48 protein-coding genes and 1 pseudogene are annotated in these 53,001 nt (G+C 45.8%); 12 read left to right on the forward strand and 37 right to left on the reverse strand.

The features are described 5' to 3' along the window. Positions 1-475 precede the first annotated feature (475 nt). From KIT90_RS26920 to dusA, 7 genes are all read right to left on the reverse strand, one after another. The gene (locus KIT90_RS26920) at positions 476-1,255 is read right to left on the reverse strand and encodes a phosphoadenylyl-sulfate reductase (RefSeq protein ID WP_009705533.1); all 780 of its coding nucleotides are present in this window, start codon (positions 1,253-1,255) and stop codon (positions 476-478) included. After that, positions 1,248-2,984, reverse strand: a complete 1,737-nt coding sequence (cysI, locus tag KIT90_RS26925) for an assimilatory sulfite reductase (NADPH) hemoprotein subunit (RefSeq protein ID WP_032802560.1) — start codon at positions 2,982-2,984, stop codon at positions 1,248-1,250. The genes KIT90_RS26920 and cysI overlap by 8 nt, the downstream gene beginning before the upstream one ends. Beyond that, positions 2,984-4,858, reverse strand: coding sequence for an assimilatory sulfite reductase (NADPH) flavoprotein subunit (locus tag KIT90_RS26930; protein WP_285379633.1), 1,875 nt, complete (start codon positions 4,856-4,858; stop codon positions 2,984-2,986). Before KIT90_RS26930 ends, cysI begins: the two co-directional genes overlap by 1 nt. 116 nt (positions 4,859-4,974) lie before the next feature. Next, positions 4,975-5,205 carry a hypothetical protein gene (locus tag KIT90_RS26935; protein ID WP_005438465.1) on the reverse strand — a complete coding sequence of 77 codons (231 nt, stop codon included), beginning with the start codon at positions 5,203-5,205 and terminating at the stop codon, positions 4,975-4,977. A gap of 150 nt (positions 5,206-5,355) precedes the next feature. Next, positions 5,356-6,021 carry a TIGR04219 family outer membrane beta-barrel protein gene (locus KIT90_RS26940; protein WP_005438464.1) on the reverse strand — a complete coding sequence of 222 codons (666 nt, stop codon included), beginning with the start codon at positions 6,019-6,021 and terminating at the stop codon, positions 5,356-5,358. 100 nt (positions 6,022-6,121) lie between these two features. Next, the gene (pspG, locus tag KIT90_RS26945; RefSeq protein ID WP_005438463.1) at positions 6,122-6,337 is read right to left on the reverse strand and encodes an envelope stress response protein PspG; all 216 of its coding nucleotides are present in this window, start codon (positions 6,335-6,337) and stop codon (positions 6,122-6,124) included. Positions 6,338-6,500: 163 nt separating this feature from the next. Next, positions 6,501-7,481, reverse strand: a complete 981-nt coding sequence (gene dusA / locus KIT90_RS26950; RefSeq protein ID WP_032802564.1) for a tRNA dihydrouridine(20/20a) synthase DusA — start codon at positions 7,479-7,481, stop codon at positions 6,501-6,503. 286 nt (positions 7,482-7,767) lie between these two features. On the opposite strand from dusA, the gene zur reads away from it, so the two are divergent. Together zur and KIT90_RS26960 are read left to right on the forward strand one after the other, a co-directional pair. Beyond that, positions 7,768-8,232: a zinc uptake transcriptional repressor Zur gene (gene zur / locus KIT90_RS26955; protein ID WP_005438461.1), complete on the forward strand. Its 465-nt coding sequence runs from the start codon at positions 7,768-7,770 to the stop codon at positions 8,230-8,232. Positions 8,233-8,241: 9 nt separating this feature from the next. Next, the gene (locus KIT90_RS26960) at positions 8,242-8,703 is read left to right on the forward strand and encodes a chemotaxis protein CheX (RefSeq protein ID WP_005381269.1); all 462 of its coding nucleotides are present in this window, start codon (positions 8,242-8,244) and stop codon (positions 8,701-8,703) included. A gap of 100 nt (positions 8,704-8,803) precedes the next feature. Here KIT90_RS26960 and pgi read toward each other — a convergent pair whose 3' ends face one another. Continuing rightward, positions 8,804-10,456: a glucose-6-phosphate isomerase gene (gene pgi, locus KIT90_RS26965; RefSeq protein ID WP_032802557.1), complete on the reverse strand. Its 1,653-nt coding sequence runs from the start codon at positions 10,454-10,456 to the stop codon at positions 8,804-8,806. Positions 10,457-10,762: 306 nt separating this feature from the next. Here pgi and KIT90_RS26970 point away from each other — a divergent pair, with 306 nt between their 5' ends. Continuing rightward, complete coding sequence (locus KIT90_RS26970) at positions 10,763-11,182, forward strand: secondary thiamine-phosphate synthase enzyme YjbQ (RefSeq protein WP_005438458.1); 420 nt, start codon at positions 10,763-10,765, stop codon at positions 11,180-11,182. A gap of 53 nt (positions 11,183-11,235) precedes the next feature. Here the strand turns inward: KIT90_RS26970 and KIT90_RS26975 are convergent, their stop codons facing one another. From KIT90_RS26975 to KIT90_RS26985, 3 genes are read right to left on the reverse strand one after another with little or no spacing between them, the layout of a single operon-like run. Next, on the reverse strand, positions 11,236-12,432 hold the full coding sequence (locus KIT90_RS26975; protein WP_285379637.1) for a BamA/TamA family outer membrane protein: 1,197 nt from the start codon (positions 12,430-12,432) through the stop codon (positions 11,236-11,238). 3 nt (positions 12,433-12,435) lie between these two features. Continuing rightward, a complete protein-coding gene (gene alr, locus KIT90_RS26980) occupies positions 12,436-13,512 on the reverse strand; it encodes an alanine racemase (RefSeq protein WP_285379657.1) in 1,077 nt (358 codons plus the stop codon). 13 nt (positions 13,513-13,525) lie between these two features. After that, entirely contained in the window at positions 13,526-14,926 is a 1,401-nt protein-coding gene (locus KIT90_RS26985) for a replicative DNA helicase (RefSeq protein WP_020196769.1), read from the reverse strand. Positions 14,927-15,246: 320 nt separating this feature from the next. On the opposite strand from KIT90_RS26985, the gene KIT90_RS26990 reads away from it, so the two are divergent. Beyond that, positions 15,247-16,011, forward strand: coding sequence for a DUF481 domain-containing protein (locus tag KIT90_RS26990; RefSeq protein WP_005438452.1), 765 nt, complete (start codon positions 15,247-15,249; stop codon positions 16,009-16,011). A 78-nt stretch (positions 16,012-16,089) separates the two neighbouring features. On the opposite strand, the gene rplI is transcribed toward KIT90_RS26990, so the two are convergent. The 14 genes from rplI to pilM form a co-directional block, all read right to left on the reverse strand. Beyond that, positions 16,090-16,542 carry a 50S ribosomal protein L9 gene (gene rplI, locus KIT90_RS26995; protein ID WP_005438451.1) on the reverse strand — a complete coding sequence of 151 codons (453 nt, stop codon included), beginning with the start codon at positions 16,540-16,542 and terminating at the stop codon, positions 16,090-16,092. Positions 16,543-16,575: 33 nt separating this feature from the next. Beyond that, positions 16,576-16,803, reverse strand: coding sequence for a 30S ribosomal protein S18 (rpsR, locus tag KIT90_RS27000; protein ID WP_000090472.1), 228 nt, complete (start codon positions 16,801-16,803; stop codon positions 16,576-16,578). A gap of 16 nt (positions 16,804-16,819) precedes the next feature. After that, complete coding sequence (gene priB / locus KIT90_RS27005) at positions 16,820-17,122, reverse strand: primosomal replication protein N (RefSeq protein ID WP_005438449.1); 303 nt, start codon at positions 17,120-17,122, stop codon at positions 16,820-16,822. 8 nt (positions 17,123-17,130) lie between these two features. Beyond that, the gene (gene rpsF, locus KIT90_RS27010; RefSeq protein ID WP_005438446.1) at positions 17,131-17,520 is read right to left on the reverse strand and encodes a 30S ribosomal protein S6; all 390 of its coding nucleotides are present in this window, start codon (positions 17,518-17,520) and stop codon (positions 17,131-17,133) included. Between the two features lie 229 nt (positions 17,521-17,749). After that, complete coding sequence (rpe, locus tag KIT90_RS27015) at positions 17,750-18,421, reverse strand: ribulose-phosphate 3-epimerase (protein WP_005438444.1); 672 nt, start codon at positions 18,419-18,421, stop codon at positions 17,750-17,752. A 100-nt stretch (positions 18,422-18,521) separates the two neighbouring features. Then, positions 18,522-19,361, reverse strand: a complete 840-nt coding sequence (locus tag KIT90_RS27020) for a Dam family site-specific DNA-(adenine-N6)-methyltransferase (RefSeq protein ID WP_020196767.1) — start codon at positions 19,359-19,361, stop codon at positions 18,522-18,524. A gap of 69 nt (positions 19,362-19,430) precedes the next feature. Continuing rightward, positions 19,431-20,924 (reverse strand): SPOR domain-containing protein, encoded by a 1,494-nt coding sequence (locus tag KIT90_RS27025; RefSeq protein ID WP_285379641.1) that lies wholly within the window; start codon positions 20,922-20,924, stop codon positions 19,431-19,433. A gap of 53 nt (positions 20,925-20,977) precedes the next feature. After that, positions 20,978-22,078, reverse strand: a complete 1,101-nt coding sequence (gene aroB, locus KIT90_RS27030) for a 3-dehydroquinate synthase (protein WP_285379642.1) — start codon at positions 22,076-22,078, stop codon at positions 20,978-20,980. 31 nt (positions 22,079-22,109) lie between these two features. Further along, positions 22,110-22,628, reverse strand: a complete 519-nt coding sequence (aroK, locus tag KIT90_RS27035) for a shikimate kinase AroK (protein ID WP_005438434.1) — start codon at positions 22,626-22,628, stop codon at positions 22,110-22,112. Between the two features lie 189 nt (positions 22,629-22,817). Beyond that, on the reverse strand, positions 22,818-24,566 hold the full coding sequence (locus KIT90_RS27040; RefSeq protein WP_285379659.1) for a type IV pilus secretin PilQ: 1,749 nt from the start codon (positions 24,564-24,566) through the stop codon (positions 22,818-22,820). Positions 24,567-24,600: 34 nt separating this feature from the next. Further along, positions 24,601-25,116 carry a pilus assembly protein PilP gene (locus tag KIT90_RS27045; protein ID WP_061010977.1) on the reverse strand — a complete coding sequence of 172 codons (516 nt, stop codon included), beginning with the start codon at positions 25,114-25,116 and terminating at the stop codon, positions 24,601-24,603. After that, positions 25,106-25,699: a type 4a pilus biogenesis protein PilO gene (locus tag KIT90_RS27050; protein WP_009705519.1), complete on the reverse strand. Its 594-nt coding sequence runs from the start codon at positions 25,697-25,699 to the stop codon at positions 25,106-25,108. The genes KIT90_RS27045 and KIT90_RS27050 overlap by 11 nt, the downstream gene beginning before the upstream one ends. Continuing rightward, positions 25,692-26,270 (reverse strand): PilN domain-containing protein, encoded by a 579-nt coding sequence (locus KIT90_RS27055; RefSeq protein WP_005438427.1) that lies wholly within the window; start codon positions 26,268-26,270, stop codon positions 25,692-25,694. Before KIT90_RS27055 ends, KIT90_RS27050 begins: the two co-directional genes overlap by 8 nt. Beyond that, the gene (pilM, locus tag KIT90_RS27060) at positions 26,254-27,270 is read right to left on the reverse strand and encodes a type IV pilus biogenesis protein PilM (protein WP_045412016.1); all 1,017 of its coding nucleotides are present in this window, start codon (positions 27,268-27,270) and stop codon (positions 26,254-26,256) included. The genes KIT90_RS27055 and pilM overlap by 17 nt, the downstream gene beginning before the upstream one ends. A gap of 178 nt (positions 27,271-27,448) precedes the next feature. On the opposite strand from pilM, the gene KIT90_RS27065 reads away from it, so the two are divergent. Next, positions 27,449-30,019, forward strand: coding sequence for a penicillin-binding protein 1A (locus tag KIT90_RS27065; RefSeq protein ID WP_199483047.1), 2,571 nt, complete (start codon positions 27,449-27,451; stop codon positions 30,017-30,019). Between the two features lie 66 nt (positions 30,020-30,085). Here KIT90_RS27065 and oxyR read toward each other — a convergent pair whose 3' ends face one another. Continuing rightward, positions 30,086-30,994, reverse strand: a complete 909-nt coding sequence (oxyR, locus tag KIT90_RS27070; protein WP_033005806.1) for a DNA-binding transcriptional regulator OxyR — start codon at positions 30,992-30,994, stop codon at positions 30,086-30,088. A 175-nt stretch (positions 30,995-31,169) separates the two neighbouring features. Between oxyR and KIT90_RS27075 the strand changes: the two genes are divergently transcribed. The 3 genes from KIT90_RS27075 (at position 31,170) to KIT90_RS27085 (ending at position 34,265) form a co-directional block, all read left to right on the forward strand. Then, positions 31,170-31,898 carry a redoxin family protein gene (locus tag KIT90_RS27075; protein WP_005438421.1) on the forward strand — a complete coding sequence of 243 codons (729 nt, stop codon included), beginning with the start codon at positions 31,170-31,172 and terminating at the stop codon, positions 31,896-31,898. A 227-nt stretch (positions 31,899-32,125) separates the two neighbouring features. Further along, entirely contained in the window at positions 32,126-33,598 is a 1,473-nt protein-coding gene (locus tag KIT90_RS27080; protein WP_285379646.1) for a dihydrolipoyl dehydrogenase, read from the forward strand. 385 nt (positions 33,599-33,983) lie between these two features. Further along, on the forward strand, positions 33,984-34,265 hold the full coding sequence (locus tag KIT90_RS27085) for a DUF3624 domain-containing protein (protein WP_027726698.1): 282 nt from the start codon (positions 33,984-33,986) through the stop codon (positions 34,263-34,265). 154 nt (positions 34,266-34,419) lie between these two features. On the opposite strand, the gene argH is transcribed toward KIT90_RS27085, so the two are convergent. The 4 genes from argH to argC form a co-directional block, all read right to left on the reverse strand. Then, positions 34,420-36,294: an argininosuccinate lyase gene (gene argH, locus KIT90_RS27090; RefSeq protein ID WP_005438408.1), complete on the reverse strand. Its 1,875-nt coding sequence runs from the start codon at positions 36,292-36,294 to the stop codon at positions 34,420-34,422. Between the two features lie 250 nt (positions 36,295-36,544). Then, complete coding sequence (locus tag KIT90_RS27095) at positions 36,545-37,759, reverse strand: argininosuccinate synthase (RefSeq protein ID WP_009705512.1); 1,215 nt, start codon at positions 37,757-37,759, stop codon at positions 36,545-36,547. A gap of 90 nt (positions 37,760-37,849) precedes the next feature. Beyond that, positions 37,850-38,641 (reverse strand): acetylglutamate kinase, encoded by a 792-nt coding sequence (argB, locus tag KIT90_RS27100; protein ID WP_285379649.1) that lies wholly within the window; start codon positions 38,639-38,641, stop codon positions 37,850-37,852. A 21-nt stretch (positions 38,642-38,662) separates the two neighbouring features. After that, positions 38,663-39,667 carry an N-acetyl-gamma-glutamyl-phosphate reductase gene (argC, locus tag KIT90_RS27105; protein WP_285379651.1) on the reverse strand — a complete coding sequence of 335 codons (1,005 nt, stop codon included), beginning with the start codon at positions 39,665-39,667 and terminating at the stop codon, positions 38,663-38,665. A 144-nt stretch (positions 39,668-39,811) separates the two neighbouring features. Between argC and argE the strand changes: the two genes are divergently transcribed. The 3 genes from argE to KIT90_RS27120 all read left to right on the forward strand — a co-directional run bounded on the left by argE (position 39,812) and on the right by KIT90_RS27120 (position 44,840). Further along, positions 39,812-40,948, forward strand: coding sequence for an acetylornithine deacetylase (gene argE / locus KIT90_RS27110; protein WP_122068738.1), 1,137 nt, complete (start codon positions 39,812-39,814; stop codon positions 40,946-40,948). Positions 40,949-41,227: 279 nt separating this feature from the next. After that, positions 41,228-43,861, forward strand: coding sequence for a phosphoenolpyruvate carboxylase (gene ppc, locus KIT90_RS27115; RefSeq protein WP_009705509.1), 2,634 nt, complete (start codon positions 41,228-41,230; stop codon positions 43,859-43,861). A 439-nt stretch (positions 43,862-44,300) separates the two neighbouring features. Next, positions 44,301-44,840, forward strand: coding sequence for a PadR family transcriptional regulator (locus KIT90_RS27120; RefSeq protein ID WP_009705507.1), 540 nt, complete (start codon positions 44,301-44,303; stop codon positions 44,838-44,840). A 70-nt stretch (positions 44,841-44,910) separates the two neighbouring features. On the opposite strand, the gene metF is transcribed toward KIT90_RS27120, so the two are convergent. The 3 genes from metF to KIT90_RS27135 all read right to left on the reverse strand — a co-directional run bounded on the left by metF (position 44,911) and on the right by KIT90_RS27135 (position 49,672). Next, entirely contained in the window at positions 44,911-45,813 is a 903-nt protein-coding gene (gene metF, locus KIT90_RS27125; protein ID WP_005438398.1) for a methylenetetrahydrofolate reductase, read from the reverse strand. Between the two features lie 272 nt (positions 45,814-46,085). Further along, positions 46,086-48,494, reverse strand: a complete 2,409-nt coding sequence (locus tag KIT90_RS27130) for a bifunctional aspartate kinase/homoserine dehydrogenase II (RefSeq protein ID WP_285379653.1) — start codon at positions 48,492-48,494, stop codon at positions 46,086-46,088. A 17-nt stretch (positions 48,495-48,511) separates the two neighbouring features. Further along, positions 48,512-49,672, reverse strand: a complete 1,161-nt coding sequence (locus tag KIT90_RS27135; RefSeq protein WP_078608102.1) for an O-succinylhomoserine (thiol)-lyase — start codon at positions 49,670-49,672, stop codon at positions 48,512-48,514. Positions 49,673-49,901: 229 nt separating this feature from the next. Between KIT90_RS27135 and metJ the strand changes: the two genes are divergently transcribed. Then, positions 49,902-50,222 carry a met regulon transcriptional regulator MetJ gene (gene metJ, locus KIT90_RS27140; protein ID WP_005432736.1) on the forward strand — a complete coding sequence of 107 codons (321 nt, stop codon included), beginning with the start codon at positions 49,902-49,904 and terminating at the stop codon, positions 50,220-50,222. 110 nt (positions 50,223-50,332) lie between these two features. Here metJ and KIT90_RS27145 read toward each other — a convergent pair whose 3' ends face one another. From KIT90_RS27145 to KIT90_RS27160, 4 genes and pseudogenes are all read right to left on the reverse strand, one after another. Next, the gene (locus KIT90_RS27145) at positions 50,333-51,610 is read right to left on the reverse strand and encodes a malic enzyme-like NAD(P)-binding protein (RefSeq protein WP_009705505.1); all 1,278 of its coding nucleotides are present in this window, start codon (positions 51,608-51,610) and stop codon (positions 50,333-50,335) included. A gap of 207 nt (positions 51,611-51,817) precedes the next feature. Continuing rightward, a complete protein-coding gene (gene bfr / locus KIT90_RS27150) occupies positions 51,818-52,294 on the reverse strand; it encodes a bacterioferritin (RefSeq protein ID WP_005438394.1) in 477 nt (158 codons plus the stop codon). A gap of 74 nt (positions 52,295-52,368) precedes the next feature. Further along, entirely contained in the window at positions 52,369-52,557 is a 189-nt protein-coding gene (locus tag KIT90_RS27155; protein WP_005451472.1) for a (2Fe-2S)-binding protein, read from the reverse strand. Between the two features lie 336 nt (positions 52,558-52,893). Further along, positions 52,894-53,001 (reverse strand): annotated as a pseudogene (locus KIT90_RS27160) (elongation factor Tu); the annotation flags it as partial.

A 53,001-nucleotide genomic window follows, 5' to 3' on the forward strand; every position in this document is an offset into this window, starting at 1 on the left:
TTTCCGTTAAGAAAGAAATACCTAATTGGATTATCATCAACGAGTGCCCACACAGATTGATAGGTTCTTATTTTTAAAGAGCTACTCTTCTTTGTGACTCACATCACTTCGGAAGAGGCGGCCATTCTAGCGAGATAATTTTCTGTGTCAAACACTTTTTCAAATTATTTCGTTTTTCTTTCTGACCTTGTCGACTTCGCTTTGAAGCCTTGTGAGCTCTGCCCTGTCGACAAGGAGGCATTATAGAGATCGCGCTCACATTGGCAAGCGTTATTTTGCAAAAATTGCAAAAATAATGGTTAAGCGACGACTTTTCGATCAAAGCCTTATTTATCCAACTTTACCCATAGATAGCAAACAACTTATCCACAGAGTTATCCTTTTTACCCTTATTTTTAGCCTCCATAAACAAAGAAAGCTGCTTTGCAGCAGCTTTCTTTATCAGACCTGAACACGACTTTTACGAGCTTAACAACTAAATGCCAGAACCATCTTGTTCATTATCGTCATCTTCATGTAATCCACATTCACGTTTTAAGCCGAAGAAGCGCGTTTCTTCTTCTGACATTCCCGGTTCCCACTTTCTCGTTGTGTGCGTATCGCCTACTGAGAGGTAACCTTGCTCCCACAACGGGTGATAACTCAAGCCATGTTCTTCTAAGTAGTAGTGGACATCTTTATTCGTCCAGTCGATCACTGGTAAGAATTTAAATACGCCATTTTGGATTGATAAGATTGGTAGACCAGCACGAGACTGACTTTGCTCTCGGCGCAATCCTGAGAACCAAGTTCCAACGTTTTGCTCTCGCAGAGCTCGTCGCATTGGTTCAACCTTATTTATCTTGTTGTACTTTTCAATTCCCTCGACGCCTTGTTCCCAAAGTTTTCCGTAACGCGCTTCTTGCCAATGGGCACTTTCTTTTGCTCGGTACACTTTAAGGTTGAGGTTCAGTTGCGCTTTCAGCTGGTCGATAAATTGATAAGTCTCTGCAAATAGATAACCGGTGTCCGTTAGGATGATAGGGATATCCGGTTTTTGTTGTGTCACAAGATGGAGCATCACTGCAGCTTGGATACCGAAACTGGATGAGACAGCGAACTCCCCTTCCAAATTATCCAATGCCCACTTTACTCTCTCTTGTGCCGAAAGCTGTTCGAGCTCGACATTGATTTGAGCAAGACGGAGGATTTGCTCCGTCTTAGTTAATGTCAGTAACTCTGCTAGCTCCGGTTTGGACGCTACAGAATCAAGCATGGAAGTCCCTCTTTGATACGAACACTTCTTGGATAATGCCAGCTCGAATCGTGAAGTCACCAAATGCTTCGCCTTCTTCACGTTCAGCAGCCCAACGAGCCACCAGCTGATCAATCTCTTCTAAGATTTGCTTATCCGTAATGTTCTCTTTATACATCTTCGGTACTCGAGTACCACCGCGGTTACCACCTAGGTGTAAGTTGTATCGACCTGGTGCTTTACCAACTAAGCCGATTTCTGCCAGCATTGCTCGACCACAACCATTTGGACACCCTGTTACACGAAGAATGATATTGTCTTCTTCAGGTAGACCATGCTTTTCTAGAATACCTTCTACATCGGTTACAAACTGAGGTAGGAAACGCTCTGCTTCTGCCATTGCTAATGGACACGTTGGGAACGCCACACACGCCATCGAGTTCTTACGCTGTTCACTTACACCGTCATCCATCAAACCATGTTCACGAGCAATCTTCTCGATCTTCGCTTTTTGGCTTTTTGGTACACCAGCAACAATCAGGTTTTGGTTTGCTGTCATACGGAAATCACCTTTATGGATTTTGGCAATTTCAGCAACACCCGTCTTAAGTGGTTTACCTGGGAAATCTAATAGACGGCCGTTTTCGATGAAGAGCGCTAGATGATGCTTACCATCGATACCTTCAACCCAACCGATACGGTCACCACGTTCCGTGAATTCGTAAGGGCGGCTTTGCTCAAACTTAACACCGGCACGTTTTTCTACTTCCGCTTTAAACACATCACTACCGACACGATCTAATGTGTATTTGGTTTTTGCATTCTTACGGTTAGAACGGTTACCCCAATCACGTTGAGTTGTTACTACAGCAGCGGCAACATCAAGTGTTTTCTCTAGTGGGATAAAACCAAAGTCGTCCGCTCTACGTGGATAAGTTGATGTATCGCCATGTGTCATCGCTAGACCGCCACCAACAAGCACGTTAAAACCGACCAGCTTGCCGTTATCCGCAATCGCTACGAAGTTAAGATCGTTAGCGTGTACGTCTACGTCATTTTGCGGTGGGATAACCACTGTAGTTTTAAACTTACGTGGTAGATAGTTCTTACCCAGAATCGGTTCATCTTCTTCCGTGCTTTCTACTTTTTCACCGTCCAACCAAATCTCTGCATAAGCACGTGTCTTCGGTAGTAGATGCTCACTGATCTTCTTCGCCCATTCGTAAGCTTCTTGGTGTAGCTCCGACTCTACTGGGTTAGTGGTACACAACACGTTACGGTTAACATCACCCGCGGTTGCAATCGAATCAATACCAATGCTGTTTAGCGTTTGGTGCATCAACTTGATATTTGGTTTTAGCACGCCATGGAACTGGAACGTTTGACGAGTAGTAAGACGAATACTTCCATATAAAGAGTGCTCAGTTGCAAACTTGTCGATCGCTAGCCATTGCTTTGGTGTAATAATGCCACCCGGCATACGTGCACGAAGCATGACGTTATGTAGCGGCTCCAACTTTTGTTTAGCACGCTCGTTACGGATATCGCGGTCATCTTGCTGGTACATTCCGTGAAAACGAATCAATTGGAAGTTGTCTGCAGTAAAGCCACCAGTAATGCGGTCTTGCAGATCTTGTTCAATCGTTCCACGCAGTAAATTACTTTCTCTTTTAAGGCGCTCGTTATCCGAGAGTGGACCAAGCACCTCACCTAATACTTCTTGGCTGTTTGATTGTTGATTCGCGCTCATTAGTACACATCCCTTTGGTAACGTTTCGCTTTACGTAGTTCGTTGATAAATGCTTCGGCTTCTTCACGAGATAGCTTGCCTTGTTGCTCGGCTACAAATACCAGCGCATCGTGAACATCTTTTGCCATACGAGTGGCATCACCACATACATAGATGTAGGCACCATCTTGAATCCATTGCCACACTTGTTCAGCGTTTTCTAGGATGCGATGTTGAACGTAAACCTTCTCTGCTTGGTCGCGACTAAACGCAACATCAAGGCGAGTCAGCAAACCTGACTTGAGGTACTTCTGCCATTCAACTTGGTAAAGGAAATCTTGAGTAAAGGTACGGTCACCAAAGAACAACCAGTTCTTACCTTCCGCGTCACGGTTATCACGCTCTTGAATAAAGCTACGGAAAGGCGCAATACCGGTACCAGGACCAACCATGATGATTGGTGTGTTGTCATCTTGTGGCAGTTTGAAGTTATTGTTGTGCTCAACAAACACTTTCACTTCACCACCCTCTTCTAGACGTTGAGCGAGGAAACTCGATGCTCCTCCATAGCGCTTTTCATCACCTTTGTCGTATTCAACCAAGCCTACGGTTAGGTGAACCTCTTCATCGACTTCCGTTTGACTCGAAGCGATAGAATATAGACGAGGCGTCAATCGACGAAGTAAACCAACCAATTCTTCTGCACTTAGCTTGGTCTTCTTCTCTGCAAGTACATCTACAACTTGGGTATTTGCAGCGTACTCACGAAGCTTGTCTTTATCTTCCACTAGCTTTTGTAGTTTCTTGCTACCAGATAGCTCTGCGAATTTAGTGACAAGTTGAGGGTTTGATGCGGTGATTTCGTACTTGCTAACCAATGCACTATGAATAGAAAGGCTTTCGCCATCCACTTCAACACTTTCTACACCGGATAGACCAACCTTAGCTAAGATCGCGTTGGCTAATTCTGAACTATTATCGAACCACACTCCTAAAGCATCGCCAGCTTGATAAGTTAAACCTGATTCTTCAAGGTCAATCTCTACGTGGCGAACATCTTTGCCCGAATCGCGACCCGTGATTTTCTGGCTTGTCAGTAACGTTGCGGTATATGGGTTTTGCTTGTTATAAGCAGAATGTCCTGGAGCTGCTTGACCAACAGGTAGTTGGACTACTTCTGCTTCATTGCCTGAAGAAAGGGCTTCTTTTACTTGTTCAAGCGCTTGCTTACGCCATTCAGCCGCCGGCGCTTCATAATCCACATCACAATCAATGCGATCGATGAAGGCAGTTGCACCTAACTTAGACAAGTAAGTATCGAAGTCTTTGCCCGTTTGGCAGAAGAACTCGTAACTAGAATCTCCAAGTGCAATCACTGCGTATTGTAGATTTGGTAACTTGGGTGCTTTCTTAGATTGAAGGAACTCATGCAGTTCAATGGCATTGTCTGGCGCTTCGCCTTCACCATTGGTCGACGCCACGATGATCACGTGAGTCTCTTTTGCTAAGTTCTTGCCTTTATAATCGCTAGCATCAAACAGCTCTACAGCAATGCCTTCTGCTTTGGCTTCTTGCTCTAGTGCTTCAGCAACGCCTTTCGCATTACCGGTTTGAGAAGCAAAAATGATGCTTAGCTTGCCTGCTGGTTTTGCAGCAACAGAAGCAGCCGCCTGTGCGATAGGCGTTGCAGCTGCTGCACTTGGTTGGTTTTGAGCGAGTCCCCAGAAGTAACCGCTGACCCATGCAAGTTGCTGTGAAGACAACTCTGAGACAGTTTGCTGGAGTGAGTTAAATTGTTGGTCATTAAGCGGGCTTGCGATTGGTGGATTACCACCTTGCCCATTATTATCTTCCGACACTTTCTTGTGAGAATATTCATTCTGTTGAAAAGACATTGTCACGACATCCCTATTCATTGCGTGACGATAGATTAACCACTCTCTCTAATAACAAGAAAGAATAGAAGAGAATGTTTTATAACTTTTTGGAAGTAAGCAAGCCGAGCTAAGACTCACCGATCTTCAATGCGCACCTGCTGAAAGCCGACGGCCATTGCCGATTTGGATGCCGTATCAAGATCATCATAATGGCACTCTTCCCCGTGACTGTCCGTTAGACAGACAAACCCACCGCGCGCGTGCCGAAACTCAACAACCCATCCACCTTCTTGAATTGAAGGTTCGATGATGGCTTCTACTAGCTGGTTGTCACGAAATAGATGTCGTAATTCATTTATTGTCATCGCAATCCCTGCTCCAACTTTTATACATTGCTCCTAGATAAGCATGGTCGAAGTCTGATACTTGGGCGAGAAATTCGATTTAATATAATGAAGTGATATAAAAAAACGCCGCTTATAAAGCGACGTTTTAAGAGATTCAGAGAAATGTGTTTAGAAGGAGTACTGAGCGCCAACGAAGAAACCGTCCGCAAAAATGAACTCTTTACCTAGGCTCGATAGAAACTCTTCTGACTCCAAGTCGATCACTCGGTAACCACCACGGAATGTTAATTCAGACTCTTGGAAAGGAATGCGGTACTGAACACCAGCCATTAGGTCAGTACTCTTAATCCCCTTGTTATCACCAAAGTTCATCTCACCAATCACATCAAAGTTTGTATTTGGCACGGTGATTTCTGCATAGCCATACCAAGCCCAAATCAGCTCATCAAAATCTTCTGTACGAGCATTGGTACCTGCGTCTACGTATTTTGTGTCACTCAAATTACTAAAGGTCAGACCCGCATCAAAGTGCATTAAGTCGTGTTCAAGAATTTGGTAGTAAAGAGTGAGGTCTAGTTTATCGAATCCCATGTAATCGGCATCAACGCTTGAGTAACGAAGACGCGCGTTTGGTACGTATTTTACGTCATGTTCAATCGCTGCGTAGAAAGTACCCGTTGTATCGCTATCTCTTCTTACTTCATTCACTTTGGTATCCGCAACCCAAACTTCTGCACCAACCGTGGTTGTGAAAGAAGACTCTTGTTCTGCAAAACAAGGGTAAGATGCTGCCAACGATAGTGTCGCTAAAGCGATGGTCGCTTTATATGTCATGTAATTTTTACTCCGAGATAGCTGATTTCAACATTAAGGGGCATGTGAGAAATACTAACATACTCTCACAGCCCACCATCAACTAAATCTCTACAATCCGTTACTTATAACGAGGCTGAGCGACGAAGTTTTTAAAAAACCATATGCCTAATGCAATCACTATTAACCAAGGTAATAGTTTTAGCACAGCTCCAACCATGCCCAATAAGAACATCACCACCAATGCAATGCCAGTCGCAGCAAATACAGTCACCATCGTAATACCAGTTACAAGCAGAGTTGCCGCAAATACTAAAATAAAGATCAGCTCCAACATAATCACTTCTCCTTTGTTTTAGTTTTACTAGAGCAGGTTCTGTACCAACTTATAAAAACAAGAATAACACCATGATCTATAAGTAAAAATAAAGCCAGAGACATTTCTGCACTCTGGCTTTTCTATTTTTAAGTTGGTAATTTTCACCAACCACTGGTGAAATTTACACGTTCAATTCTTTTGGAATCTTCGCCAGCGCATCTTGCAGCACTTCTAGACCAGAACCCGGTTTGTGCGCGTTTTCACTGATGTGACGACGCCATTGACGAGCACCCGGCATGTTTTGGAACAGACCCAGCATATGACGCGAGATATGGCCAAGGTAAGCACCTTTTGCCAATTGCGCTTCAATGTACGGGTACATCTCTTCAACGATTTCGCTGCGCTTTTTCACTGGAGCATTTGAACCAAACAACTCTTGGTCAACAGATGCTAGCAAGTAAGGGCTTTGGTAAGCTTCACGACCGATCATCACGCCATCTAGGTGTTGTAGATGCTCTTTCGCTTCTTCCAGTGATTTCACACCACCGTTAATCGCAATCGTTAAGTGTGAGAAATCCTTCTTCAGTTGGTAAGCACGTGGGTAGTCCAATGGTGGGATCTCACGGTTCTCTTTCGGGCTTAGACCACTTAACCATGCTTTACGTGCGTGGATAGTGAACTGCTCACAGCCGCCTTTCTCAGAGACGATAGATACGAAATCGGTTAGGAACTCGTAAGAATCTTGGTCATCAATACCGATACGAGTTTTTACCGTAACAGGAATATCAACCACGTCTTTCATCGCCGCAACACAGTCCGCAACCAGTTGAGGCTCTGCCATTAGGCATGCACCAAAGCGACCGTTTTGAACACGATCCGATGGACAACCTACGTTTAGGTTGATTTCATCATAACCACGCTCTTGAGCGAGTTTGGCACACGTAGCCAAATCCGCTGCGTTTGAACCACCAAGCTGAAGGGCTAACGGATGCTCTTCTTCGTTATAAGCAAGGAAATCCCCTTTTCCATGAATGATCGCGCCTGTGGTCACCATTTCGGTGTACAGCAGGGTTTCTTTGGTCATTAAGCGATGGAAGTAGCGACAATGACGATCTGTCCAATCCAACATTGGTGCTACAGAGAGCCTGCAAGAATGAGTCATGATATAAACACCCGTTTTTACGTTGCCAAGGTAGAGCGCGAAGGTGCGCTCAAAAAAATTAAGTCGGGTATTGTATACCCACTGTGCAGTGGATGCGAGCCTTGTGAATTCAATCGCTGATAAGCGCATTTCGGCATTGGTGTCTCGTTCTGTGATATCTGTTGCGCGCTCTAAGGGGCACTGGCTTGCTTTAATTCATGATTTTCGGTCTGATAGTGGGTAAAATGGAGTCTTTCTAAACGAACTTCGTATAGAAATGGTTTATCATAAAGCACGTCCGATAGTTATGGTGAAAGATTTGGACCCAACAATCCTTGAACAAATTGAACAAATCTGCGCTGAGCGCGGAGTAAGATTGACGCCGCAACGCCGACGCGTTTTTGAGCTTATTTGTTCTAATCGCCGCGCCTCAAGTGCGTATGAGCTATTGGAGCAATTGAAAGAGAGTGAGCCTCAGGCTAAACCACCGACGGTATACCGAGCATTAGATTTTCTTCTAGAACAAGGCTTTATTCATCGAGTGGAATCAAACAACAGCTTTATCACTTGCTGTTCGTTCAACACTCAACAGCACTTTTTCCAACTGCTAATTTGCGATAAATGTGGCGATGTCGTTGAACTTGAAGACGAGACGCTGATATCCTTATTAGCCAATAACGCCGAGAAACATGGATTCAAACTGACGAATCAAGTGATCGAAACCCATGGCGAGTGCCAGGCATGTTCCTCGGAGACGAAAGAAGAAAGATAGAAGAACGTTATGCGCGCTGAATTTGTAAACCCGTTTTTAGCTTCGTTAATGAATGTGCTAAAAACCATGGCTTCGCTTGAATTGAAGCCACAAAAACCGCGAATCAAGAAAGATGAGATCGCACGAGGCGACGTTTCTGGCCTTATCGGTATGGTTGGTCCACAAACTCGTGGTTCAATGTCGATTACCTTTGATGAAGCGTTAGCACTAGAAATCATGCAGAACATGCTTGGTGAACGTCCAAATGGGCTGAACGAAGAAGTGACGGACATGGTTGGTGAGATCACGAACATGGTGACAGGCGGTGCGAAGCGCATTCTAGCGGAAAGTGGATTTGATTTTGATATGGCAACACCGGTTGTGGTATCAGGTCGAGGCCACACCATTCGCCACAAGTGTGAAGGCTCAATCATCATCATGCCTTTCTCTTCACAGTGGGGAAATGCTTTCATCGAGATTTGCTTCGAATAATAGAGAAGAAATAGGTTGGTCAATGCCAACCTATTTTGTTTCTGCCTCAGGCAATAAAAAAGGTCAGCGTTTGCTGACCTTTTCTTTTTCTATTCAAACATTAAGCTTTAAACGCTTTAAATGCATTGATTAGACCATTTGTCGAGCTGTCGTGAGAGCTGATTTCTGACTCATCTGCTAGCTCAGGTAGGATTTGGTTTGCTAGTTGTTTACCTAGCTCAACACCCCATTGGTCGAAGCTGAAGATGTTCCAGATAACGCCTTGAACGAAGATTTTGTGCTCGTACATTGCGATCAGGTTACCTAGCGTGCGAGGTGTGATTTGCTTAACTAGGATAGAGTTCGTTGGGCGGTTACCTTCAAATACTTTGAACGGTACTAGAGACGCCATTTCTTCTTCGCTCTTACCTGCTTTCGCAAATTCTGCCTTCACAGTTTCTGCTGACTTACCAAATGCCAATGCTTCTGTTTGTGCAAAGAAGTTAGACATCAGTTTTTGGTGGTGGTCGCTTGCTGGGTTGTGGCTGATTGCAGGCGCAATGAAGTCACATGGGATCAGCTTAGTGCCTTGGTGAATCAGCTGGTAGAACGCGTGCTGACCGTTAGTGCCTGGTTCACCCCAAATGATAGGACCAGTTTGGTAAGTCACTGCGTTACCTTCACGGTCTACGTACTTACCGTTCGATTCCATGTTACCTTGCTGGAAGTACGCCGCGAAACGGTGCATGTACTGGTCGTAAGGTAGGATTGCTTCAGACTCAGCGCCGTGGAAGTTGTTGTACCAAATACCGATCAGAGCAAGAATCACAGGGATGTTGCTTTCTAGATCTGTCGATACGAAGTGGTTATCCATCTCGTGAGCACCGTCTAGAAGCTCGATGAAGTTGTCGTAACCTACAGACAATGCAATTGAAAGACCGATTGCTGACCATAGTGAGTAACGACCACCAACCCAGTCCCAGAACTCAAACATGTTGTCTGTGTCGATACCAAACTCAGATACTGCAGGAGCGTTAGTAGAAAGCGCTGCGAAGTGCTTAGCAACGTGTGCTTGGTCGCCAGCAGTTTCTAGGAACCAATCACGAGCAGAGTGCGCGTTAGTCATGGTTTCTTGAGTCGTGAACGTCTTAGACGCGATCAAGAATAGCGTTGTTTCTGGATCTACTTTCTTCAGCGTCTCAACGATGTGAGTACCATCAACGTTAGAAACGAAGTGCAGGTTTAGGTGGTTTTTGTATGGTGCTAGAGCTTCAGTCACCATGTAAGGACCAAGGTCAGAACCGCCGATACCGATGTTTACGATGTCTGTGATTGCTTTACCTGTGTAACCTTTCCACTCACCGCCAATTACGCGATCAGTGAATGATTTGATTTTCTCAAGAACTGCGTTTACCGCAGGCATTACGTCTTCGCCGCCAACCATTACTGGCTTGTTAGAACGGTTACGCAGTGCAGTGTGAAGAACAGCGCGATCTTCTGTTTTGTTGATCGCTTCACCACTGAACATCGCTTCAATTGCTGACTTAAGCTCAGTCTCGTTAGCAAGAGCGAAAAGGTGCTTCAGAGTGTCCTCGTTGATTAGGTTCTTTGAGTAATCGACTAGGATGTCTGAGCCGAAGCGTGCTGAGTATTTGTCGAAACGCGCTGCGTCTTGAGCAAATAGCTCTTTCAGATCCATATCTTGTGCAGATTCGAAATGCGCAGTTAGCGCTTTCCAAGCTTGTGTTTGCGTTGGATTGATATTTTTCAACATGGTCTTTATCCCGATGTTACAGTAGGTTCCATTCCTTACAGTCTAGCGAAAACTGCGGAATCCCCGATTTAGCAAATAGAATATAAATAAGATGTTAGGGCGAATTGCCACAAAACAAGTCTTTGTAATTTTTTTTCAGCCATCAATTATGACGGAGTGCCTTTACACTCACATTGAGTTAGGTCACGTTCCCTGTTTCGAATTTAAACAATTCATTTATTATGCTGAGAATCATATCATTTCGTAATGACAGGCTCTAATTGGATTAGGATAGACGCCAAATCAAATTTTTCCAAAGGAACGCATATGTGGGCACAAAAAACACTGCAATTAAAAGCGCGTCAGCGTGGTTTCCATCTGGTCACTGATGAAATTGAACAACAATTACCACAAATTCAATCGCTTTCAGTAGGTTTGTTACATTTGTTTATTCAACATACGTCCGCTAGCCTGACCTTAAATGAAAACGCAGACCCAACAGTACGTATGGACATGGAAGCCCACTTTAATAAGTTTGTGCCTGAACGAGCGCCCTACTACCAGCACACTTATGAAGGCGATGATGATATGCCAGCCCATATTAAAGCGTCTTTACTTGGCAGTAGTGTGACGATTCCTATCCAAAACGGTCAGTTAGCTTTAGGTACATGGCAGGGTATTTACTTAGGTGAGCACCGAGATTACGGTGGAAGTCGACGCATCATCGCCACCATCAACGGCGAATAAATCAGATAAAACAAAGGCTAACTCACAAGGTTAGCCTTTGTTTTTATATCGATTTAGAACGGTTGGTTGATCATGACTCGGAAGGTGCCTTCATCTGCGCCTTTGGCCATTTCAGCACGAACCACAATCCCCTCGACTTGGAAGCGCACTGCGCCACCAACGTTCCACTTCATGTCTTCATGCAACGTTTTTAGATCGTAGTCATCCGCCACTCGCCCTACTTCAACAAACGCTACCCATTGCCACCACGGCAGATCGTAGTAGTTGATGAGAGGGATATCATCGAGCGGCTGCCAGTCTGGTAGTACCCGATATTCTGCAGAATAGTGAATCGCACTGCGGCCGTGGTAACGACCCGCGGTATAACCACGCAGACGATACAAACCACCTAAGCGAACTTGCTCTTGCTCTGGAGGACGAGCACACATTAAACCATCGCATTTGTTCCATGTCGGTGTATCTGCTGTGTAGAAATCAAACGCGAGCACTTGCTGATCGAACCAATCACCAAGTGGACCCAACGAGTAGTACTGACTGTTTTGGAATTCCCACTTCAGCCACAAGTCTTCCGACTGTAAGCTTTCAGCTCCTGTGGTTAGGTCCAACGAGGTATGGGAGCCTCGCGTTGTATTACGCACACTGTCGCGGTTGTCCCAGTCAAATGTCAGGCTAAACCCGGTCGCCTCTTCTTTCTTGTCGTTGTAGATATCCAACTCACGAGAAGAATAGAACGGGGTGAAGATAATTGAGCTGACACCAGAATCGACTGGAGAAGCAAAACTCACATCCCTCACGGGTTGGAATGCACCAAGCAGTCCATGTTCGCGAACATTACCCCAAGGAAGCAGGTACTTGAACTCCAGTTTGTAGTTCTCTTCGTCGCCGTTGGTTACAGTCTTATCTTCCGTTGAAGAGTTATTCGAGCCTTGGTCACCTAAGTAATAAGGGTTGTCATTAAAGCGCGCCTGATACATCTGCGTGCTAAACAAAAGGTTTGGCGACAAAGCGTAGTTAAAAGCAGAAAGGAAACCGACGTAACTGTCTTTCTCAGAATACAAGCCCATACCAAACAGGGCTGCTTGGGGTTGGCCAACACCTTTAGCAACGCCCGCTAAACCGATGGTGCTGCCCATGGTCTCCGTACTGAAATAGAAAGGAACAAACGCTGAATCTTTCTCTTTGGCAATCAACTGCGGAGATAAAAAAAGGCTGGCAGAAAATGCCAGCACAGAGAATAGTCTTGTCTTCATGAGTTACTTCGAATATTCCATTTCGACACGAGAAGTTAATTTGGTCACCAGTTCATAAGCAATGGTACCTATGTGGCTAGCTACCTCTTCTACTGGTAAGTCTTTACCCCATAGAATGGCTTCATCGCTTACTTTATCCATTGCATCAGGACCTAAATCAACCGTCAGCATATCCATAGAAACGCGACCCGCGATTGGTACTTTGCGCCCATTAACAAACACTGGCGTACCGTTTGGCGCTGTACGTGGATAACCATCGCCGTAACCAACAGCAATCACGCCCACTTTAGTGTCGCGTTCACTTGTCCACATACCGCCATAGCCAACACTTTCGCCCTTTTTCACTTCACGAACGGCGATCAAGTGTGACTTCAGTGTCATCACTGGTTTGTAACCCATGTCTTGCGCAGTTTTATCATCAAATGGTGATACGCCATACATGATGATGCCTGGTCGAACCCAGTCTAACTGGCTTTGCGGCCAAGCAAGCAGACCTGCTGATGCCGCCAGAGAGCGCTCACCCTGACAGCCAGCCGTTAGCGACATAAACAAATCGATTTGCTCTGTGGTGATGCTGTTATCCAGTTCATCAGCGCAACCAAAGTGGCTCATGTAACGCAGAGGTTTCGCCACATTCGGGCACTCTTTAAGACGTGTGATGAACTCATCGTACTGCTCTGGGCGCACGCCAAGTCGGTGCATACCGCTGTCGATCTTAAGCCAAACCACAACTGGCGTTTCGAGAGCGGCTTGTTCTAATGCCGCGAGTTGCTCTTCACAATGAACAACGGTTTGAATGTTATTGGTCACCAATACTGGCAAATCGCCAGGTGAGTAAAAACCTTCTAGTAAAAGAATTGGCTTTACCACGCCACAAGCGCGTAGCTGAAGCGCTTCTTCAATGCGAGCAACGCCAAAGGCATCAGCATGCGTAGCGTGTTTAGCTACATGACGAAGACCATGACCGTAGCCATTTGCCTTCACCACCGCCATCACTTTGCTTTCTGGCGCCTGTTCTTTCACGCGTTGTAAATTGTGCTGCAGTGCTGACAAGTCAATACATGCCATCGCAGCTTTCATGTAGCTCATTGCATTACTCATCATCGATATCAAATGCAGGGCCCGCGTAGTTATCGAAACGCGAGTGTTGGCCTTGGAAGGTTAAGCGAACCGAACCGATAGGACCGTTACGTTGCTTACCAAGAATAATTTCTGCCGTGCCTTTGTATGGGCTATCAGGGTTGTAAACCTCGTCACGGTAAATAAACATGATCAAGTCGGCATCCTGCTCGATAGAGCCCGATTCACGCAAGTCCGAGTTAACTGGGCGCTTATCGGCACGTTGCTCTAGGGAACGGTTTAGCTGCGATAGTGCTACCACAGGAACGTTCAATTCTTTCGCCAGAGCTTTCAGAGAGCGCGAAATTTCCGCAATCTCCAAGGTACGGTTATCAGAGAGAGCAGGAACACGCATTAACTGAAGGTAATCGACCATGATCATCGAAAGACCACCGTGTTCACGCGCCACACGACGAGCACGGGAACGTACTTCGGTTGGCGTTAGGCCTGAACTATCATCGATATACATGTTTTTCTTCTGCATTAGGATACCCATGGTAGAAGAAATACGAGCCCAATCTTCATCATCAAGCTGACCAGTACGGATCTTGGTTTGGTCAACGCGAGATAGGGACGCAAGCATACGCATCATCAACTGTTCGGCAGGCATCTCTAGCGAGAAGATAAGTACCGGTTTGTCTTGGTCCATCGCCGCGTTTTCACACAAGTTCATCGCAAAAGTGGTTTTACCCATCGATGGACGTGCCGCCACGATAACCAAATCAGAACCTTGGAGACCCGCCGTTTTTTTGTTGAGGTCGTTGAAGCCAGTGTTCACACCTGTCACACCATCTTGAGGTGTTTTGTATAGCATCTCGATACGCTCTAGCGTTTTCTCGAGAATGTTATCGACGTTTTGTGGGCCTTCGTTTTCGCTAGTACGAGATTCTGCAATAGCGAAAACTTTACTCTCCGCCATATCAATTAAGTCTTCTGAGCTTCGACCTTGTGGATCATAACCAGCGTCCGCAATTTCATTTGCAACACCGATCAGACCGCGCACGATTGCACGCTCCGCTACGATGTCCGCGTAAGCGTTGATGTTCGCTGCACTTGGTGTGTTTTTCGCAAGATCCGCAAGGTACGCAAAGCCACCCACGTCTTCCAATTGTTCGTGACGTTCAAGGTGCTCAGACAAGGTGATCAAGTCGAGAGGCTTACCCTGTTCAAGAATGGTTTTAACGCCTTCGAAAATGAGACGATGAGGACGGCTATAGAAATCACTGCTCACAACACGCTCAGCGACCGTGTCCCAACGTTCATTGTCCAGTAAGAGACCACCAATTACTGATTGCTCGGCTTCTAGCGAGTGAGGTGGCACTTTGATTGCGTCGACCTGACTGTCTGAAGGTTTGCGATTTCTGTTTTCCGCCATGACTTTGCTCGATAACTACTAATGACCCGAGATTATAACCTTAAACTTAGCCAAGATGCTTCCCTGAAGCGACAATTACTTGTTAAGAATTCAACAAGTGAATGGCTAAGAATTCGCTTTTTATGGTGCGAAATTACTCGATTGCGGTAGAATCTCCCCAATTCATGCTGAAACAGACAGTTAATTAAGTTTGATGCGCAAATGAGAACGCCCACCACGCTTCTCCGGCTTAGGTCTAATAAAAATTAACCTATCATTGACCCAATAAAACATCTGTATCAGTATCATGCCCCTCCTTTTTTATTACGTTCGAGGTATTTGTGTCCCGATACTGGTTACTTGGCTTTAGCTTACTTTGCACGGGAGCATCGTACGCTGAAGAATCAGTACAGCCAGAGCAAGAAATTGAAGTGCCCGACCCTCTACAAACTGAGGTCGAGTTCGGCTATCAAGCTCACACAGGTAACACGGACTCTCGTTCCCTGAATGCTCGTCTGAGTGCTGAATACACTTCTGGTCGTCACCGTTCTTACGGCGAATGGAAGTACTACAACCTATATAAAGATGGGGAAGAAGATAAACGCTCTTCTACCTATACTGCGCAAAGCGACTACAAGTTAGGTCCAAAAACTTACTTGTACGGGAGCTTTAAAGGGGTTGATTCACGCTACAGTGCTTACTTTAAAGATTACACATTTTCTGGCGGTTTGGGTTACCAGTTCGCTTATACAGAAAAGTTTACTTTGGAAGCGGAGATCGGCCCTGGTTTTCGTTACCAAGAACCAAACTTAGATGAGATTGATGACGACGACATTGTCTTTCCAGACATCGTTCAGGAAGGGATCTTGCGTAGTAACATCAATACTACTTGGCAAGCTTTAGATAACTTAAGTCTCTCTGCCGATATCACTTTAGTAGCAGGTAAAAGCAACACTCGTGTTGATAGTGACCTGAGTGTGACCAACGACATTACCGAAGACATTGCTCTTAAATTAGCGCACTCTCGCCAATATCACGATAAAGTGCCAGAGGGCTTGAGCAAGGCGGATAGTGTGTTTTCCGTCAACCTTTTGTTTGCCTTCTAAGTCCAGCTTTTCATATTATTCAGACATAAAAAAAGCACCTCCTAAGAGGTGCTTTTTACTATTTCGCTTGGTACTGAATTACTCAGCAGCAACAACTTGTACGTTCACAGTAGCGAAAACTTCTGAGTGAAGTTGAACGCTGATCTCGAACTCACCAGTGTTACGTAGAGCACCTTCAGGAAGGCGAACTTCGCTCTTAGCAACTTCAACGCCTGCAGCTGTGATAGCGTCAGCGATGTCACGAGTACCGATAGAACCGAATAGTTTACCTTCGTCACCAGCTTTAGAAGCGATAACAACTGCTTCTAGAGCGTTAACTTTCTCAGCACGTGCTTCAGCAGCTGTTAGTTGCTCAGCAACTTTAGCTTCTAGTTCAGCGCGACGAGCTTCGAACATTTCAACGTTGCCTTTAGTTGCCATAACTGCTTTACCTTGAGGGATAAGGAAGTTACGAGCGTAGCCAGACTTAACGTTTACTGTATCGCCAAGACCACCTAGGTTACCGATTTTATCAAGTAGAATAACTTGCATTGTTTAATCCTCTTTCTTAATAAAACGAACCGATTACTGATGCTTGTCAGTGTACGGTAGTAGAGCTAGGTAGCGAGAACGCTTGATAGCGCGAGCTAGTTGACGCTGGTACTTAGCGCTTGTACCAGTGATACGGCTAGGTACGATTTTACCAGCTTCAGTGATGTAGTTTTTAAGAGTTGCTACGTCTTTGTAATCAATCTCTTGTACGCCTTCTGCAGTGAAACGGCAGAATTTACGACGACGGAAGAAACGAGCCATGGGCTATCTCCTGATCTTAAATTTGAGTAATGTTGTCGGCGTGTAACACTAATTTCCCAACGCCATTTCGGCCGGTCTGATAAGCGACAAAACCGCCTACCTTAATGTTACTGCCTTGTACTAAATTCTGAGTTAATGCTTGTGACCCAAGCCCACTAACTACTACCGGCATTCGACAATAAACTTGTCGTGGTAGATTAGCTTCGATAACAGTAGAGCGATGCTCTAGCCAAAATCGACAGTGTTCAATGCCACCAGGGCTTTTACTACGAATGGGCGGCTTGGCAATGGTGCCACTCAGCTCCATTCGATTGGTCATAAGAAATATTACTCAGCAGCTGCTTCTGGCTTAGCTTCAGCACGCTCTTCGCGACGAGGAGCACGCTCTGCACGCTCTTCTTTCTGCTTAAGCATGATAGATTGCTCAGTGATAGCCGCTTTAGTACGCATGATCATGTTACGTAGAACTGCATCGTTGAAACGGAAAGCAGTTTCTAGTTCGTCGATCACTTCTTGGCCAGCTTCAACGTTCATTAGAACGTAGTGAGCTTTGTGAAGCTTGTTGATTGGGTAAGCCAGTTGACGACGGCCCCAGTCTTCTAGACGGTGGATTTTACCGCCAGCTTCAGTGATTGAACCAGTGTAACGCTCGATCATGCCAGCAACTTGCTCGCTTTGATCAGGGTGCACCATGAATACGATTTCGTAATGACGCATTGGTTGCTCCTTACGGATTATTAGCTTCCACGATTGGCTCGGTCGTCCAGAGGAAGCAAGGAACTAAAGAAAAATGACCGAGAATTAAGGAAGACGGATAGTACAGAAAGGAAGCAAAATAGGCAAGTGATTATTTACGTCGCGCTGGCGATATTTTCTTCGCTCTGGTCCTAGCTACGACAAAGGCTGCCAACAAGGTGGCAGCCTTTTAAGATTAGGGCTTCAATGCTTATTTTGCTTTTGCTAGCTCGTCACGCATTTGGTCGATCACTTGCTTGTAATCTGGGTGACCGAAAATCGCCGAACCCGCAACAAACATGTCTGCACCCGCTTCTGCGATTTCACGAATATTATCCACTTTCACACCACCATCAATCTCTAGGCGGATGTCACGCCCAGACTCGTCGATCATCTTACGTACTGCGCGCAGTTTATCTAGCGTGTGAGGGATAAATGATTGACCACCAAAGCCAGGGTTAACTGACATTAGAAGAATTAGGTCAACTTTATCCATGATGAATTCAAGGTGCGACAACGGCGTTGCTGGGTTAAGTACCACACCCGCCTTACAGCCGTGCTCTTTAATCAACTGTAGTGTACGGTCAACGTGCTCTGACGCTTCCACATGGAAAGTAATCATCGATGCACCCGCTTTTGCGAAGTCAGGGATGATGCGGTCTACAGGTTTCACCATTAGGTGAACATCGATTGGAGCGGTAATGCCGTAGTCACGAAGCGCTTTACAGATTGGCGCACCAAAAGTCAGGTTTGGTACGTAGTGGTTATCCATCACATCGAAATGCACCACATCCGCACCCGCTGCGAGTACTTTTTCTACGTCTTCACCTAGACGAGCAAAATCAGCCGATAAAATGGATGGAGCAATAAGAAAATCTTTCATACCTGACCTCAATAGTGGCGAGCAAACAACAAACAATGTTGCGCGCAATTCTACCGAAGCCAGTCAGGATATCCACTATTTAGACACAATAGTGTGAGAATTATGAGTCTGAATTATCCGTGTCGGAAGCACGGAAGAGAGCAAGCAGTTCATCTACTTTATTACGTCCGCTACCATTGCGACTGATGGTTCGCTTCACTTTGACCACATTCAATTCTGCACCGTGATATAGACGACGCGTCAATGTGGTGTCGTGATTTGAAATCAGAACGGGAATGCCGCGTTCGGTCGCTGCTTTCTCCGCGATGTCAGCCAGTGCCGCTTGGTCATCAAGCGTGAAGCCGTTACCTGCGTAAGAAGTAAAGTTAGCCGTATTCGACAGTGGCGCATACGGAGGATCACAGTAGACCACACTTCCCTTGCGCGCTCGACGGAAAGTCTCTGGGTAGCCTTCACATACGAAGGTCGCCTTCTTCGCTTTCTCAGCAAAGAATTCCAATTCAGCTTCTGGGAAGTAAGGCTTTTTATATGAACCAAACGGTACGTTGAAACCGCCCTTCTTGTTATAACGACACAAGCCATTAAAACCGAAACGGTTCATATATAAGAACGCCAATGAGCGGTACATCACGTCGTCAGTTTTATTAAACTCAGCGCGAATGCTCAAATAAGCTTCTTTGCGGTTATTCTCTGCAACAAACCAACGCTTCGCTTCGGAGATGTAATCCTCAGGGCGCTCTTTCAGTAGGTTGTAGAGATTAATCAGGTCGGGGTTGATGTCCGCCAGCAAGTAGTGGTCATAGTCGGTGTTAAGAAATACCGAGCCAGCACCAACAAAAGGTTCAACTAGCTTTCGAGCCGGTGGCAAATGACGTTGGATGTCTTCAACCAGACCGTATTTTCCTCCTGCCCACTTAAGAAAGGCTCGTTGCTTTTTCATCTACTGCTCTATCTATCGACCAAAAATTAAGGCTGCGGAATGTAACATATTTTTCAACGAAGCTCAGGATTATTTCACGCGATCAATTTCACGATGTACCTGACCCAAGGATTTTGCCCAAGGACTCACCGATTTAAGCGCATCTGGCAGGCTCTCTACCGCGTCTCGAGCGAGCTGGATAGTCGGGTAATCTTGGTATGTGATGATGTACCATTCTGTTCCACTGCGCACGGTCGGGTAAATTCTTACTTTTCCGTTCAGGTCGTACTCGTCAAGGAAGGTTTGCACATCTTCCATTGCCGTCATCGCCCCTAATTGCAATGTATAAGCGCGTGGTGATAACGCTTTTAGCTCTTCACGAGCAAAAGAGAACTTCACGATAGGCTTCGTTGAATTTGCTTGTGTTGCCTTAGGTTGTTCACCTGTTTGCACGACGTTAATCAATGAAGAGTTCGAACTGCTCTGTGCTTGAGGCACTGATTCTTCCACAACTTGTTTGATTTCATCGGTATTGGCTTCTTCAGGTTTGCCTTCAAGTAAGGCGTCCACCACATCCGACTCGATCACAACGCGCTGCTGTTTATCTTCAGTACCAACACTTGCTACTTCCTCTGTCACTGCCGGCGGCAATGAATCTGAATCGTCCGTCGCGCCAGCAAGTTCCGTCGTATCTGACGCGTCACTGATCGTGGAATCCGCACCGCTGGTTTGAACTTCGGGCTCGGTTAGGGTTGGGATGACAGTTTGCTCAATCGTACCGGTGATTTGCTGCGCTTTGTCGTCTGGGCTTGGCTGATTGTACATCCACCAATAACCACCAGCGACCAACAATAACAGCACCAAAACAACTAATGCGATATTAAGGGGTGAGCCTACAATTGAGCGGATAATGATCCTTTTTTCCACTTTCATCTCTCCTAACGCCATGATGTCTCCCGGAATCGGGTCGACTTTCTTAAATGCATCTCGAACGCGTTTTTCAGACTCATCGTCAACATATCGAATCACCAAAGATTCAAAGAAACGACGCGCTTCGACTTCTGACAACATCTCAATATCAAGCTCAACCGGCTTGATCTCTTGCCCGTAACTAATACGCGACAATACCGATTCCAAACGCCCACTTTGAGTGAACAGCAAGATGTTGATTTTCCATTTTGGATTCGCTTGTGCAGCTAGCACTAACATCCATAATTCTGAAACTAGGGTTTCACTCAGCAAATGAGCGTCATCAACCACAATGGCAATGTCACACACTTCATCACCCAAGATACGCTCTAAGCTATCAAGCAATGTATCTTGTTGATTGAATAAGGCATCGGAAACTATCTGGCTCAAGATGAGCATACGACGTTGCACATCATCTTGATTGGAATGACAAAGTAACAAACATTGGTTTTTGTTACTTGCACCGAGTTCAAGGTATCGCTGTGCCAACCAAGATTTTCCATATCCGGATTGACCATTCACGGCGATCAAATTAGAACCAAAATTGGTTAATAAGCTTAATCTGTCTAGTAACTCGGTTTGTGAATCCAATTCAAGAACGTGAGCAAAACTCATCTAAATAACCTTAATACACTACAAGAATGACGCCCTAAGGCGCCATTACAAGGTTAAATGTCACGACCAAAGTCGATAGCTTGTTTGATGATATCTTGCGGTGTATCCGCAATGACTTCGGCGCTACCAATTCCGGTAGGCAATACTAAGCGCAGCTGACCAGACAAGACTTTCTTATCACGCATCATGTGCGTCATAAAGTCATCAAAACTCATCGACTCTGGCGTATGCACTGGCAGTTTAGCGCGGCGCATAATAGCAATAATGCGATCCAGTTGCTCTTGCAAAATCAATCCGCGTAAGTGCGAAGCTTTCGCCGCCATCACTGTACCAGATGACACCGCTTCACCGTGAAGCCAATTGCCATAACCTAGCTCAGCCTCAATCGCATGACCGAAGGTATGACCAAGATTCAACAGCGCTCGTATGCCTGACTCTTTTTCATCAAGAGCCACAACTTCTGCTTTGATTTCACAGCAACGTGCGATGGCATAAGTCAGTGCTTCTTCATCCAGTGCGTACAGTCGGTCGAGATTCTCTTCCAACCAATCAAAGAAATCCGCATCGTAAATAATGCCGTATTTGATGACTTCGGCAATGCCCGCTGCGAACTCGCGCTCAGGAAGCGTTGATAAGCAGTTGGTATCAATGATAACGGCTTTAGGTTGGTAGAAAGCACCAATCATGTTTTTGCCTAGTGGGTGGTTAACTGCGGTTTTACCACCAACAGATGAATCCACTTGAGACAACAATGTGGTTGGGATCTGGATGAAATCCACACCACGTTGGTAACATGCAGACGCAAACCCAACGAGATCGCCAATAACACCGCCACCTAACGCAATAATCACTACATCACGTGCGTAGCTTCCTTCTAGCAGGAAGTTCATGACTTGATTAAACGTGTCTAGGCTTTTGTATTGCTCACCATCAGGCAATTCAAGTAATGAGGCATCACAACCGAGCTGTTCAAGCTGACCAAGAATTTTTTCCGCATACAGTGGAGCAACCGTGACATTACTGATCACGACAACTTTCTGATTTGCGTTTTTGTTTGAAAGAATTTGAGAAAGGTACGCCGGGTCTTCAAATAACCCGGCGCCAATTGAGATTGGGTAGCTACGCTCTGCTAGATTGACCGTAATCCGTTCCATCGGTGTGCTCCAATTTGAAAAAGATAAATGCTTATCTCTCTTCTAGCATTTTTACGATCTGGTTGGCTACCACTTTTGCACTCTGATCGTCAGTACGAACCGTGTAATCCGCTACTTCTTCGTATAGAGGGTTACGTTCGCCTGCCAAACTTTCCAATACTTCACGAGGGTTGTCAGTTTGAAGTAGAGGACGCTTCTTGTCGCGGTTAGTGCGAGCAAGTTGCTTTTCAATAGTCGTTTCTAGGTAAACAACAACACCACGTGCAGAAAGGCGATTGCGGTTTTCTTTGCTCTTCACAGAACCACCGCCGGTTGCTAGCACGATGCCTTGCTCTTGAGTCAGGTCTTCAAGTACTGCTTCTTCGCGTTTGCGGAAGCCGTCTTCACCTTCTACATCAAAAACCCAAGAGATGTCTGCACCAGTGCGTTCTTCAATCACTGTATCAGAGTCCACGAACTCCATATGCAGCTGCTGTGCTAGATGTCTACCAATTGTACTTTTGCCGGCGCCCATTGGGCCAACAAGGAAAATATTACGTTTCTCAGCCATATTTAGCGGTAATTTACAACGTTAATTCAATAAGATCGCCACAAGAAAACACAGCCAAACTGCTGTTTCACAAGGCTTGTGGCACCAATTCCTCACAGATAATTCGTGATAAGACCCGAAATTATCCAAGCATGGTGCCACTAATGCAACTTTATTTTTGATCTAATCGATTTTTTACTCACTGAGCGCCTACTGAATCACAACTTTAGGCGTGACAAAAATCAACAGTTCACTTTTGCCGACATTTTCATAACTTCGACGAAAAAGTGCCCCTAACAGCGGTAAATCACCTAATAAAGGCACCTTATCGACGGAGTTTGTGATGCTATGTTGAAAAATACCACCCAACACAACCGTTTCACCGTTATTGACTAAAACTTGTGTGCCAATGCGTTGAGTATCGATCGCGACCGCTTCACCTGTGCCTGTTTTTACAACTTGACCCGGTCTGTCTTGCGTAACACTCAAATCCAACACTAAACGATTGTCAGGAGTAATTTGTGGGGTCACTTTTAAGCTCAATACGGCTTTTTTAAACGTGACAGACGTTGCGCCACTGGAAGAAGACTCAAGGTACGGGATTTCGGTACCTTGCTCGATATAAGCAGGCTTCTTGTTAGTGGTAATCAATCGCGGGCTCGAAATGATCTCTGCTTTGGACTCTTGTTGCAGCGCAGAAAGCTCTAAATCAAGCAGTGTGTCTGAGCCTAACTTCGCAACTTGGAAAGCAAGACTGGTCGCATTCGGGCTGGTTGCAGCCAAGTTCACGTTTAGGAAGTCATCAATACCAACACTGCTGCCACCATCTTCACCTTCGCTATCACCGCCGCCATCGTAAAGGCCGATTGTCGCAAGGTTATTCTCAATCGAACCACCGACAGTGTGACTGCCGTTGATAGAGGTAAAGCCCCAGCGCACACCAAGTTCGTCCATATTACCTTCATTGATGGTGACGATTCGCGCTTCAATCTGAACTTGTTTGACCGGAATATCCAAAGACTCAATGATCTCTCGGATAACCTCAATGTTCTCTGGTAGCTCTCTAATTAATAGTGAGTTTGTCCGCTCATCAATGGTCATGCTGCCACGCTCTGAGAGCATACTGATATTACCCTCGCCATTAATCATCTCGGCAATATCCGACGCTTTAGCGAAGTTAACTTTGATGATCTCAGAAGAAAGCTCACCCATCTCCTGCTCAAGTTTCTGTTTTTCTAATTGTTGCTTTTCACGCAGATCCAGTTCGTCTTTCGGCGCCACTAAAATCACGTTGCCATCTACACGCTTATCCAAGCCTTTTACTTGAAGAATGATATCGAGCACTTGCTGCCAAGGCACACCATCAAGACGCAAAGTTAAGTTGCCTTCAACGGAGTCGGATACCACTAAGTTAAATTGGTTGTAGTCGGCGATGAGTTGCAATACGTTTCGCACAGGAATGTCTTGGAAGTTAATTGAAATCAGCTTCCCTTCTTTTTCTAGAATGCTCTTATCCGGTGCTTTTTCGTTGGCTTTTATCTTACCAACTTTGATCTCTAGGTAACGCCCAGTCAGACGGTAATCGTGAGTGTATTCCTCATCAATATAAGCAACTAAACGTGTGGTTGAGGTCTCTCGGAATATTTCAATACTCTCGACGACCGTAGAAAAGTCTTTTACATCCAGAAGGTAAAGCTGGTCGTCTTTTACAGATGTATTGAGTAAGTCGATACTCAAGCCTTCCTGTACGCGCTTGATATCAACGATTGCTGCAGGAGAAGCAAGTTCTACAACAATCACGGCATCTTTGTCTTTGTTTGTGCGAAAGTCGATGGTCTTTAGCGAGTTAGACTTTACTTCCTGTGCTGCTACAAAAGGGGCTAAAAGTAAAAAGAACCACAAAGAGAAGATCCCTGCTAGCTTCCTTGGTGTCAGTGTTAATCCTTGTCTCATTTTCATCATTACTCAATATCAAAAATAAATGCTGCTATGCCTATCTCAAAGCCAACTTAACTTTGCGCTTTTGCCAACACCCTAAACCGTCGGGTAAGGTTTCATTAATTAATAAATAGTTGTGGGATACGTGGGTCACCTTGCCATTGTTACGACCAAGGTACTGACCCGGCTTCACCTTATAAACGGTGCCATTTGGTGCTTGGACCAAACCAGAAACATTGCTCCCCATCCCCATAACACCTTTTAAGCGCAGTTTATTGAGAGGAAAGCGTTCTAACTTGCCTACCCGCTTTCTTGATGGCGGTTGCCAACAATCTTGTCTGGCTAAAGGTTGAGTGGCGATGGTGGCTTCTTTAGGAAGCTCGAAAGGCGCACGTAGAATCTCGGGCTTATAACCGATGACAACATAGTCTTCAGCGGGCTGTAATTTGGCGACGTCACGGCGCGCTTGGTTTTCTACGCCGCGAATAAAGTCTGTCAGTGATTCATCGTTGGCTTGGCAACCCGCTAGCACCCCTGCAATACAAACCATCAGCAAAGATTTATTTCGCATCTTTCTTTTCCTCTGGTTTGAACTGGTAGGTATTCGCTTTTACACGGAAGTGCAAAGTTTCACTTTCTTGACTCACTCGTTGCCAAGTCACGTCTTTAAACGTGATGATGCGAGGCAATGTGGCGATGGCTTGAGAGAAACGGCCGATATCATGAAAGTCTCCAGTGAGTTCAATATTCAGCGGCAGACGATAAAGAAAGTGCTCTGACTGTTTCTCCCCCCAGTCAATGCGGGTAAATGTCAGTTTGTTATCGATGCCCAGTTCATTCACCGAAGCCAGCATGGTAGCCAGCTCTTTTTGTGCAGGCAGCTGTTGCAGTAGCAGTTCGTAGCGTGTGGTGAGCTCATCGAGTTGTGATTGCAATTGAGGCAAAGCCGCCACTTTATTGGCCTTGATTCTCAGCGCAACTTTTAAGGTTTGCTCTTCTTGAATCAAATTGTCCAAACGCGCTTGCTCTGGCTTTAAATAGAACCAGTAACCGAAACCTTGAATCAACAACACGAGCATTAAGAGAACCACTAACTGCGGCACCAATGGCCATTCAGCGATTTCATCCATTTCAAGGTCTTGCCAATTAACCATGCTGTTTACCTCCTTCTTTTATAGAGGCACCTTTAAACATGAAGGAGACTTTGAACGTCTGAAACTCTTTACCGAAACGGGCTTTACCATGGACAATGGAGTGCATCTCGACGTCTAACAATTTTGCCGAACGCTCCATGTTGTCGAGCATTGTCGCGAGACGCGGCGTACTATCTGAAATTCCTGAGATCTCGATTTCGTAGTCATTCATCTTAATCTTGTCGACATACACGCCTTCAGGGATCACTGATGGCATCAAGTTCATGAACTCAGTGGTTTTATTGCGGCCGTTTTGTAATCCTTCAACGATCTTTAAGCGTTCTAAGATCTTGCCGTGCTCTTGCTCAGCAATCTTCATTGCTTCAATTCGCTTATCAAGCTGAGATATATAGTGAGCTAAATAGTCTAGGCGCTGTTGTTGCTGGTCTTGTTGGTATTGGTAGTACTTACCGATCCCCCACTGCACGCCCAGCGCAGCAATCGCACCAAGAACAATCAAACCAATAAAACGTCGACGATGTTCTTCACGTTGATTTTCGCGCCAAGCGAGGAGGTTAATGTGATGCAGCATCGTCACCTCCCAACCACTGAATACCGCGTACCGCTAAACCTGCAGCTGCCGTGAAGTGCTGCCAATCTGCAGCTCGACGTTTACGTTTAGAGACTTTCATTTCAAACAAACTAAGAGGATTGAGCAGTTCACACTCCAGCGCCAATTGACTTGATAGCTCCTCAGCTAACATTGGCGTAGCCGCCCCCTCACCGGAAAGCCAAATGCCTTTGATATCTTGGCTACCATTGAACGAGGTATAGAGCTGCATCTGACGCTTAACTCGTTCAACCATTTGTCGATTGAACTCTTCAGTTGCGGTTTGAATATCGTCACTGAGTGGATCGTGTTGAGACAAGTCGTTTGTTGTGCGAGTACCGCAAGGAAACTCTTTATGGAATAGCTCACCTTGCTCGGTAAACATAGTGAAAGAGCTGCTCATCGCACCAATATCCAACAAGCAATGCTTATTCTTTTCTGGAAAACGTTCTGCGGTTAGCTTCCATATATGACCAAGACTTTGTGAGTGCACATCCACCAGCACGGTTTTTAGGCCAGACTTTGTTAATGTCTCCACTCGGCTTTCCACCACCTCTCTGCGTGTTGCAAACACTTGGTAGCTCTCTGTGCCGCCCATCTGCTCATCCGTATCCACCTTTACAAAATCGAGGCTGAGCTCTTCAACCGGAAAGGGAGACTGATGCGCAAAGGCTTGCATCACCGCAAATTCCTTTTCGCTTTCTTCTAGGTTCTGCTCTATTTGTAGCTTTTTGCTGATCACGGCATTGTCTGGAACCGAAATTGCGACCTTTCTAGCTCGAATTGGGAGCTCTTTTCTCATCTCTTTAAGGGTCTTTACAATTTCTTGATGATTTATGGTGTTATTTTCAGCGACAATACGTTCCTTAAGTATTATTTCTTTGTAACCCAATAAAGCGTAACTGTTGCCATTGGGTTTAAGTACCACGGCTTTGAGGCTGTTATGGCCAATATCTATGCCCGTAACTAATAGCTTATCCATCTCTACTCTCGCTCCGAAATTCCTGCGTGTGGTTGTAAATAGCACCCAGAGAATTTTCTTCGTGCAAAGGTTGTTATTAGCATCCAAATAAGAGTTAATATCTCTTATGTGCTAAATTTTTGACCTAAGAGTACAAGGGTTTGCCGTTACACAGCCTCAACCAATCAGGGATTCTCCGGTGAAGTTCATAAAGCGTTTATTATTTTTAACATTGATTTGCATAATTCTTGGAGTCACCACAATTTTTGGCTTCTATCAATACGTGAAGCCTGAATTGCCAGATGTTGCAACTCTAAAAGATGTTGAATTACAAACACCTATGCAGGTATTTAGTCAAGACGGGAAACTGATCGCACAGTTTGGTGAGAAACGCCGAATTCCTGTTACCTACGACGAAATTCCACAAGATTTGATTCACGCGCTGATTGCGACCGAAGATAGCCGCTTTTACGAGCACCCTGGTATCGACCCAATCGGTATTACTCGTGCCGCTGTCGTCGTGGCTCTATCCGGTTCTGCTAAGCAAGGTGCGAGTACCATCACTCAGCAGCTAGCACGGAACTTCTTCCTCTCCAATGAGAAGAAGATCATGCGTAAAATCAAAGAGATCTTTATTGCGATCCACATTGAACAGCTTTTGACTAAGCAAGAGATCATGGAGCTTTACGTTAACAAGATCTTCCTTGGTTACCGCTCATACGGTTTCGGTGCGGCCGCTCAGGTTTACTTTGGTAAGAGCCTGAACGAACTGACGCTAAGTGAAATCGCAACGCTTGCTGGTATGCCAAAAGCACCATCAACCATGAACCCACTCTATTCACTAGAGCGTGCAACGAACCGTCGTAACGTCGTTCTGATGCGTATGCTTGATGAGAAATACATCACTCAAGAGCAATATGACGAAGCGCGTGCTGAGCCTATTGTTGCTCGTTACCACAGTGCTGAAATCGAGCTTTCTGCGCCATACGTGGCTGAGCTAGCACGTTCATGGGCAGTGAAAGAGTACGGTACAGAAAAAGCATACACCTCTGGCTTGAACATCTACATGACGGTAGATTCAAAGCTGCAAGACGCAGCAAACAAAGCAGCGATCAATAATATCCTTGCTTACGATGAGCGTCACGGTTACCGAGGTGCAGAAAAAGTACTTTGGAAAGAAGGTGAAAACGCTTGGGATACCGAGCAAATTGAAAAACACCTTAAGAAGCAGCCAACTTACGGCCAACTTTACCCAGCAGTCGTGACTAAAGTTGACGACAAAACAGCACAAGTTTGGGTGAAGAACAACGATGAGCAAACCATCGCTTGGACTGGCATGAACTGGGCTCGCAAATACCTAACGGATGAACGTCAAGGTGCGGTGCCTAAATCAGCAAAACAGATTTTAGAATCAGGCCAACAAGTATGGGTTCGTGAAATCAGCACAACCGATAAAGAAGGCAACACCGTTAACAGCTGGAAGCTAAGCCAAGTACCAAGTGCCAACACTGCATTTGTGGCAATGAACCCAGAAAACGGTGCAGTACTTTCTCTGGTTGGTGGTTTCAACTTCGTTCACAGCAAGTTTAACCGTGCGACCATGTCTGTACGTCAAGTAGGTTCAAGTATCAAACCTTTCATCTACTCAGCAGCACTAAACAAAGGTTTAACGCTTGCTTCGCTTGTTAACGATGCACCAATCAACAAGTGGGATGCTGGTTCTGGTTCAGCATGGCGTCCGAAGAACTCGCCACCGACTTACATCGGCCCTACCCGCCTACGTATCGGTCTTGCACAATCTAAGAACGTTATGGCGGTTCGTACGCTACGTGAAGTTGGCTTAGACGAAACCCGTGAATACCTAACTCGCTTTGGCTTTGATATTGACCAAGTGCCACGCTCAGAAACTATCGCGCTTGGTGCTGGTAGCTTAACGCCAATGAAAGTGGCGCAAGGCTACTCGGTGTTTGCGAATGGCGGTTACTATGTAGAACCGTTCTACATTGACCATGTTGAAGACTCGTTTGGTGAAGTGTTGTTTAAGGCCAACCCGAAAGTCATCTGCCAACAAGATTGCCCTCAAATGGAACAACATGTTCCTGCAGAAGATAAGTTTGCCGCTGAATTTGGCGAGCAAGACGTCGCGACAGAGAACATCGCTCCAGACAACGCACTTGAAAACGACACACCGCAATACGCGAAGCAAGTTATCTCAGCGCAAAACGCATTCCTGATGCGTGAAATGATGTACAGCAACATCTGGGGTGGCGGTAGCTGGCGTGATGGTACAGGCTGGAATGGTACTGGCTGGCGTGCACAAAAGCTTGAGCGTCGTGACATTGGTGGTAAAACCGGTACAACCAACGATTCGAAAGACACTTGGTACAACGGTTACGGCCCTGGCATCGTTGCGATTGCATGGGTTGGCTTCGATGATCACTCTCGTACGCTTGGTCGCACAACAGTGAACAGCAACCTAGGTAAAGGCCAGATCTCTGGCGCTGAATCTGGTGCTAAAACGGCTGAGCCTGCGTGGATTGACTTCATGCGCGTTGCTCTTGAAGGTACTCCGCAACAAGGCAAGAACATTCCAGGTGACATCGTACGTGTTCGTATCGACCGTGATAGCGGCCTACTGACACACAAAGTCGATGGTTCATCGATGTTTGAATACTTCGAGAAGGGAACTGAGCCTACGGAATACGTAGGTAACAGCCTTGAAGATAGCATCTACTCAGGTGGTGGCAGCGGTTCAGAAGAACTGTTCTAACCTCATCATTGAGAGACTAAAAAGGGAGCCATTGAGCTCCCTTTTGTTTATTTGGCTTTTAGGCTATCAAGCAGCGATAGAGTCTTCTCTCGCCTCAAGTACACCTTTGATCATTGCGGCCAATGTTTCAAAGCGAGTACGCAATGGTGAACCCGGACGATAAACCAGTACGATACTGCGAGAAGGCGTTGGGTTAATTGCAGGAACGTAACACACGCCGTCTTTTTTCTTCTCATGAGGTACGGACAACTGAGGTAACAAAGTAATACCCGCACCCGCTGCCACCATGTTGCGCAGCGTTTCTAAGCTCGTTGCTTTAAAACGTTCATCATCTTTCGCACCTGCCGCAAAACAGAATCCAAGTGCTTGGTCTCGTAAGCAGTGACCATCACCCAGAGCCAAAACTGTTCGGCCATTAAGATCCAACATATCGATATGATCTAGCCCAGCCCACTCATGGTCACAAGGAACCGCCACACTCAATGGTTCGTTATAGACTTCAATCTCCTTGAATGGAGCTGTCTCATCCACTGAAGCTAATACTAGGCAATCCAGCTTGCCCTCTTCTAACTGACGAACCAACTGATGGGTCTGCGCCTCATGTAAAAACAGTTCCAATTCAGGAAACTCTTCTTTTAGTCGAGGAACGATTTTAGGTAAGAGATAAGGACCAACAGTCGGAATAAAGCCGATGTGCATCGGGCCAGTCATAGCACCACTTTGACCACTCGCCATATCTTTAAAGGTTTTAACTTCACTTAAGATACGTTTTGCTTGCTCCACCAATTGCAAACCTGAATCGGTAAACAAAACACGACGACTGCTGCGCTCCAGCAATGCCGTACCTAATTCGTCTTCTAGTTTACGAATTTGGCCACTTAAAGTCGGTTGGCTGACAAAACAGGCTTCCGCTGCTTTTCGAAAATGCTTGTGCTCCGCAAGCGCCACCAAGTACTCAAAATCTCGGATATTCATAACGTACGATTCGCTTCTTGTTTGGCGATAGAAATAATCTATCAAAACCATAGCATTAAACGATTAGAGCTATCAAAGTTTTTTTTCAATAATGAGCTCAACAAAACGAAACTGAGCGCCAAATAACGCTAAGCTCGAAAACGAATTATTTCATAAATTTAAAAAGGAAATCATCATGTTTGCATCAAAAGAAGGTCAAGCTGTACCACAAGTTACTTTTCCGACTCGTAAAGGTGACGCATGGGTGAACGTAACCACGGAAGAACTGTTTAAAGACAGAACGGTTATCGTATTCAGCTTACCAGGTGCGTTTACTCCGACGTGTTCATCAAGCCACCTACCGCGTTACAACGAATTGTTCTCCGTATTTAAAGAACACGGTGTGGATGAAATTCTATGTGTATCAGTCAACGATACGTTTGTAATGAACGCATGGAAAGCTGACCAAGAAGCAGAAAACATTACCTTTATCCCAGATGGTAACGGTGAGTTCACAGACGGAATGGGTATGCTTGTAGACAAAAACGACATCGGCTTTGGTAAGCGTTCATGGCGTTACAGCATGCTAGTGAAAAACGGCGTGGTTGAGAAAATGTTCATCGAACCAAATGAACCAGGCGACCCGTTCAAAGTTTCAGATGCAGACACAATGATGAACTACGTAGCACCTGAGTACAAAACTCAAGAATCGATCACTGTGTTCACCAAACCAGGTTGTCCTTTCTGCATGAAGGCGAAACAAAATCTGATTGACCACGGTCTTCAATATGAAGAAGTGATTCTGGGTAAAGACGCAACAACAGTAAGTCTACGTGCAATCTCTGGTCGCACAACGGTACCTCAAGTATTTATCGGTGGTAAACACATCGGCGGTAGCGAAGAGCTAGAAGCGTACCTAGGTTAATAGTTTGCCTAATGGGCTTGGGTTGGCAATCTCGCTGTCCAGAACTCAGCCCTAGGTCTCCCGGAGCAGCCCTCGCCCGGGAGACCATCCCCCTTAATCACTTCCTATGCTTAGTCTTGATAACTGGTCGTCTTCACCGTTCGACCAGTTATCAAGATTAATGAACTCAAATTCACTCATCCAAACTTAGTCAGTTCAACTATGTTTGGGAAAAACGAGAATCCATTATGAAACAGTTAAATGTCGACGTAGCAATTATTGGTGGTGGTACAGCAGGTCTTGGCGCATACCGCGCAGCAAAAGCACACACAGGCAGTGTTGTGATGATTGAAGGTGGCCCTTACGGCACGACATGTGCTCGTGTCGGATGCATGCCATCGAAGCTATTAATCGCCGCAGCAGAAAGCGTACACCAAATCGAGAAAGCACCGGGCTTTGGGGTACACCCACAAGGCGAGATTTACATTAACGGTCGTGAAGTAATGGATCGAGTAAAGCGTGAACGTGACCGCTTTGTAGGCTTTGTATTGGAAGGCGTCGATGAGATTCCTGCTGAAGATAAAGTGTCGGGTTACGCTAAGTTTACCAACGACAACACATTAATCGTTGATGACCACACTCAAATCACCGCTAAGCGTATTGTGATCGCAACAGGTTCTCGTCCTGCTTACCCTGCGGTATGGAATGAACTCGGCGACCGCTTAGTGATTAACGATGATGTGTTCGATTGGGATGACTTGCCAGAATCTGTTGCCGTATTTGGCCCTGGTGTGATTGGTCTTGAATTGGGTCAAGCGTTACACCGTTTAGGTGTAAATGTGAAGCTATTTGGTCTTGGTGGTCAAGTAGGGCCATTGACCGATCCTGAAGTGATGGCGTACGCCGATAAAGCCTTCAAAGAAGAGTTTTACCTTGATGCCGATGTAAAAGTTGAAAGCATGAAGCGCATTACTTCGCCAGAAAATGACGGCGAAGATAAAGTCGAAATCCAATTCATCAACCACGATGGTGAACTAGAAACCTTTATTGTCGATTACGTATTGGCAGCAACCGGTCGTCGCCCGAATGTGGATAAACTCGCGATTGAAAACACCAATGTGGCACTAGATGAGCGCGGCGTACCAACGGCGGATCACTATACATTGCAAACTTCGGTAGAGAGCATCTTCATCGCAGGTGATGCAAGTAACCAAATTCCACTGCTTCATGAAGCGGCAGACCAAGGTCGTATTGCCGGTGACAACGCTGGTCGTTTCCCTGATATTCGTGCAGGTCTACGTCGCTCACCAATCTCTGCTGTGTTCTCAGACCCACAGATTGCGATGGTAGGCGAAACCTATAAGCAGTTGGAAGCTCGTCTAGGTACCTGCGGCTGCTTTGCAACTGGTCAAGTATCGTTTGAAAATCAAGGGCGTTCACGCGTGATGCTTCGAAACAAAGGCATTCTGCATGTCTACGGTGAACAGGGTACAGGTCGCTTCTTGGGTGCAGAAATGATGGGGCCAAACGCCGAGCACTTAGCCCACCTACTTGCTTGGGCGCATCAGAATAAAATGACGGTTTCTGACATGTTGGATATGCCGTTTTATCACCCTGTTATTGAAGAAGGCGTTCGTACTGCGCTACGTGACCTGAATGCGAAACTTCACTTAGGTCCAGAGACGATTAAGCACTGCCTAGATTGCGGGCCTGGTTGCTAATACTCACTCTCTTTAGCTCTCACAAAAAACAAAAGCCTCGTCATAGACGAGGCTTTCTCATTCCAACTCTATCAGTTCAAAACTGAGCAAAGTGGTTGTTTAAGCAGTCATCATTGCGTAACGGCTAACAAGCACAATGGCAGTAAAACCAATTGTGAAGAAACCACCAGCAAGGCCTAGTGCTACTTTAAGTTCTGTCGACATTATAATTTTTCCTATTGTCAGGCTGACAGCGCACCATACACCAATTACGTGCTACACATTTTTAACCAAGTTAATTTTCCATTTTTGGTTCGATAGACACGACATAGAATCCTGACAAAGAGAAACTCAAACATGAGTTAGCCGTTATAATCAGGGACAAATAGATAGTGTGGATAGAACAATGGCTTGTCGAAGTTGCCAAGAGCACTGGTTTTGGAAAAAGATCGGACGTTGCCAACGATGCATGGATCAACTGACGGTACTTTCTGTTTTGTGTTGGATCGTGTGGTGGTTTGCGTTTAAAGATGATCCGCAAAGTATTGAATCGATCGCACTGATCTTTGCCGGATTTGCATTTAACGGCTTACTGTTTTTGCACCTATGGATGCGCTTTGTGGTTTTGCCGTGGCAACGCCGTCGTGGAAAAGAAAGTAAGGATGATCATCACTCAGATGACAGATAGAAAAAAGCCCCAAAACCAATACCGGTCTTGGGGCTCTCTTAGATTCTTCTAAGAAAAAGCAGTGGTACTTTAATAGACCGGGCTTCCTCTCAAAGGTTCCAAGTTTTTTTCCAATTTTTTTAGTATTTTCTTAAATACTAATAGAATCATCAACCTAGGCTACGTTACTTTTCTGGATCAATTGTTCGAACAAGTTGATCTCTAGTGCAACTTCATCACACGCATGCTGACGCGGACACTGATCGCAATCTTTCAGGACTTTCTCAGGCAACAATGACTTCGACGTTGGCAAGAAGCTCTGCTTCATAAAGAATTCTGGCGTACGTGTCAGCACAAAGACTTTCTTGATGGCCATTTGGCGCGCTTTCTCAACTAGATAGTTCACAATCGCACTGCCCTGCCCTTGGCCTTGCCAACCGGCTTCAATACCGAGAGAGCGAATCTCTGCCAACCCTGAGTCATAGACATACAAAGATGCACATCCGGTTACTTCTCCGTGGTGCTCGGCAACCGCGAAGGAGCCAATATCACGTACCAACTCATTGCGTGAGCGTGGTAAGTTTTCACCCATGTTTGCCCAGTATGCCACCATGCCTTCTAACGTTTCGATGTCCGTTAAGCGAGCAGGGCGAACGTTGACTGCTGATGTATCGCGTTGAGACAGACGCTTGTCTGCTTGGTCAACAGCGTAAGCCACTTGTTGAGGAGACACACCACCTAGTGCACAACGTTTCTCAAGACACGAGTCGATGGTTAAGATGTCATACACATCCGCTTCAATCACTTCAGAGAAAGCTTTCAGCTCATCAATCGACAGCTCTTCTAGTGCACATCCTTTGGCAATCGCACCAACGACGGCAACGCCAACGATATGGTGCGCTTCACGGAATGGGATGCCTTTCGCTACTAGGTAATCAGCCAGTTCGGTAGAGTTTGCGTAACCTTGCTTCGCGGCTTCTAACGTACGCTCACCATTAACCTTGATGCCGTCAAAACACAGTGCAGCCATTTCCATGCAGTCGTTCCATGTATCAAGTGCATCGAACAGGCCTTCTTTGTCTTCCTGCATGTCTTTGTTGTAAGCCAGTGGCAGCGCTTTCACTGTCATCATCATGCCAGCAAGTGCACCATATACACGGCCTGTCTTACCACGAATAAGCTCGAGTGCATCTGGGTTTTTCTTTTGCGGCATCAGAGAAGAACCTGACGTCACGGTATCGGCTAATTCAATAAAGTTAGATTCACCCGAGTTGTAGAAGATCATATCTTCCGCCAAACGAGACAGGTGCAACATCGAGATAGACGCCACAGACATCAACTCCATCACGTGGTCACGGTCAGAAACCGAGTCCAACGAGTTACGCGTTGCACGATGGAAACCAAGGTTATGAGCCAGCTCTTCACGATCGATGGGATAAGCGGTACCAGCAAGCGCCCCCGATCCAAGTGGACAAGTATCTAAACGCTTAAGGGCATCACTCAAACGTGAGTAATCACGCTCAAACATTTCCACATAAGCCAAACACCAGTGCGCAAACGTCACAGGTTGAGCACGTTGCAAGTGAGTGTAACCCGGAAGAACGGTACCTTGATGTTGCTTGGCAACGCCAACCATCTGAGTTTGCAGGCGATCAAGCGCAATTAACAATTGCTGACCTTGCTGGCGACACCAAAGTTTAAGGTCGGTTGCCACTTGGTCATTACGAGAACGGCCCGTGTGTAGCTTTTTACCTAGGTCACCGACCTTGTTGATCAGTTGTTGCTCGACCCAAGAGTGGATATCTTCCGCGTCTGAGCGCAAGATTTGATGTGGGTCTTCCATCACTTCCAGTTTGAGCTCATTCAGTGCCAGCTCAAGCTTTTGTTGTTCTTCTGCAGATAACACGTCAACAGAAAGCAATGCTTTAGACCACGCAATTGAGCCTACGATGTCTTGCTCAGCCAATCGGTAATCGAAACGCAATGAATCGTTGAAGTCTTTAAATCTGGTGTCTGCCGCTTGGGTAAATCTTCCGCCCCATAATGCCATTGCGTCTCTCCTGATGACTATTGCTTACGCTAACGTGTTCTTCATTAAGTGTTGACCAAATCGGTGGTCATTTGCTCACTTTTTCTTATGTTTCAACGTTACGATAATCACGGATAAAAATAAAGTAGAAATTCAATATTTCTACATATTTATTCATGATTATTTTATCTTTATGCCAATGAGGTCAGCAAAAACGAAAAAGACCTGCCAATAGTGGCAGGTCTCTTATCTTATAAGGCGTTAAATTGGCTTATTTTTTCTGGCTGTTCAACGCACGAATACGGCTTGATAGCGAGTAAAGGCGGATAAAGCCTTCAGCATGGCTTTGGTCATAAACTTCATCTTCACCAAAAGTAGCAAACTCTTCAGAGTACAAACTGTTATCCGAACGTTTTTGCGTTACCGTTGCGTGGCCTTTGTAAAGCTTCACAACCACTTCGCCATTCACATCTTGCGCGAGCTCTTCAGAAGCCGCAAGGATAGACTTACATAGCGGCGTGAACCAACGACCATCGTACACAAGATGAGATGCTTTCAGGCCAAGCTCCTCGCGGAATTCAAATGACGCTTTGTCCAGCACCAGTTGCTCTACGGCACGCAGCGCTTCCATCATGATGGTGCCACCCGGAGTTTCGTAGCAACCACGAGACTTCATACCCACTAGACGGTTTTCGACAATATCAATACGACCAACACCGTGCTTCGCACCTTTTTCGTTTAGGTAAACCAACGCGTTGTATGGTGTCATCGCTTCACCATCTACCTCAACAACTTCACCTTTCGCTACTTTCAGCGTCACGGTTTCAGCTTCATTTGGTGCTTGCTCTGGGTCTACCGTCCAAGCCCAGCAATCTTCATTTGGCGCATTCCATGTATCTTCTAGAACGCCACCTTCAGTAGAAATGTGCCATGCGTTCGCATCACGCGAGTAAATCTTAGTAAGAGAAGCCGTACAAGGGATATTGCGCTCTGCTAGGTAATCCAGACATTCTTCACGGCTCACTAGATCCCACTCACGCCAAGGCGCAATAACATGCAGATCTGGTGCTAGCGCTGCAAATGCACCTTCAAAACGTACTTGGTCGTTGCCTTTACCTGTACAGCCATGACACAGAGCGTCTGCGCCAACTTTACGTGCGACTTCAACCTGCGCTTTGGCAATGATTGGACGCGCCATTGACGTACCTAGTAGATATTTACCTTCGTAGTAAGCGCCCGTTTTTAGTGTCGGGTAAATGTAGTCTGCGACCATTTCTTCTTTCAGGTCAGCGATGTAGCACTCAGAAGCACCTGAAGCTTTTGCTTTCGCTTCAATACCTTCTAGCTCTTCGGCACCTTGACCAACATCGGCAACGAAAGCTACTACTTCACAGTCGTAATTCTCTTTTAGCCACGGGATGATTACAGAAGTATCTAGACCGCCTGAGTATGCGACTACCACTTTATTTACGTTCACTTTGCTCATGTTTTTTCTCCAAACTTAACTGGCGCTGCTCTCGGCGGTCAGTGCCAACCACTTCCTAATGTTGAATTCTTTAACTGTTTTGCTTCTGCTTTATTGCGGCAGAAACTGCGTTCCAATACTGTCACCCGCAAATAGCTGGGTCAGTTTCTCTGGGTAACGCCATGTCGCGACTTCGATAGGACGACCAAGATCGTTGGCGGCCTCCAAAGCGGCTTTAACTTTGACGATCATGCCATCGGTGATCACTTGCCCTTTGATCAATGCATCGGCTTCTTGCTCAGATAGCGTTTTGATCAAATGTCCTTTGCCATCGAGTACACCGCTCACATCGGACAGAAGCACTAACTCCGCATCCAATGCACCGGCCACGGCAACCGCAGCTTGGTCAGCATTCACATTCATCATCTGACCTTTTTCTGTCAGACCAATTGAACTGATGATCGGCAGTGCACCTGCGTTTAGCACCGCTTGTAAAAGGGTTGAATCACCTGGTGATGCTTTGCCTACAGCGCCTAGCCCTGGGTCCAGCTCTTCAACATGACATAGCCCACCATCAGCGAGACTAAGACCTACAGCGTTTAGACCATCCGCAATCGCTTGACCTTGAAGCAATTTGTTTGCTGTCCCCGCAAGCGCACCTGCAATCACAGGAATTTGCTCATAAGGCGTTACGCGAAGACCGTTTTTCTTTACGGTTTCAAGCTGAAGCTTGGCCATCAACTCATCAACTAGGTAGCCACCGCCATGAACGATGGCGATTTGTCGCTGTGCCGATTTTTGGTAAGCCGCAATGGCGCCAAACAGTTGGCTTAAGGTTTGAGTGCAAGATAGAGCTGCACCACCGAGCTTAATGACTAAAGGAGCTTGATTGGTTTGCGTCATCGCATTTCCCTCTTTCAACGACTACAGCAACGCTGTCAGTTCTGGGTAACCGTAATGAATGTTGAGACATTGCACCGCTTGACTCGATGCACCTTTAAGTAGGTTGTCGATCGCCGAAATCACAATGATGTGTTCGCCATGTACCTTCCAGCCGATATCACAGAAAGGGGTATTTTCGACATCCTGAATACGTGGAATACCATCACCTTTAAGACGAACCGCAGGCTTGCCTTGGTAAGCTTGTTCAAACGCTTTCGCCACCTGTGCTTCCGTCACGCCTTGCGCCAACTTCATCGTGATAGTGGCAAGAATGCCGCGCTTAAAGTTGCCTAGGTGTGGAGTAAAAATCACATCGCAACCCAAATGCTGAGCAATCTCTGGTTGGTGACGATGGTTAAAGACACCGTAAGGTTGCAAGCTCACTTCGCAGAAGCTGTTAACCATGGAAGCTTTACGCCCTGCACCTGATACACCGCTAGTTGCGTTAATCACAGGCCATTGGTTGGTATCCAGTAATGCGTGTTCTAATAAAGGTTTGATTGCAAGCTGTGAAGCGGTCGGGTAGCAACCTGCCACTGCAATCAAAGGAGTGGTTTTTATTGATTCTTGGTTCCACTCCGCTAAGCCGTATGCTGCTTTATCTAGCCAGTTGTTATATTGATGTTCGAAGCCATAGAAGGTGTTGTAGAAGCCTTCGCTTTTCACACGGAATGCACCGGATAAATCGAATACCTGACAGCCCGCCTCTAAGAAAATTGGGGCTAAGTCGTGGCTCACTTCATGTGCTGTAGCCAGAAAGACCACATCTGACGCTTGAGCAACCTGCTCAGGGTCAGTCAGTGGCGAAACTGGCATATCAATCACACCCGCTAACTTGCCGTGCAATTGAGCAATATTCTTTCCTGCATCTACGCTATTGGCGGAAACGTATAAACCTGATAGCTTGAGTTCAGGGTGTTTGTTGACCATTAAAGCCAACTCTGCGCCGGTGTAGCCGCTGGCTCCGATAATCGTGGTTTTTAGCATTACATGACATCCATATACTTAAGGCTCAAAGTGATTATTCATATTTAATTTTTGCTTTATTTTGATTTTTTATTCAATAAATATGATTTAATATGTGTTTTACATTTTTGTGCTCTGTCTGTCAACAGGAGAATTGAAGAATCCATGCAATTACCAAGTTTTCTAGAGGTCTATGAAGGACTGATCAGTACCTCTTCGATAAGCTCAACCGATCCAAGTTGGGATCAAGGCAATGCCAAAGTGATCGAGAAGCTGGCATCTTGGTTTAAAGATCTTGGCTTTAGTGTTGAAGTGATCGAAGTGGAACCAGGCAAACACAATATGATCGCACGTATGGGTGACGGTGAAGGCGGCTTACTTCTCGCAGGCCACAGTGATACCGTGCCATTTGATGAAGGGCGCTGGAGTTTTGATCCACATAAGCTGACCGAGAAAGACAACCGCTTTTACGGTTTAGGTACGGCGGATATGAAAGGCTTCTTTGCCTTTATTTATGAAGCGGTAAAGAAAGTCGACTGGAGTAAGCAGACCAAGCCGCTTTATGTGTTGGCGACCTGTGATGAAGAAACTACTATGCTAGGTGCGCGTCATTTCACTGAGAACGCGCCTTTTAAACCGGATTACTGCATCATTGGTGAACCTACTAGCCTAGTGCCTATTCGTGGTCACAAAGGACATGTGGCAAATGCTATTCGCGTAACGGGGAAATCTGGTCACTCATCGGATCCTGCACTTGGTATCAACGCCATTGAAATCATGCATGAGGTCATGTTTGCCATGATGCAACTGCGTGACAAGCTAGTGAAAGAATACCACCATCCGGGTTTTGCCATTCCGAGTCCTACCCTAAACCTTGGTCATATTCATGGCGGTGACAGTGCAAACCGTATTTGCGGCTGCTGTGAACTACATTATGACGTGCGTCCTCTTCCTGGTATTAGCCTTGATGGTTTAGAGAACATGCTGCGCGGAGCCTTGAAAGAAGTAGAAGCGAAATGGCCAGGGCGATTAGAAATTATTCCCCTGCACGAGCCAATTCCGGGTTACGAATGTCAACACGACCACCCATTTATCGGTGGTGTTGAAGAGATCTGCCAAACCAGTTCAGAAACCGTTAACTACTGTACTGAAGCACCATTTCTTCAACAGTTGTGCCCTACCTTAGTTCTTGGTCCTGGCTCTATTGACCAAGCCCACCAACCAGATGAATTCCTCTCTTTCGACTTTATTGACCCAACTATCGATGTGCTGTCACGTGCGATGGTGAAATATTGTTGTTAGTCGCATTCTGTACTTTCCTGACAATGCAGCTCGATTGGGCTGCATTTTGTTATCTGCGCCACTCATCTTCTAGCACGCTATATCCTTCTTTTAGTGAGCGATTTTGTAATTAATTTTCACTTCAAGCGGCATAAGCTGACCTAATTTTGCTCTAAATCAGGAGAGCAGTGGAATAATTGCAAACTTACTCTGCTTTATTTGACTAGAACTGGTGGTTTTCGCTAGATTGGAGTCTTAACAAGGACAATGGATGTAGTTTTTTTACGAGGCAGGATGACAATGAACGAGAAATACGCCGCACTCAAAAGTAATGTGCGCATGTTGGGCCACCTTCTGGGTAACACAATTCGTGATGCTCATGGCGAAGAAATCTTCGAGAAAGTGGAAACCATTCGTAAATTATCCAAATCGGCTCAAGCTGGGAATAATGCTGACAGAGACAGCTTAATAGAAGAAATTAAAAGCCTACCAGATGAGCAATTAACGCCCGTGACCCGTGCGTTCAACCAATTTCTAAACCTGACCAATATTGCTGAGCAATACCACACCATTTCACGCCATTGTGAAGAGCACATCTGCGAACCTGACGCAATTAACTCGCTGTTCTCAAAGCTAGTGCAAAATGATGTGAGCAAGCTAGACACGGCGCAAGCGGTTCGCGACCTGAACATTGAATTGGTTCTAACTGCGCACCCAACCGAAATCACTCGTCGCACCATGATCAACAAGCTGGTGAAGATCAACGAGTGTTTATCTAAGCTAGAGCTGAGCGATCTCTCTTTCAAAGAGCGTAAAAAAACTGAACGTCGCCTTGAGCAACTTATCGTTCAAAGCTGGCACTCTGACGTTATCCGTCAGCAGCGTCCAACGCCTCTTGATGAAGCCAAGTGGGGCTTTGCGGTTGTAGAGAACTCACTATGGGAAGCCGTACCTGACTTCCTACGTGAAATGAACGACCGCCTGAAATCTTACCTTGGCGAAGGTCTACCAATTGATGCCCGCCCTGTGCACTTTTCATCTTGGATGGGTGGTGACCGTGACGGTAACCCATTTGTAACCCACAGCGTGACTCGTGAAGTACTGCTTCTGTCTCGCTGGAAAGCGGCAGACCTATACCTTAATGACATCAACGAGCTGATCAGCGAACTGTCGATGACAGTATGCAACGATAAAGTTCGTGAGCTTGCCGGTGATGATCAACACGAACCATACCGTGCGATCCTGAAACAGCTTCGTTCACTATTGAATGAAACGAAAGACATTCTAGACGCGAAAGTTCATGGCCAGAAACTGGCAGTCAAAGCGCCACTGCAAAAAGTAGAGCAGCTTTGGGAACCACTTTACGCGTGTTACCAATCACTAAATGAATGTGGCATGGGCGTAATTGCCAACGGCTCACTGCTGGATACGCTACGCCGTGTTAAAGCGTTTGGTATCCACCTAGTTCGTCTCGATATCCGTCAAGAAAGTACTCGTCATGCCGACGTTCTATCTGAACTGACTCGTTACCTAGGTATTGGTGACTACGAGCAGTGGAGCGAGCAAGATAAGGTAGCTTTCCTAACTAACGAACTTGCCTCTAAGCGCCCTCTTCTACCTCGCGACTGGGAACCATCAGAACCAGTTAAAGAGGTTTTGGATACCTGTAAGATTGTTGCTGCGCAACCTCGCGAAGCATTTGGTGCTTACGTTATCTCAATGGCACGTACCGCTTCTGACGTACTTGCTGTGCACCTACTGTTGCAAGAAGCAGGTTGTCCTTACCGCATGGACGTATGTCCTCTGTTCGAAACGCTAGACGATTTGAACAACGCGGAAGCGGTAATCAAACAGCTGATGGGCATCGACCTATATCGTGGCTTTATCCAAAACCACCAAATGGTGATGATCGGCTACTCTGACTCTGCAAAAGATGCAGGCGTAATGTCAGCAGGCTGGGCGCAATACCACGCGATGGATTCACTGGTTAAGGTTGCAGAAGAAGAAGGCGTAGAACTCACACTGTTCCACGGTCGTGGCGGTACGATTGGTCGTGGTGGTGCGCCTGCTCATGCAGCACTACTGTCTCAACCACCTAAGAGTCTGAAAGGCGGCCTGCGCGTAACAGAGCAAGGTGAGATGATCCGCTTTAAACTGGGTCTACCTGATGTTGCCGTTAACAGCTTCAACCTGTACGCGAGTGCAATCCTTGAAGCTAACCTACTGCCACCGCCAGAGCCTAAACAAGAGTGGCGCGACCTAATGGACGTGCTGTCTGAAGTGAGCTGTGAAGCCTACCGTAGCGTCGTTCGTGGCGAGCCAGACTTCGTACCTTACTTCCGCCAAGCAACACCTGAGCTTGAGCTAGGTAAACTGCCTCTAGGCTCTCGCCCTGCAAAACGTAATCCAAACGGTGGCGTAGAAAGCTTACGTGCGATTCCATGGATCTTCTCTTGGAGCCAAAACCGCTTGGTTTTACCTGCATGGCTAGGTGCTGGTGAAGCAATTCAATACTCGGTAGACAAAGGTCATCAGGCGTTACTGGAAGAGATGTGTCGTGAATGGCCGTTCTTCTCAACTCGCCTAGGCATGCTTGAGATGGTGTACACCAAGTGCAATATGGAAATCTCTCGTTACTATGATCAACGCCTAGTTGAGACGCCACTTCAACCATTGGGTGACCGACTACGTGAACAGCTTCAACGTGATATTAAGTCCGTACTGAACGTAGAGAACAACGAGAACCTGATGCAAAGCGACCCTTGGGGCCAAGAATCAATCCGCCTACGTAACATCTACGTAGAGCCATTGAACATGCTTCAAGCAGAGTTGCTATACCGTACTCGTCAAACAGAAGAAGCTTCTGCAAATCTTGAAGAAGCATTGATGGTGACGATTGCTGGTATTGCCGCAGGTATGCGTAACACAGGTTAACTTAGCTACGCTAAAAGCATTAAAAGGCTGAGCTCTTGCTCAGCCTTTATTACCAATCACCAATCACTTCTACTATTTGAGCAATACGCAACCAGCTCATTAATCCAAAAAGAAAACAAAAAGTCTCTTAAAAACAAAATAAATCACTACACAAAAACACTATTGAGTATTTTATTAGTTTTTTTGGGTAATTTTGTCCTACTATTCCACTTCATGCTTATTATTTATATACTACTTGCCTGCTGGAAGCTCACAAGTCCAATTAAATAAGCTCCAGCTCGATGGAAACACCCATCACTCTAGGTGATAAACGGCTTTAAGGTGACAGGACCAACATTGTTGGTGCTATTTACACATAAAAAACTCAAGCGCCAATAAGAGCGCAACTGAAAGTGTAGATAGCTTGTTTACAAGTTTATTGACCATTTGGATTGAAGACATGTCATTACCACACGTAATTTTAACTGTACTTAGCACTCGCGACGCTACCGGTTACGACATCACTAAAGAATTCTCAGCTAGCATCGGTTACTTCTGGAAAGCAAGCCACCAACAAGTTTATCGTGAACTTAATAAAATGGCTGAGAAAGAACTGGTTACTTGCGTATTAGAACCTCAAGAAGGCAAACCAGACCGTAAGGTATACTCAATCACTGACGCTGGTCGTAGCGCTCTGGGCGAGTGGTTTGATCAACCAACTGCACACCCAACAGTACGTGATGAGTTCTCTGCAAAGCTAATGGCTTGTGCAGTGCAACCAGCGACGCCGTTCCGCGATCAACTTTCTGAGCTTGTAGAAGAGTCTCGCAAACTGGTTTCTCACTACAAAGAGATTGAAGCAGCGTACTACGCAACACCATCAACACTAGACAAACAAGCGCGTCTTGAGCGTCTAACACTTCGTCGCAACTTAATGCTACGTGAAGCTTGGATTAACTGGGCAGAAGAAGTGCTAACAGAACTTGAAGTGATCGGCTAATTCGTCACTTTAAATGAAACGAAAAAGGCTTGCCGATGGGCAAGCCTTTTGTTTATCTGGGGAAAGCGTATTAAGCGCCTACTGCAACTTGTGGACGAACACCTAGAGTGTGGCAAAGTGCATAAGTCATCTCTGCACGGTTCAATGTGTAGAAGTGAAAATCTTTTACACCTTCACGGCTTAATACACGAACCATATCAATCGCTTGGCTTGCACCCACGAGCTGACGCGTCACTGGGTCATCATCTAGGCCTTCAAACTGCTTACTCATCCAGCCAGGTACTTTCACATTGTTCTGCGCCGCAAAGCGAGAGGCTTGTTTGAAGTTAGAAACTGGCAAAATACCTGGGACAATTTCAACATCAATTCCTGCCGCTACACAACGGTCACGGAAGCGTAGGTAAGACTCCACATCGAAGAAGAATTGGGTAATTGCACGGTTTGCCCCTGCATCTACCTTACGCTTTAGGTTAAGCAGATCTGATTGAGCACTTTTTGCTTCTGGGTGAACTTCTGGGAAAGCGGCTACTGAAATATCGAAATCATGGCGCGCTTTAAGCAACTCTACCAAGTCCGAAGCGTACATGTCTGGCGCACCGCCACCTGGTGGAATGTCACCACGCAGGGCAACAATGTTCTTGATACCGTTATTCCAATAGTCATCTGCAATGTTGATGAGTTCATCACGAGATGCATCGATACAAGTTAAGTGAGGCGCAGCAACAAGGCCTGTCGCAGCTTTGATTTCTTTAATGATCGAGTGGGTTCTGTCACGTTCGCCTGAGTTTGCGCCGTACGTAACAGATACAAATTTTGGTTGAAGAGTTTTAAGGCGGTGTACTGAGTTCCACAGTGTTTCTTCCATCTTCTCACTGCTTGGTGGAAAAAACTCAAATGAGACGTTGATATTGTCTGATAGTTCAGCGATATTCTGGTTTAAGGCATCGATGTGCCCTGCATGCGTGTATCCCATCTTACTCTCCCTGTGGCAACTCCACCACGAAATCAAAATTCCTTAAATCGCCGTTTAGACGTCTATATGTCTACAGAATGTATTGAATGTGATTTAATGTCAACCTTGTGATTATGAATTTTTCTCAAGTTCATGATGAGGATAGTTCAAGTTCCTGTATGACCAATCCTTAGCCAAAACTCCCAATCCAGTATGGCATTATCCAAATAATAAAAAACCCCGGAGACAGTCCGAGGTTTTGTTGTCGTTCGCAAAAATTGCTTCAGCGAGATTTAGAACAAGCCCGCTAGGCGGTTAAGGTCCGATTGAATCGCACCAGCCGTTACTTCTCGCCCCGCACCAGGGCCGCGAATCACCAAAGGATTGTCTTTGTACCACTTACTCTCAATGGCAAAGATGTTGTCGCACGGCAACAAGTTCGCTAATGCATGCTCACGTGACAACGCTTCTACACCCACCGTTGCTTTACCATTACGTTCTAGGCGTGCGACGTAACGTAGCACTTGGTCGTTTCTCTGCGCCTTGGTCAAACGTTCTTGAAGAATCTCGCTGAGAATATCACCTTGGTCAAAGAAAGCATCAATGCTCAAATCACGTAATTCCTCAGGAACAAGTGACTCAACCTTCACGCTCTCAGGCTCAATATTTAAACCAGACTCACGAGCTAAGATAACCAGCTTGCGCATGACATCAGAGCCATCCAAATCGGAGCGAGGATCAGGCTCAGTCAAACCTTGTTGCCATGCTAAGTCGACAAGCTCGGCAAAAGGTACCGAACCGTCAAACTGTTGAAATAACCACGATAACGTACCCGAGAAAATGCCTGATAGTGCAACAATATCATCGCCACTTTCACGTAAATCTCGAACCGTATGGTTTATCGGTAGCCCTGCCCCCACTGTCGCGTTGTAAAGCCAATGACGACCGATCTTCGCAAAAGCATCTTGCACTTGGTGGTAGTAATGGCTGTCTGCTGAACCCGCCACTTTGTTTGCAGAGATCAGGTGAATACCTTGCTGTGCAATGTCTACATAACGGGCAGCGAGCTCCTTGCTTGCCGTGACATCAAGCACGACCGCTTCATCGTAATTTTGCAGAGCACCCAGTTTATTGAGCCAGTGACCGTCATTCTCAATGCTTTCATCATCGAAGCGCTGGGCAACCGTTGCTGCATCAATACCGTTTTCATCAAACCAGTAAGTCTGGCTGTCTACAACGGCAACCAAATCAAAACTCATGCCGTGGCGTTTTTCGAGCTCTTCTTTTTGCTCAGAAAACAACGATAACCAACTTGAACCAATGTTACCTTTACCACACAAAGCCACCGCTACGCGCTTCTGCGCTTGAAACAGCTGGCTATGAATACGTTGAACTAACTCTTCGACTTCTGCACGGCGTAGTACAGCGACCAAGCTCAAGCCAGATTCCGTCTCTGAAATAAACTCAACAGGCGCATGCTTCAGTTGTTGGTAGAAACCAAAGCAGTGGTTTGCGTTTTTCGTCACACCTGCACCGACTGCAGCTAGCAACGAATACCCTTCTTTCAGTTTGATTTCTGCTTCAACGGCGAGCTCTTGTAGATAAGTCAATGCTCCGCCAGCAATCTCTGCGGTGTACGCCAAACGCAAGGTTTGCTGATCCTCTTGCGCTTCAAATGCTAGTGGCTCTAATTGAGCGCGCTTTAACGCTTGCAATACTTCTTTCTGCGCTCGCTCAAAATCATGGCCATGCACAAATGAAAGTTGAACCAGTAGCACTTCATCAAGAGAAGTAATGATCTTCGCACCACGACCCGAGGCTAATACACGTTCAATACGCGTTGAGCCAGATTCTGGTTGATAGCTGCACTTTAGGTTCAAATCCATCGCACTTTGAGCAACAGGCTGAAGCGTGCGACTGTGCAGTACTGGAGCGGCTAAACGAGCAAGCTCACTCGCCTCGTCTAAACGCAGTAGGGGTAACAAGCATGCATCCGACACCAAACGCGGGTCTGCACTATACACACCAGCGACATCACTCCAGATTGTCACGGTATTTGCTTCCGCCAACGCACCAATCACAGTGGCTGAGTAATCTGAACCATTGCGACCTAATAGAACGGTTTCACCTGCATTATTCTGTGCCATGAACCCCGTAATGATGACGCGCTTATGGTTATGTTGAGTTAACGCTTCTTTAATAAGTGCATAAGAACGAGCACGATCGACTTCTGGCTGCGTGCCTGCTTCTGCGCGCAAAAAGGCACGTGAGTCTTGAGCGACTGCTGGCAAGTCTTGCTGAGATAACAAGGCGGCTAGCAAACGTGAGGACCAGACTTCACCATGCCCTAGCACTGCGGCTTTTTGTGCTTCTGTTAGCGGAGCCGTTAACTCAGCTAAGGTACTGAATTCATCTTGAAGAGAAGCAAGCACCTGCGCTTGGGCTTCTCCTTCTAACAAAGCTTCAACTAACTCTGTCTGGAACTGACGTAAGCTTTGCAGCGCTTCGTGTGCGATGCGGCCGTCTTTATCCAACCCTTCCAAAAATTCAATCAAGCGGTTAGTGGTTTTGCCTGCTGCGGACACCACCACTAAATCATTTTCTGATGAATACTCTTTAAGGATCCCCACGACGCGTTGGTAACACTCTGGGTTTGCTAAGCTGCTACCACCAAATTTATGCAGCTGACGTTGTACACTCATGACCTTTTCTCTCCCAATTACTGTGCTGCTTTCGCGAATGCTTGCTCAAGATCGGCAATCAGATCTTGCGCATCTTCTAAGCCAACTGATAAACGCAGTAACTGTTGAGAAACACCTGCTTCAGCTAGAGCTTCTTCACCCATCGCACGATGCGTCATTGAAGCAGGGTGACAAATCAAGCTTTCTACACCACCTAACGACTCAGCAAGGGAGAACAGGTCAAGCTCTTTAACGAACACTTTTAATTGCTCAAACGAACCGGCAAATTCAAAGCTCAGCATAGAGCCAAAGCCTGATTGTTGTTTTTTCGCAATGTCATGACCCGGATGCTCTGGCAGACTCGGATGATAAATCTTCGCCACCAAAGATTGTGTTTGCAGATACGCCAACACTTGCTGAGAACTTTCTTCATGGACTCGCATTCGCGCACCCAGCGTGCGAATTCCACGGAGCGTCATATAACTGTCGAATGGCGTACCCGTAGCGCCAATGCAGTTCCCCCACCATGCTAATTCTTCAGCATGCTCTTCGCTCTTGGTGATCACCACACCACCAATCACGTCGGAGTGACCATTAATGTATTTCGTTGTTGAGTGGATAACAAAATCCGCACCAAGCTCCAAAGGCTTTTGGTACACAGGTGTCAAAAAGGTATTGTCCACCGCAACTAAAGCGCCGACTTGTTTTGCTTTCTCACACACGGCCGCAATATCTACAACGCGTACGAGCGGGTTTGATGGTGTCTCTAACAAGATAAGCTTTGGCTTTTTCGCAATCGCCGCATCCAACGCTTGCTGATCCGATTGGTCAACAAACTGCACTTTAAAGTCGCCTTTTTGGGAGCGAGTATTGAACAAACGGTAAGTACCGCCGTAGCAATCATGCGGCGCGACAATTAAGTCATCAGGTCCAAGAAACGCCGATACCCAAAGGTTCAATGCAGAAGTTCCGCAGTTAGTGACAACCGCGCCTTTGCCTGATTCAAGCTCATACAGTGCTTTTTCTAACAAGCCTCGGTTTGGGTTACCAGAACGGGTGTAATCGTATTGTGGAACTTCGCCAAACGCAGGGAAGCCGTAGTTAGTAGAAAGGTAGATTGGTGGTACAACAGCGTGATATTGACTGTCTGACTCGATACCAGTGCGTACAGCAATGGTCGCAGGCTTACGGGTGCTCATGGGTGTATCCTTTCACGGGTGGTGACATCTAAATGGGAATGCGCTATATCTAGCTTGTATTGCTCAATTGATTAACACTCTTCCCTAACTATTAACCTCACTTTACTTGTCTAAAAATGAGACGTCAACACTTCTAGACGTCTATATGTCTTTGCTTATGGCAGTAAATGCAGCTAAAATCAGCACCTATATTTATTTCTCTAACTTATTACATTAATGAAGGTGCGCAATGGCTGACTGGAATGGCGAATACATTAGCCCGTATGCTGAGCACGGTAAAAAAAGCGAACAAGTAAAAAAAATTACCGTCTCTATCCCGCTAAAAGTTTTAAAAGTGCTGACTGATGAGCGAACTCGCCGCCAGATCAACAACTTACGCCATGCGACTAACAGTGAACTATTATGTGAAGCGTTCTTACATGCTTACACAGGCCAACCACTGCCAACAGATGAAGACCTTCGTAAAGACCGTCCAGATGATATTCCGACGGAAGCGAAAGCACTGATGACAGCAATGGGCATCGAATTCGAAGCATTTGACGAAGAATAATTGCTTACAAATTCGTCAAGGTGAGAACCTGCACCGGGGCAGTTTCAAACCAAACGAAAAAGGGACGCACTGGCGTCCCTTTTGTTTATCTGAAGCGTCTACTCTACTAATTACTCAGCCATGTAGTTTTCAGGCATCTCAATACGCGCGACACCTGAATCAACTGCAGCTTGTGCAACCGCTTTTGCTACGCGTGGTAATAGACGTGAGTCCATTGGTTTTGGAATGATGTAGTCAGAACCAAACTCTAGCTTGTCTACACCTGCCGCCTTCAATACAGCTTCTGGAACAGGCTCTTTTGCCAATTCACGAATCGCATCAACTGCTGCTAGCTTCATTTCATCATTAATCTCGCTTGCACGTACATCCAACGCACCGCGGAAAATGAATGGGAAGCAAAGCACGTTGTTTACTTGGTTCGGGTAATCACTACGGCCCGTGCCCATGATCAAGTCATCACGCACTTCGTGAGCCAATTCTGGTTTGATTTCTGGATCTGGGTTTGAACATGCGAACACCACTGGCTTATCTGCCATTAACTTCAGTGCTTCTGCAGGTAGTAGGTTTGGACCCGATACACCCAAGAATAGATCCGCACCTTCAATCACATCTTCTAGCGTGCGCTTATCCGTGTTGTTTGCGAATAATTGTTTGTATTCGTTTAGGTCGTCACGACGTGTATGGATCACCCCTTTACGATCCAGCATGTAGATCTTCTCGCGCATTGCGCCGCATTTGATCAACAGCTCCATACATGCCACAGCCGCAGCACCCGCACCAAGACAAACGATGGTTGACTCTTCTAACTTCTTACCTTGCAGCTCGATTGCATTCAACATACCTGCTGCCGTTACGATCGCTGTGCCGTGTTGATCGTCGTGGAATACTGGTACGTCACAACGCTCAATCAGACGCTTTTCAATCTCAAAACAATCTGGTGCTTTGATATCTTCTAAGTTAATACCACCAAATGTATCAGCAATGTTTGCTACTGTGTCGACAAATTCGTCGATCGTGCGGTGTTTTACTTCGATATCAATTGAATCTAAACCAGCAAAGCGTTTGAACAATAGCGCTTTACCTTCCATTACTGGTTTAGAAGCTAGCGGGCCAAGGTTACCAAGACCAAGAATAGCCGTGCCGTTAGAAATAACCGCAACCATGTTGCCCTTCGCTGTGTACTTATACACGTTGTCAGCGTTCTGTGCGATTTCGCGCACAGGCTCTGCAACACCAGGGCTGTATGCAAGAGCAAGGTCATTTGCAGTTTCAGCAGGCTTAGTCAGCTCTACTGCAATTTTTCCTGGAGTTGGGTATGCATGGTAATCCAATGCTTGTTGGCGGCGTTCTTCTTCTGGGGTGACTTCTTGGCGATTGTCTTCAGACATGGATCGTTTCTCTTTTGTTATTTTTTCGGTAAGGGGGAATAAATTCTAAAGGATAGAAGTCAATCTTCATAGGCTAGATTGCGAGCGATATCCTTAAAAAGGCCGATAATAAAAGAGATTAGACCAGATATTAGTGATGAGCACCTAGTTTACAGGTCAGGTGCTCTTTGAATCACTTCGTTCAGATGAGAAAACAGCGTTATCTTCTCACTCTTCATCAACGTACTGTGCTTGCAGATAATTCTCTATGCCGGACATTTCGATCAAGCCAAGTTGTGTCTCAAGCCAATCAACATGCTCTTCTTCATCCTCTAAGATCTCTTGGAAAAGATCTCGAGATACGTAATCACGAACGTCTTCAGCATAAGCAATCGCATCTTTTAAATCGGGAATCGCGGCCATCTCGAGCTTTAAGTCGCACTCAAGCATTTCTTTGGTATCTTCTCCAATCATTAGCTTACCGAGATCCTGCAAGTTAGGTAGCCCTTCTAAAAACAAGATACGTTCGATCAGATGATCAGCGTGCTTCATTTCATCAATCGATTCGTGGTACTCCTTGTCAGCAAGATGCTTTAAGCCCCAGTCTTTATACATTCGAGCATGAAGGAAATATTGATTGATAGCGACGAGCTCGTTGCCGAGCACTTTATTGAGATGTTGGATTATGATTGGATCGCCTTTCATGACAAAGCCCTCCTCTTTGGCTTCATTTAAATGTAGAAGCAAATGAGAAGGTGTCAAAAAGCCCTAACTAATAATTAGCTAGCTTGTTTCAGTGTTAAGTATTCCGTTTCAGCTAAAATTTCTTTTGCTTGCTTGATGCACTTGCCACATTGGCTACCTAGAGCAGTACATCGTTTGATTCCTTTAATGTCGGTTACGCCTTCATCTATCGCCAACTTCCTAATTTTCTTGTCAGAGACACCATGGCAAAGACAAACGTACATATTCAAAACCTTTAAATTTTACTTTGGAATGAAATATAAACAAGAATCGTTCTTGTTACCAGTTGTGTTAAGACGAATTACAGAACGTTTTGTTATAACGGTCTGGACCGTTTTAGCAGTTTTCAGTGACTTAGCAGATAGCTAAAAAGAAGAGAAAATCGAGTAGAACTAAGCTCATGTTTTTAAGGAACAAAAAGCATGATTAAGAATGACGGGCTTATAACCATATTGAAAAGAGGAATAGCAGGTATAAAAAAGGGAAGCCTTAGCTTCCCTTTTTCTAGCGCTTTCTTCAAAAAGAAGAAGAGTGCAAGATTACGATTAATTCAGTAAGAATTAGTCGAAGATCTTAGCAACAACACCAGCACCTACAGTACGGCCACCTTCACGGATAGCGAAACGTAGACCTTCGTCCATAGCGATTGGAGCGATTAGCTCAACTTG

The organism is Vibrio sp. B172a (assembly GCF_030248355.1).
Lineage (GTDB): Bacteria > Pseudomonadota > Gammaproteobacteria > Enterobacterales > Vibrionaceae > Vibrio > Vibrio owensii.

Coding starts and splice junctions, on each gene's coding strand:
- KIT90_RS27135 (WP_078608102.1), bottom strand. CDS start 49,672: ATGAGCACCCGTAAGCCTGCGACCATTGCTGTACGCACTGGTATCGAG.
- priB (WP_005438449.1), bottom strand. CDS start 17,122: ATGACCAATCGAATGGAGCTGAGTGGCACCATTGCCAAGCCGCCCATT.
- alr (WP_285379657.1), bottom strand. CDS start 13,512: ATGAAAGCTGCGATGGCATGTATTGACTTGTCAGCACTGCAGCACAAT.
- rpe (WP_005438444.1), bottom strand. CDS start 18,421: ATGAAAGATTTTCTTATTGCTCCATCCATTTTATCGGCTGATTTTGCT.
- rpsF (WP_005438446.1), bottom strand. CDS start 17,520: ATGCGTCATTACGAAATCGTATTCATGGTGCACCCTGATCAAAGCGAG.
- KIT90_RS27155 (WP_005451472.1), bottom strand. CDS start 52,557: ATGTACGTTTGTCTTTGCCATGGTGTCTCTGACAAGAAAATTAGGAAG.
- KIT90_RS27095 (WP_009705512.1), bottom strand. CDS start 37,759: ATGAGCAAAGTGAACGTAAATAAAGTGGTAGTCGCATACTCAGGCGGT.
- KIT90_RS26935 (WP_005438465.1), bottom strand. CDS start 5,205: ATGACAATAAATGAATTACGACATCTATTTCGTGACAACCAGCTAGTA.
- aroB (WP_285379642.1), bottom strand. CDS start 22,078: ATGGAACGGATTACGGTCAATCTAGCAGAGCGTAGCTACCCAATCTCA.
- KIT90_RS26920 (WP_009705533.1), bottom strand. CDS start 1,255: ATGCTTGATTCTGTAGCGTCCAAACCGGAGCTAGCAGAGTTACTGACA.
- KIT90_RS26970 (WP_005438458.1), top strand. CDS start 10,763: ATGTGGGCACAAAAAACACTGCAATTAAAAGCGCGTCAGCGTGGTTTC.
- KIT90_RS27050 (WP_009705519.1), bottom strand. CDS start 25,699: ATGGTTAATTGGCAAGACCTTGAAATGGATGAAATCGCTGAATGGCCA.
- KIT90_RS26975 (WP_285379637.1), bottom strand. CDS start 12,432: ATGAAGACAAGACTATTCTCTGTGCTGGCATTTTCTGCCAGCCTTTTT.
- KIT90_RS27020 (WP_020196767.1), bottom strand. CDS start 19,361: ATGAAAAAGCAACGAGCCTTTCTTAAGTGGGCAGGAGGAAAATACGGT.
- KIT90_RS27085 (WP_027726698.1), top strand. CDS start 33,984: ATGGCTTGTCGAAGTTGCCAAGAGCACTGGTTTTGGAAAAAGATCGGA.
- KIT90_RS26930 (WP_285379633.1), bottom strand. CDS start 4,858: ATGTCTTTTCAACAGAATGAATATTCTCACAAGAAAGTGTCGGAAGAT.
- ppc (WP_009705509.1), top strand. CDS start 41,228: ATGAACGAGAAATACGCCGCACTCAAAAGTAATGTGCGCATGTTGGGC.
- KIT90_RS26960 (WP_005381269.1), top strand. CDS start 8,242: ATGCGCGCTGAATTTGTAAACCCGTTTTTAGCTTCGTTAATGAATGTG.
- KIT90_RS26985 (WP_020196769.1), bottom strand. CDS start 14,926: ATGGCGGAAAACAGAAATCGCAAACCTTCAGACAGTCAGGTCGACGCA.
- zur (WP_005438461.1), top strand. CDS start 7,768: ATGGTGAAAGATTTGGACCCAACAATCCTTGAACAAATTGAACAAATC.
- KIT90_RS26940 (WP_005438464.1), bottom strand. CDS start 6,021: ATGACATATAAAGCGACCATCGCTTTAGCGACACTATCGTTGGCAGCA.
- KIT90_RS27080 (WP_285379646.1), top strand. CDS start 32,126: ATGAAACAGTTAAATGTCGACGTAGCAATTATTGGTGGTGGTACAGCA.
- argB (WP_285379649.1), bottom strand. CDS start 38,641: ATGACGCAAACCAATCAAGCTCCTTTAGTCATTAAGCTCGGTGGTGCA.
- rpsR (WP_000090472.1), bottom strand. CDS start 16,803: ATGGCTCGTTTCTTCCGTCGTCGTAAATTCTGCCGTTTCACTGCAGAA.
- KIT90_RS27145 (WP_009705505.1), bottom strand. CDS start 51,610: ATGTCTGAAGACAATCGCCAAGAAGTCACCCCAGAAGAAGAACGCCGC.
- KIT90_RS27040 (WP_285379659.1), bottom strand. CDS start 24,566: ATGAAAATGAGACAAGGATTAACACTGACACCAAGGAAGCTAGCAGGG.
- KIT90_RS27055 (WP_005438427.1), bottom strand. CDS start 26,270: ATGCTGCATCACATTAACCTCCTCGCTTGGCGCGAAAATCAACGTGAA.
- bfr (WP_005438394.1), bottom strand. CDS start 52,294: ATGAAAGGCGATCCAATCATAATCCAACATCTCAATAAAGTGCTCGGC.
- pspG (WP_005438463.1), bottom strand. CDS start 6,337: ATGTTGGAGCTGATCTTTATTTTAGTATTTGCGGCAACTCTGCTTGTA.
- metF (WP_005438398.1), bottom strand. CDS start 45,813: ATGGGATACACGCATGCAGGGCACATCGATGCCTTAAACCAGAATATC.
- pgi (WP_032802557.1), bottom strand. CDS start 10,456: ATGTTGAAAAATATCAATCCAACGCAAACACAAGCTTGGAAAGCGCTA.
- argC (WP_285379651.1), bottom strand. CDS start 39,667: ATGCTAAAAACCACGATTATCGGAGCCAGCGGCTACACCGGCGCAGAG.
- cysI (WP_032802560.1), bottom strand. CDS start 2,984: ATGAGCGCGAATCAACAATCAAACAGCCAAGAAGTATTAGGTGAGGTG.
- argH (WP_005438408.1), bottom strand. CDS start 36,294: ATGGCATTATGGGGCGGAAGATTTACCCAAGCGGCAGACACCAGATTT.
- oxyR (WP_033005806.1), bottom strand. CDS start 30,994: ATGAATATCCGAGATTTTGAGTACTTGGTGGCGCTTGCGGAGCACAAG.
- rplI (WP_005438451.1), bottom strand. CDS start 16,542: ATGCAAGTTATTCTACTTGATAAAATCGGTAACCTAGGTGGTCTTGGC.
- dusA (WP_032802564.1), bottom strand. CDS start 7,481: ATGACTCATTCTTGCAGGCTCTCTGTAGCACCAATGTTGGATTGGACA.
- KIT90_RS27130 (WP_285379653.1), bottom strand. CDS start 48,494: ATGAGTGTACAACGTCAGCTGCATAAATTTGGTGGTAGCAGCTTAGCA.
- argE (WP_122068738.1), top strand. CDS start 39,812: ATGCAATTACCAAGTTTTCTAGAGGTCTATGAAGGACTGATCAGTACC.
- KIT90_RS27120 (WP_009705507.1), top strand. CDS start 44,301: ATGTCATTACCACACGTAATTTTAACTGTACTTAGCACTCGCGACGCT.
- KIT90_RS27025 (WP_285379641.1), bottom strand. CDS start 20,924: ATGAGTTTTGCTCACGTTCTTGAATTGGATTCACAAACCGAGTTACTA.
- KIT90_RS27045 (WP_061010977.1), bottom strand. CDS start 25,116: ATGCGAAATAAATCTTTGCTGATGGTTTGTATTGCAGGGGTGCTAGCG.
- metJ (WP_005432736.1), top strand. CDS start 49,902: ATGGCTGACTGGAATGGCGAATACATTAGCCCGTATGCTGAGCACGGT.
- aroK (WP_005438434.1), bottom strand. CDS start 22,628: ATGGCTGAGAAACGTAATATTTTCCTTGTTGGCCCAATGGGCGCCGGC.
- KIT90_RS27075 (WP_005438421.1), top strand. CDS start 31,170: ATGTTTGCATCAAAAGAAGGTCAAGCTGTACCACAAGTTACTTTTCCG.
- pilM (WP_045412016.1), bottom strand. CDS start 27,270: ATGGATAAGCTATTAGTTACGGGCATAGATATTGGCCATAACAGCCTC.